This is a genomic window from uncultured Paenibacillus sp. (assembly GCF_963515335.1).
Taxonomy (GTDB): Bacteria; Bacillota; Bacilli; order Paenibacillales; family Paenibacillaceae; genus Paenibacillus_I.
Map to the genome: position 1 here is coordinate 1 of NZ_CAUPYC010000021.1, position 54,282 is coordinate 54,282.

The 54,282-nt window shown below is 58.2% G+C and carries 59 protein-coding genes and 2 pseudogenes; 51 read left to right on the forward strand and 10 right to left on the reverse strand.

Annotation, left to right across the window (positions count from 1 at the left end; genetic code table 11):
• Nucleotides 1-32: 32 nt before the first annotated feature.
• From RWM61_RS08980 to RWM61_RS08990, 3 genes are all read right to left on the reverse strand, one after another.
• A complete protein-coding gene (locus RWM61_RS08980) occupies nt 33-1,025 on the reverse strand; it encodes a PH domain-containing protein (RefSeq protein WP_313999717.1) in 993 nt (330 codons plus the stop codon).
• Nucleotides 1,012-1,494 carry a PH domain-containing protein gene (locus RWM61_RS08985; RefSeq protein WP_313999719.1) on the reverse strand — a complete coding sequence of 161 codons (483 nt, stop codon included), beginning with the start codon at nt 1,492-1,494 and terminating at the stop codon, nt 1,012-1,014. Before RWM61_RS08985 ends, RWM61_RS08980 begins: the two co-directional genes overlap by 14 nt.
• Before the next feature lie 220 nt (nt 1,495-1,714).
• Nucleotides 1,715-2,362 carry a thiamine diphosphokinase gene (locus tag RWM61_RS08990; protein ID WP_313999721.1) on the reverse strand — a complete coding sequence of 216 codons (648 nt, stop codon included), beginning with the start codon at nt 2,360-2,362 and terminating at the stop codon, nt 1,715-1,717.
• 276 nt (nt 2,363-2,638) lie between these two features.
• On the opposite strand from RWM61_RS08990, the gene RWM61_RS08995 reads away from it, so the two are divergent.
• Nucleotides 2,639-3,364, forward strand: a complete 726-nt coding sequence (locus RWM61_RS08995) for a trimeric intracellular cation channel family protein (RefSeq protein ID WP_313999723.1) — start codon at nt 2,639-2,641, stop codon at nt 3,362-3,364.
• A gap of 63 nt (nt 3,365-3,427) precedes the next feature.
• On the opposite strand, the gene RWM61_RS09000 is transcribed toward RWM61_RS08995, so the two are convergent.
• Nucleotides 3,428-4,165, reverse strand: a complete 738-nt coding sequence (locus tag RWM61_RS09000; RefSeq protein WP_313999725.1) for an alpha/beta hydrolase-fold protein — start codon at nt 4,163-4,165, stop codon at nt 3,428-3,430.
• 285 nt (nt 4,166-4,450) lie between these two features.
• Between RWM61_RS09000 and pdhA the strand changes: the two genes are divergently transcribed.
• From pdhA to RWM61_RS09055, 11 genes are all read left to right on the forward strand, one after another.
• Entirely contained in the window at nt 4,451-5,518 is a 1,068-nt protein-coding gene (gene pdhA, locus RWM61_RS09005; RefSeq protein ID WP_313999727.1) for a pyruvate dehydrogenase (acetyl-transferring) E1 component subunit alpha, read from the forward strand.
• A 20-nt stretch (nt 5,519-5,538) separates the two neighbouring features.
• Complete coding sequence (locus RWM61_RS09010; RefSeq protein WP_313999729.1) at nt 5,539-6,516, forward strand: alpha-ketoacid dehydrogenase subunit beta; 978 nt, start codon at nt 5,539-5,541, stop codon at nt 6,514-6,516.
• A gap of 26 nt (nt 6,517-6,542) precedes the next feature.
• Nucleotides 6,543-7,886 carry a dihydrolipoamide acetyltransferase family protein gene (locus tag RWM61_RS09015; RefSeq protein WP_313999731.1) on the forward strand — a complete coding sequence of 448 codons (1,344 nt, stop codon included), beginning with the start codon at nt 6,543-6,545 and terminating at the stop codon, nt 7,884-7,886.
• A gap of 4 nt (nt 7,887-7,890) precedes the next feature.
• The gene (gene lpdA, locus RWM61_RS09020; RefSeq protein ID WP_313999733.1) at nt 7,891-9,306 is read left to right on the forward strand and encodes a dihydrolipoyl dehydrogenase; all 1,416 of its coding nucleotides are present in this window, start codon (nt 7,891-7,893) and stop codon (nt 9,304-9,306) included.
• 133 nt (nt 9,307-9,439) lie between these two features.
• Nucleotides 9,440-9,967, forward strand: coding sequence for an acyl-CoA thioesterase (locus RWM61_RS09025; protein WP_399538249.1), 528 nt, complete (start codon nt 9,440-9,442; stop codon nt 9,965-9,967).
• Nucleotides 9,968-10,054: 87 nt separating this feature from the next.
• A complete protein-coding gene (gene thyA / locus RWM61_RS09030) occupies nt 10,055-10,849 on the forward strand; it encodes a thymidylate synthase (RefSeq protein ID WP_313999735.1) in 795 nt (264 codons plus the stop codon).
• A 22-nt stretch (nt 10,850-10,871) separates the two neighbouring features.
• Nucleotides 10,872-11,360: a dihydrofolate reductase gene (locus RWM61_RS09035; protein WP_313999737.1), complete on the forward strand. Its 489-nt coding sequence runs from the start codon at nt 10,872-10,874 to the stop codon at nt 11,358-11,360.
• 228 nt (nt 11,361-11,588) lie between these two features.
• A complete protein-coding gene (locus RWM61_RS09040) occupies nt 11,589-13,076 on the forward strand; it encodes a glutamate synthase subunit beta (RefSeq protein ID WP_313999740.1) in 1,488 nt (495 codons plus the stop codon).
• Between the two features lie 136 nt (nt 13,077-13,212).
• The gene (locus RWM61_RS09045) at nt 13,213-13,548 is read left to right on the forward strand and encodes a hypothetical protein (RefSeq protein WP_313999742.1); all 336 of its coding nucleotides are present in this window, start codon (nt 13,213-13,215) and stop codon (nt 13,546-13,548) included.
• A gap of 50 nt (nt 13,549-13,598) precedes the next feature.
• Nucleotides 13,599-14,765: a hypothetical protein gene (locus RWM61_RS09050; protein WP_313999744.1), complete on the forward strand. Its 1,167-nt coding sequence runs from the start codon at nt 13,599-13,601 to the stop codon at nt 14,763-14,765.
• A gap of 102 nt (nt 14,766-14,867) precedes the next feature.
• On the forward strand, nt 14,868-17,144 hold the full coding sequence (locus RWM61_RS09055; protein ID WP_313999746.1) for a DNA topoisomerase 3: 2,277 nt from the start codon (nt 14,868-14,870) through the stop codon (nt 17,142-17,144).
• A gap of 55 nt (nt 17,145-17,199) precedes the next feature.
• Here RWM61_RS09055 and RWM61_RS09060 read toward each other — a convergent pair whose 3' ends face one another.
• Complete coding sequence (locus RWM61_RS09060) at nt 17,200-17,949, reverse strand: HAD family hydrolase (protein ID WP_313999748.1); 750 nt, start codon at nt 17,947-17,949, stop codon at nt 17,200-17,202.
• A 137-nt stretch (nt 17,950-18,086) separates the two neighbouring features.
• On the opposite strand from RWM61_RS09060, the gene RWM61_RS09065 reads away from it, so the two are divergent.
• Nucleotides 18,087-18,224, forward strand: a complete 138-nt coding sequence (locus RWM61_RS09065; protein WP_313999751.1) for a hypothetical protein — start codon at nt 18,087-18,089, stop codon at nt 18,222-18,224.
• Between the two features lie 58 nt (nt 18,225-18,282).
• Here the strand turns inward: RWM61_RS09065 and RWM61_RS09070 are convergent, their stop codons facing one another.
• Complete coding sequence (locus RWM61_RS09070) at nt 18,283-18,504, reverse strand: hypothetical protein (protein WP_313999753.1); 222 nt, start codon at nt 18,502-18,504, stop codon at nt 18,283-18,285.
• 151 nt (nt 18,505-18,655) lie between these two features.
• Between RWM61_RS09070 and RWM61_RS09075 the strand changes: the two genes are divergently transcribed.
• From RWM61_RS09075 to RWM61_RS09100, 6 genes are all read left to right on the forward strand, one after another.
• Nucleotides 18,656-19,381: an ATP-binding cassette domain-containing protein gene (locus RWM61_RS09075; protein WP_313999755.1), complete on the forward strand. Its 726-nt coding sequence runs from the start codon at nt 18,656-18,658 to the stop codon at nt 19,379-19,381.
• 89 nt (nt 19,382-19,470) lie between these two features.
• Nucleotides 19,471-20,082, forward strand: coding sequence for a DUF3298 domain-containing protein (locus RWM61_RS09080; RefSeq protein WP_313999757.1), 612 nt, complete (start codon nt 19,471-19,473; stop codon nt 20,080-20,082).
• 99 nt (nt 20,083-20,181) lie between these two features.
• The gene (locus tag RWM61_RS09085; RefSeq protein WP_313999759.1) at nt 20,182-20,772 is read left to right on the forward strand and encodes a response regulator; all 591 of its coding nucleotides are present in this window, start codon (nt 20,182-20,184) and stop codon (nt 20,770-20,772) included.
• Between the two features lie 10 nt (nt 20,773-20,782).
• A complete protein-coding gene (locus RWM61_RS09090) occupies nt 20,783-21,085 on the forward strand; it encodes a hypothetical protein (protein WP_313999761.1) in 303 nt (100 codons plus the stop codon).
• A 328-nt stretch (nt 21,086-21,413) separates the two neighbouring features.
• Entirely contained in the window at nt 21,414-22,103 is a 690-nt protein-coding gene (locus tag RWM61_RS09095) for an MOSC domain-containing protein (RefSeq protein ID WP_313999763.1), read from the forward strand.
• Complete coding sequence (locus tag RWM61_RS09100) at nt 22,100-22,852, forward strand: SDR family oxidoreductase (RefSeq protein ID WP_313999765.1); 753 nt, start codon at nt 22,100-22,102, stop codon at nt 22,850-22,852. The genes RWM61_RS09095 and RWM61_RS09100 overlap by 4 nt, the downstream gene beginning before the upstream one ends.
• Before the next feature lie 54 nt (nt 22,853-22,906).
• Here the strand turns inward: RWM61_RS09100 and RWM61_RS09105 are convergent, their stop codons facing one another.
• Nucleotides 22,907-24,250, reverse strand: coding sequence for an MFS transporter (locus tag RWM61_RS09105; RefSeq protein WP_313999834.1), 1,344 nt, complete (start codon nt 24,248-24,250; stop codon nt 22,907-22,909).
• A 399-nt stretch (nt 24,251-24,649) separates the two neighbouring features.
• On the opposite strand from RWM61_RS09105, the gene RWM61_RS09110 reads away from it, so the two are divergent.
• The 4 genes from RWM61_RS09110 to RWM61_RS09125 are packed head-to-tail and all read left to right on the forward strand — an operon-like array spanning nt 24,650 to nt 28,991.
• Nucleotides 24,650-25,654 carry a 2-oxoacid:acceptor oxidoreductase family protein gene (locus tag RWM61_RS09110; protein WP_313999767.1) on the forward strand — a complete coding sequence of 335 codons (1,005 nt, stop codon included), beginning with the start codon at nt 24,650-24,652 and terminating at the stop codon, nt 25,652-25,654.
• Between the two features lie 41 nt (nt 25,655-25,695).
• Nucleotides 25,696-28,002 carry a thiamine pyrophosphate-dependent enzyme gene (locus RWM61_RS09115; RefSeq protein WP_313999769.1) on the forward strand — a complete coding sequence of 769 codons (2,307 nt, stop codon included), beginning with the start codon at nt 25,696-25,698 and terminating at the stop codon, nt 28,000-28,002.
• 12 nt (nt 28,003-28,014) lie between these two features.
• Nucleotides 28,015-28,542: a hypothetical protein gene (locus RWM61_RS09120; RefSeq protein WP_313999771.1), complete on the forward strand. Its 528-nt coding sequence runs from the start codon at nt 28,015-28,017 to the stop codon at nt 28,540-28,542.
• A 41-nt stretch (nt 28,543-28,583) separates the two neighbouring features.
• Complete coding sequence (locus RWM61_RS09125; protein WP_313999773.1) at nt 28,584-28,991, forward strand: DUF4395 domain-containing protein; 408 nt, start codon at nt 28,584-28,586, stop codon at nt 28,989-28,991.
• Nucleotides 28,992-29,138: 147 nt separating this feature from the next.
• Here the strand turns inward: RWM61_RS09125 and RWM61_RS09130 are convergent, their stop codons facing one another.
• Entirely contained in the window at nt 29,139-30,125 is a 987-nt protein-coding gene (locus RWM61_RS09130) for a YpdA family putative bacillithiol disulfide reductase (protein WP_313999775.1), read from the reverse strand.
• Nucleotides 30,126-30,375: 250 nt separating this feature from the next.
• On the opposite strand from RWM61_RS09130, the gene RWM61_RS09135 reads away from it, so the two are divergent.
• The 5 genes and pseudogenes from RWM61_RS09135 (at nt 30,376) to RWM61_RS09155 (ending at nt 33,280) form a co-directional block, all read left to right on the forward strand.
• Entirely contained in the window at nt 30,376-30,909 is a 534-nt protein-coding gene (locus RWM61_RS09135; protein WP_313999777.1) for an ADP-heptose synthase, read from the forward strand.
• 67 nt (nt 30,910-30,976) lie between these two features.
• The gene (locus RWM61_RS09140; protein ID WP_313999779.1) at nt 30,977-31,150 is read left to right on the forward strand and encodes a hypothetical protein; all 174 of its coding nucleotides are present in this window, start codon (nt 30,977-30,979) and stop codon (nt 31,148-31,150) included.
• A 219-nt stretch (nt 31,151-31,369) separates the two neighbouring features.
• Nucleotides 31,370-31,603, forward strand: a pseudogene (locus RWM61_RS09145) (Ku protein); the annotation flags it as partial.
• 225 nt (nt 31,604-31,828) lie between these two features.
• The gene (locus RWM61_RS09150; protein WP_313999781.1) at nt 31,829-32,527 is read left to right on the forward strand and encodes a DNA ligase; all 699 of its coding nucleotides are present in this window, start codon (nt 31,829-31,831) and stop codon (nt 32,525-32,527) included.
• Between the two features lie 126 nt (nt 32,528-32,653).
• A complete protein-coding gene (locus RWM61_RS09155) occupies nt 32,654-33,280 on the forward strand; it encodes an SOS response-associated peptidase family protein (protein ID WP_313999783.1) in 627 nt (208 codons plus the stop codon).
• 347 nt (nt 33,281-33,627) lie between these two features.
• On the opposite strand, the gene RWM61_RS09160 is transcribed toward RWM61_RS09155, so the two are convergent.
• A complete protein-coding gene (locus RWM61_RS09160; RefSeq protein WP_313999785.1) occupies nt 33,628-33,828 on the reverse strand; it encodes an aspartyl-phosphate phosphatase Spo0E family protein in 201 nt (66 codons plus the stop codon).
• Between the two features lie 282 nt (nt 33,829-34,110).
• On the opposite strand from RWM61_RS09160, the gene RWM61_RS09165 reads away from it, so the two are divergent.
• Both RWM61_RS09165 and RWM61_RS09170 read left to right on the forward strand, forming a co-directional pair.
• The gene (locus RWM61_RS09165; protein WP_313999787.1) at nt 34,111-34,965 is read left to right on the forward strand and encodes a pirin family protein; all 855 of its coding nucleotides are present in this window, start codon (nt 34,111-34,113) and stop codon (nt 34,963-34,965) included.
• 174 nt (nt 34,966-35,139) lie between these two features.
• Nucleotides 35,140-36,111, forward strand: a complete 972-nt coding sequence (locus tag RWM61_RS09170; protein ID WP_313999789.1) for an aldo/keto reductase — start codon at nt 35,140-35,142, stop codon at nt 36,109-36,111.
• A gap of 12 nt (nt 36,112-36,123) precedes the next feature.
• Here the strand turns inward: RWM61_RS09170 and RWM61_RS09175 are convergent, their stop codons facing one another.
• Nucleotides 36,124-36,678 carry a GNAT family N-acetyltransferase gene (locus tag RWM61_RS09175; protein ID WP_313999791.1) on the reverse strand — a complete coding sequence of 185 codons (555 nt, stop codon included), beginning with the start codon at nt 36,676-36,678 and terminating at the stop codon, nt 36,124-36,126.
• A gap of 83 nt (nt 36,679-36,761) precedes the next feature.
• Here RWM61_RS09175 and RWM61_RS09180 point away from each other — a divergent pair, with 83 nt between their 5' ends.
• The 21 genes and pseudogenes from RWM61_RS09180 to RWM61_RS09280 all read left to right on the forward strand — a co-directional run.
• Nucleotides 36,762-37,544 carry an alpha/beta hydrolase family protein gene (locus RWM61_RS09180; protein WP_313999793.1) on the forward strand — a complete coding sequence of 261 codons (783 nt, stop codon included), beginning with the start codon at nt 36,762-36,764 and terminating at the stop codon, nt 37,542-37,544.
• A gap of 8 nt (nt 37,545-37,552) precedes the next feature.
• The gene (locus RWM61_RS09185; protein WP_313999795.1) at nt 37,553-38,107 is read left to right on the forward strand and encodes a DNA-3-methyladenine glycosylase; all 555 of its coding nucleotides are present in this window, start codon (nt 37,553-37,555) and stop codon (nt 38,105-38,107) included.
• A 46-nt stretch (nt 38,108-38,153) separates the two neighbouring features.
• Nucleotides 38,154-38,852 carry a PIG-L family deacetylase gene (locus RWM61_RS09190; RefSeq protein ID WP_313999797.1) on the forward strand — a complete coding sequence of 233 codons (699 nt, stop codon included), beginning with the start codon at nt 38,154-38,156 and terminating at the stop codon, nt 38,850-38,852.
• A complete protein-coding gene (locus RWM61_RS09195; protein WP_313999798.1) occupies nt 38,849-39,013 on the forward strand; it encodes a hypothetical protein in 165 nt (54 codons plus the stop codon). The genes RWM61_RS09190 and RWM61_RS09195 overlap by 4 nt, the downstream gene beginning before the upstream one ends.
• A 254-nt stretch (nt 39,014-39,267) precedes the next feature.
• Nucleotides 39,268-39,747 carry a translation initiation factor IF-3 gene (gene infC / locus RWM61_RS09200; protein ID WP_313999836.1) on the forward strand — a complete coding sequence of 160 codons (480 nt, stop codon included), beginning with the start codon at nt 39,268-39,270 and terminating at the stop codon, nt 39,745-39,747.
• 104 nt (nt 39,748-39,851) lie between these two features.
• The gene (locus RWM61_RS09205; protein WP_313999800.1) at nt 39,852-40,871 is read left to right on the forward strand and encodes a Gfo/Idh/MocA family oxidoreductase; all 1,020 of its coding nucleotides are present in this window, start codon (nt 39,852-39,854) and stop codon (nt 40,869-40,871) included.
• 334 nt (nt 40,872-41,205) lie between these two features.
• Nucleotides 41,206-42,555 (forward strand): adenosylmethionine--8-amino-7-oxononanoate transaminase, encoded by a 1,350-nt coding sequence (bioA, locus tag RWM61_RS09210; protein ID WP_313999802.1) that lies wholly within the window; start codon nt 41,206-41,208, stop codon nt 42,553-42,555.
• Nucleotides 42,552-43,283, forward strand: coding sequence for a dethiobiotin synthase (gene bioD, locus RWM61_RS09215; RefSeq protein ID WP_313999804.1), 732 nt, complete (start codon nt 42,552-42,554; stop codon nt 43,281-43,283). Before bioA ends, bioD begins: the two co-directional genes overlap by 4 nt.
• 16 nt (nt 43,284-43,299) lie before the next feature.
• Complete coding sequence (bioB, locus tag RWM61_RS09220) at nt 43,300-44,283, forward strand: biotin synthase BioB (RefSeq protein ID WP_399538271.1); 984 nt, start codon at nt 43,300-43,302, stop codon at nt 44,281-44,283.
• A 14-nt stretch (nt 44,284-44,297) separates the two neighbouring features.
• Nucleotides 44,298-45,476: an 8-amino-7-oxononanoate synthase gene (gene bioF / locus RWM61_RS09225; RefSeq protein WP_313999809.1), complete on the forward strand. Its 1,179-nt coding sequence runs from the start codon at nt 44,298-44,300 to the stop codon at nt 45,474-45,476.
• Nucleotides 45,473-46,252 (forward strand): alpha/beta hydrolase, encoded by a 780-nt coding sequence (locus tag RWM61_RS09230; RefSeq protein ID WP_313999811.1) that lies wholly within the window; start codon nt 45,473-45,475, stop codon nt 46,250-46,252. The genes bioF and RWM61_RS09230 overlap by 4 nt, the downstream gene beginning before the upstream one ends.
• Complete coding sequence (locus RWM61_RS09235) at nt 46,215-47,087, forward strand: methyltransferase domain-containing protein (RefSeq protein WP_313999813.1); 873 nt, start codon at nt 46,215-46,217, stop codon at nt 47,085-47,087. The genes RWM61_RS09230 and RWM61_RS09235 overlap by 38 nt, the downstream gene beginning before the upstream one ends.
• 60 nt (nt 47,088-47,147) lie before the next feature.
• Nucleotides 47,148-48,080, forward strand: a complete 933-nt coding sequence (locus tag RWM61_RS09240; protein ID WP_313999815.1) for a manganese-dependent inorganic pyrophosphatase — start codon at nt 47,148-47,150, stop codon at nt 48,078-48,080.
• 208 nt (nt 48,081-48,288) lie between these two features.
• Complete coding sequence (locus RWM61_RS09245; protein WP_313999817.1) at nt 48,289-48,771, forward strand: hypothetical protein; 483 nt, start codon at nt 48,289-48,291, stop codon at nt 48,769-48,771.
• A gap of 167 nt (nt 48,772-48,938) precedes the next feature.
• The gene (locus RWM61_RS09250; RefSeq protein WP_313999819.1) at nt 48,939-49,184 is read left to right on the forward strand and encodes a hypothetical protein; all 246 of its coding nucleotides are present in this window, start codon (nt 48,939-48,941) and stop codon (nt 49,182-49,184) included.
• Between the two features lie 32 nt (nt 49,185-49,216).
• On the forward strand, nt 49,217-49,390 hold the full coding sequence (locus RWM61_RS09255; RefSeq protein ID WP_313999821.1) for a hypothetical protein: 174 nt from the start codon (nt 49,217-49,219) through the stop codon (nt 49,388-49,390).
• Nucleotides 49,391-49,554: 164 nt separating this feature from the next.
• Nucleotides 49,555-50,964, forward strand: coding sequence for a UDP-glucose/GDP-mannose dehydrogenase family protein (locus RWM61_RS09260; RefSeq protein WP_313999823.1), 1,410 nt, complete (start codon nt 49,555-49,557; stop codon nt 50,962-50,964).
• A gap of 108 nt (nt 50,965-51,072) precedes the next feature.
• Nucleotides 51,073-51,943, forward strand: a pseudogene (gene galU / locus RWM61_RS09265) (UTP--glucose-1-phosphate uridylyltransferase GalU).
• A gap of 25 nt (nt 51,944-51,968) precedes the next feature.
• Entirely contained in the window at nt 51,969-53,093 is a 1,125-nt protein-coding gene (gene glf / locus RWM61_RS09270) for a UDP-galactopyranose mutase (protein WP_313999825.1), read from the forward strand.
• Nucleotides 53,086-53,838 (forward strand): DUF707 domain-containing protein, encoded by a 753-nt coding sequence (locus RWM61_RS09275; RefSeq protein WP_313999827.1) that lies wholly within the window; start codon nt 53,086-53,088, stop codon nt 53,836-53,838. The genes glf and RWM61_RS09275 overlap by 8 nt, the downstream gene beginning before the upstream one ends.
• A 23-nt stretch (nt 53,839-53,861) precedes the next feature.
• On the forward strand, nt 53,862-54,282 hold a 421-nt coding region (locus RWM61_RS09280; RefSeq protein WP_313999829.1), incomplete at its 3' end, for a hypothetical protein.

Consider the following 54,282-nt stretch of genomic DNA (forward strand, 5'->3'; position numbering starts at 1 on the left):
GTCATACAACTAAGAAACTCCTTTTTTACTGTCTAGATTATATGTAGCATTATAACGAGATGAATGCTGGCCAAGCCGAGCAGGCGGCGCATCGGGTTGATTTTCACGTAGACCGCCTGTACCCGCTTTAAATTGACCGAGGCGTGCCTGCGTTCGAGCAGGCCGCGTTCGATCACGAGCTTGCCGTCCGACAGCGAGACGGTAAATCCGTATTCCTTCACCGTCGTGGCGATAACGCCGAGCACCCAGGCAACCAACAAGACTGCGGCGATGATCCAACCGAGCCGATAATGCGCGAAGCGGGAGAGCGCATTCTCCCATATGGCCGTCTCTTCAAGCCAATTGTCTAACTGCGAATAGGCGGCGCCGATGACCGCGATGGCGATGACCACCCGTCCGGAAGTGGCGCTGTATAATAAAATATCGGAAAGCCGCATGCGAATCGTCGGCCTGTTCGCGGCATCGTTCGTCAAGCCGTTCTCCGAGGCCGGTGCGGAGGCGCCTTCAACCGGAAGCGGCACAGCGGCCTCGCCGCCGCCGGGACTCGCCGCATCCGCCGCCGGCTTGACGGGGGAAGGGTACAGTGCTTTGCGCAGGTAATCGGCCTCGTGCCGGCTGATCGCGTTCAATATGACCTCGGGCTTCGTGCCGCCGGCCGTCTCGATCTGCAGCTTCAGCACCCCGAACGCCTGGTGGAGGAGGCTGGCGGCCGTGACGAACGATTGCACGCGGTCGCGGGGAACGGACAGCTTTTTGCGGATGATCAGGCCATGCTCCACATGGAGCACGCCGCCGTCGATCGTGTAGGTGAATCGAAGCCAGGCGAGCAAACCGATTGATACGGTAACGACGAGAAACAGCAGGATGCCGCCCGCCACCCACAGCGGTTCGGCTTCTCCCCTGAGTACTGTGGAGATGATCAGGGCGATCAACGGATAGAGCAGATCCTTAATGCTTTTGGCGATAAAAAAGAAAACGGATACCGGATGCAGACGGCGTCCCGGCGCGCGGTCAGATCTCTTCATCGGTAATCCTCGCAAGCACGGCGATCCGGTTCCGGACCCGCTCGGCCGTCGCTTCGTTCAATGCGGGAATTTCGTGGCTGCCCGCGGCGGTGGAGAAGGTTACGGTCGCCAAGCCGTAACGGCGGAGCAGCGGCCCCTGCTTCGTATCGACATGCTGCACCTTGACCATCGGGATGAGCACCCGGCGCCGAATGAACATGCCGTAAAGCAGATCGATCTCATGCTCGTGAATGTCATAGCGGAAATGCCTCCAGCGCAGGTTCGGGAAAAGCACGGTTTCGACATAGGCACCCGTTCCCGCTGCCGCAAGAGCGGCCGCAAATATCCATGACGGCCACTCGAACCGGAGCGTGAGAAAAAGCAAGAGTCCCGACACGATAGTGTAGACGGCTGCGGAAATCAGACCGGAGATGCGCCACGCTTTAAGCGCGTCGCGGTCGATCGTCTGCTGCGGCTGCGGATACGTCAAATCGTTCACCTCAGAAATAATAGGGGATTTGTATTGCTTTTACTATACCATATCGAAGGGCCGCCGTGATTGAGACGCCCGAGAGTATATACGATTGATCGACGGGCTATGTTGGCCCGCAAGCCGGAAAAAACCGGCTTAGAGAAGTCCTATCGACGGATAAACGGGCTGTAACGCGGAAATGCCGCTATACAGCCCCGCCCACGCGCCCGGTACCTGGTCAATCCTTGCTCTGGATCACAAGCAGCCAGCCGTCGCGGATGGCGATATCGCCGGTCTCGCCGTCCAGCACGTTGCTGATCCCGAGCGATTGCCCCATCTCCAGCGCGGCATCGGTGAGCGGGTACCGGAACCCGCGCAGCGTAATGCCCGTCACGCGCGGCGTCAGCGGCAGCAGCGATACGTTGGCGTAGCCTCCGCTTCGGATCGTCAGCCGCGAGTCGGTCAGGCGGATTTCGTTGTGCTCATCGGCAATGACGGCGGGGACGCCGCGGCGGAGCGCTTCGACGAGCAGATGAATGTTCGCGATCGAGTGGTCGAACCGGGTCCCCAACGCGCCGATCAGCACGATTTCGTCCGGCTTCTCCTCAAGCGCCCGCCGGAAGGCGAGCTCGGTATCGGTGTAATCCTTATCGACCGGATCGCAAGCTTCGGTGCTGAGACTGCCGGCTTTGATCCATTCGAGCTGCTGCGGAGTTACGGAGTCGAAGTCTCCGATCGACAAATCCGGCCGGAAGCCGTGCTCGACCAGGAACAGGCTGCCGCTGTCAGCGCCGATCAAAATATCCTCGGGGCGAATGTACGACAGCGCCCAGAAGCCCAGGCGGCCGCCGGAGAAGATGAGAGCCCGTCTCGCGGGTGTGTGCATAACGACTACTTCCTTTCGTGTGCGCGTTATGGTTCGATTCGTAATAACCTGATGCAGAGTATAACGCCAACTTATCGTTTCGTCACCAGGATTTTGTTGCGCGATATAAGCGTCGAGGCAAGCCTGTGCCCAGCCGGAAAAAGCGGCCGCGTCCCCCGAAAATGGTTCTTGCGCCCCCTCATGCCCATCGTTACAATGGGAATGACATATTCGGACAGATTTCGCCGTGCCCGACGCAGGGCACGCGGCGGAATTCCTTGGCGGGGGTGCTGCGGTTTGGAACTCGAGATATTCGGTATTTTCAGCCTGATCGGGACGATCGCGTTTGCGGTGAGCGGCGCCGTCGTGGCGATGGAGGAGGAATATGATATTTTGGGCGTGTTCGTGCTTGGCCTGGTGACGGCATTCGGCGGCGGCGTGATCCGCAACCTGCTGATCGGCGTTCCGGTCACGACGCTCTGGAGCCAAGGGCTGCTGCTCAAAACCGCGATCATCGCGATGGCGGTCGCCTTCATCCTGCCCGTCAGCTGGATTCGCCATTGGCGGCGGAGCGAGGCGTTTTTCGACGCGATCGGTCTGTCGGCCTTCGCGATCCAGGGCGCGCTGTATGCGACGCAGAACGGCCACACGCTTGCGGCGGTCATGGTCGCGGCCGTCATGACGGGGATCGGCGGCGGCATCATTCGCGACGTGCTGGCAGGACGCAAGCCGCTGGTGCTTCGCGATGAAATCTATGCCGTCTGGGCCATGGTTGCCGGCGCCGTAATCGGGCTGGGCTGGATCCAGCGGACCGGCGAGCTGCTCGCCCTGTTCGCGATCGTTATTTTGTTCCGCATGCTTTCGGTTCATTATAAATGGAGGCTGCCGCGCCGCTCCTTGAAGTACGCCTTGTCGGAGTCGGTTCACGGCCCGGGCCATCAAGCGGCGGAGGATGGGGCGATCGCGGCGTTCAGCGAGCATGAAGAGAAGGCGCTGACGCAACAAGGAGCAGCAGAACGATGATTCGGGTGCTGACGCGAGAAGCTCCGGCCGAGCCTTGGCGATAAGGCGGCCGGAGCTTTGTTTTCATCCCGGGAAAAACCATTTAAGCGCTTCCGGCACATCTTTCTGCCAATAGCCCCAAATATGCGTGCCGTTCCGCTCGATGTAAACCGGCCTCGCTCCTTTGATTTCAAGAAGCTGCTTGGCCCGCCGATTCAATTCGACGAAGTCGAACGTGCCCCTGTCCGTCTCGAACTCCGTTTCCTGCAGGCCGACGGTCATATACATCCGCAGCCCGCCCAGGTCCGCCTCGGAAGCCGACAGCACCGCCAACGCGGAAGGGTAGAAGGCGCCGGACAGCGAGAGCACGCCGCCGAATTTGCCGGGATAACGCAAGGCGATGAGCAGCGAGACGGTGCCGCCGAGCGAGTCGCCCGCCAGCAGGATATGCTCCGGCTCTCGGCGGACGGGATACAGCCGCTCGACGGCCGGCACCAGCTCCTCCGCGAAAAAACGGACATACGCCTCATACCGCTCGCCGTCCGGCGCATATTCCGCGGTGCGGACTTTTTTGTCCACGTCGACGCCCACGATGATCAGCGGCTCTAGCTCTCCCTCGGCGATCAGCCCGTTCGCCTGAGTGGCGATCCGTCCGAAGTTGAAAAAGTCCTCGCCGTCCTGACAGTATATGACGGGATAACTGAGCACTTCATTATAGCCGGGCGGCAAAAAAATGCGGAGCGGGCGGCTGCCTTCGGGAAGAAAGCGGCTTTCGACGGTTTCTTTTACGATCGTGCGCTTGACGGACGGCGTATCGGACATTTCGGTTCCCCTTTCGGATTCGGCTGAATGGTTTCGGGTTGATGTGGGTAAACAAAATAGGTAGGATTAGGCGGTACAAGCCTTTTTGCCGGAAGTTGTATCAATCTGTACTACATAGGAAAGTGTTCTGTTATACAAACATTCGGTCAAAAATGAAACGGAAAACCGACCATTTTCCGCTGTATATAACATTTTTGGCTTTGACCGGCATGACTAAACAGGTTTATAATAATTCTATAACAGAAGGTCTGTTTTATTCAAATCCATAGATGGGGTGAACGTTCAATGAGCAAGCTGCCATATGAAGTTCAGACGGAGCCGGTTACGCCGCTGTCCGTGCTGTCGCCGGAAGGGGAAGTCGTCAATCCCGACGCGATGCCGAACCTGACGGACGAGCAACTGAAAGAAGTCATGTATCGAATGGTGTTTACGCGGACGTGGGACGAGCGCGCCGTGAACCTTGGCCGCCAGGGCCGTCTCGGTTTTTACGCGCCGGTATCCGGCCAGGAAGCGTCGATGATCGGCAGCGAGTACGCGCTGAACAAGGACGATTTCATCTGCCCGGGTTACCGGGATATGCCGCAGATCGTGTGGCACGGCCTGCCGTTGTACCAGGCCTTTTTATATTCGCGCGGACACCAGCACGGCGGACAAATTCCGGAGGACGTGCATGTCCTGATGCCGCAGATCATTATCGGCGCGCAAATTTTGCATGCGACGGGCGTCGCCATGGCATTCAAGAAAAAAGGCGAGAAGCGTGTCGCCATCACGTATACCGGCGACGGCGGTTCGTCCGAGGGCGATTTCTACGAAGGCATGAACTTCGCCGGCGTCTATAAGCTGCCCGCCATCTATGTGGTGCAAAACAACCGTTACGCGATTACGACGCCTTACGAGAAGCAGACGGCCGCTTTGTCGATCGCGCACAAAGCGGTTGCCGCGGGTATCAAGGGCGTACAGGTGGACGGGATGGACGTGCTTGCCGTCATCAAAGCGGTATCCGAGGCCGCGGAGCGGGGCCGGAGCGGCGAAGGCGCAACCTTGATCGAGATGCTGACCTACCGATTCCGCCCGCACTCGATGGCGGACGACACGACGAAATACCGCACGAAGGACGAGGAAGGCGAATGGAGCCTGAAGGACCCGATCATTCGTTTCGGCAAATACCTCGAGAAGAAGGGGCTTTGGTCCGAGGAAGAAACCGCGCGCGTAAAAGAGGAAGCGAAGGCGACCGTAAACGAGCATATCAAGAAAGCCGAAGCGACCGAGAAGATGACGGTGGCGGGCCTCATCGATTCGATGTTCGAAACGACGCCGAAGCAGCTTGAAGAGCAAAAGGCCGATTTTCAATAATTGGGGAGGAACCAGCGATCATGGCTCAAATGAATATGAAGGAAGCGATCCGCGACGCGATGCGCGTGGAATTGAAACGGGACCCGAACGTCGTCGTGTTCGGCGAGGACGTCGGCAAGGTAGGCGGCGTTTTCCGGACGACGGAAGGGCTGCAGGGCGAATTCGGCGAGGATCGCGTGTTCGACACGCCGCTTGCGGAATCGGCGCTGGCCGGGATGGCGGTCGGCATGGGCATTCAAGGATTCCGCCCGGTTGCGGAAATCCAGTTCGTCGGATTTATTTTTGAGGCGCTTGACCAAATGTTTATCCAGGCGGCGCGTATGCGTTACCGCTCCGGCGGGCGCTACAATGCCCCGATCGTATTCCGCACGCCGTTCGGCGGCGGCGTCAAGGCGGCCGAGCTGCATACGGACGCGCTCGAAGGCCTGGCTTTGCAGACGCCGGGCATCAAGGTCATCGTGCCTTCCAACCCTTACGACGCCAAAGGACTGCTCATATCCGCGATCCGGGACAACGATCCGGTGTTTTTCATGGAGCATCTGAACTTGTACCATGCGTTCCGCGCCGAGGTTCCCGAGGATGCCTACACGGTCGAGATCGGCAAGGCGAACATCGTCCGCGAAGGCTCCGATGTGACGATCATCGCCTACGGCATGATGGTGCATACGGCGCTTAAAGCGGCGGAAGAGCTCGAGAAGCAGGGCGTGAAGGCGGAGGTTATCGACCTGCGCACGCTCATGCCGCTCGACATCGACACGATCGTCGCATCGATCCGGAAGACGAACCGCGCGATCGTCGTGCAGGAAGCGCAGCGCACGTCGGGCGCGGCGGCGGAAATTATTGCGCAAATCAACGAAAAAGCGATTCTTCACCTGGAGGCTCCCGTGCTTCGCGTAGCAGGGCCGGATACCGTCTATCCGTTCGCCCAGATCGAAGACGCTTGGCTCCCGAATCCGGCGCGCGTCATCGCGGCGGTGAAGAAGGTAATGGAATTTTAATAGCGCGATAGAAGGAGGTTATCCGGGTGGCGAAATTTGAATACCGTTTCCCAGAGCTCGGCGAAGGCTTGCATGAAGGCGAAATTATCAAAATGCACATCAAAGCCGGCGACACGGTAACGGACGAAGACATCATCATGGAAGTGCAGAACGACAAGGCGATCGTCGAGGTGCCTTGTCCGGTCAACGGCAAGGTGCTCGAGGTGCTTGTAAAAGACGGCCAGGTTTGCCATGTCGGCGAAGTGGTTGCGGTAATCGACGCGGAAGGCGACGTTCCCGAGCAAGCCGCGCCTGCGGACGGCGGACACGGCAAGGAGGAAGCGCCGACGGCGAAAGGTCCGGAGCAAACGGAACAGCCGCAAACGACGGGCACCGCCCAGCAGCAATCCGTGCAGGCGAACGAGCAGCCGAAGAAGGACGGCGGCAAGCCCGAGCCGGGCGGACAGGTGCTGGCCACGCCGAGCGTGCGCAAATATGCGCGCGAGAAGGGTGTCGAGTTGGGCGGCATTGCCGGAACGGGCAAGAACGGACGCATCACGCGCGAGGATGTCGACGGCTTTGCGGCCGGCGGCGCGAAGGCCGACGGCAAGGGGGTCGGGGCCGCCGCGATTGCGGCCAAAGGCGCAGGCGAGCCGTCGCCGGCGCATGCGTCGACGGTCGTCAGCGACCGCGCGGAAGAGCGCGTGCCGTTCAAGGGCATCCGCAAAGTGATCGCGAACGCGATGGTCAAGTCGGTGTACACCGCTCCGCACGTTACGCTGATGGATGAAGTGGACGTTGCGAAGCTCGTCGAGCTTCGCACGAAAGCGAAGCCCGTCGCCGAGAAGAAAGGCGTCAAGCTGACGTACCTGCCGTTCATCGTGAAGGCGCTGGTTGCGGCGCTGCGCGAGTTCCCGGTCATGAACGCCATGCTGGACGAGGAAGCGCAGGAGATCGTCTTCAAGAAGTACTACAATATCGGCATCGCCACCGATACGGATAACGGCCTGATCGTGCCGGTCATCCAGGATGCGGACCGCAAGAACGTCTGGAAGATCGCGAGCGAGATCAAGGATCTGGCGACCCGCGGACGCGACGGCAAGCTGGGACCGAACGAGCTGCGCGGCAGCACGATGTCGATTACGAACATCGGCTCCGCGGGCGGCATGTTTTTCACGCCGGTCATCAACTTCCCGGAAGTCGCGATTCTCGGTACGGGACGCATTTCCGAGAAAGCGGTCGTGCGCGGCGGCGAGATCGTCGCGGCGCCGGTCATGGCGCTCTCGCTCAGCTTCGACCACCGTCTGATCGACGGCGCGACGGCACAGAATTTCATGAACTATATCAAGCAGCTTCTGGGCGATCCGGAACTGCTCATAATGGAGGTGTAACGCCATGGTAGTAGGTGACGCTTCTCTCGATATCGATACGCTGGTCATCGGCGCCGGTCCCGGCGGCTACGCAGCCGCCATCAGGGCAGCCCAGCTAGGCCAGTCCGTGCTGTGCGTCGACAAGCAATATCTAGGCGGCGTTTGTCTGAATGTGGGCTGTATCCCGTCCAAAGCGCTCATCTCCGCCGCCCACCAGTTCGAGCAGGTTTCGCACGCTTCGGCATTCGGCGTCGAAGCCGGCGAGGCGAAGGTGAACTGGGGCAAGGTTCAGGAATTCAAGAACGGCGTCGTCTCGAAGATGACAAGCGGCGTCGGCACGCTGCTCAAAGGCAACAAGGTGCAGTTCTTCAGCGGCGAAGTGATGTTCATCAACGAGAACGAAGCGCGCGTGTTCAACGATCAGGAGGCGCCGCGTTACCGGTTCAAGAACTGCATCATCGCGACCGGCTCGCGCCCGATCGAGCTGAAGGCGTTCCCCTTCGGCGGACGCATCATTTCGTCGACCGAAGCGCTGTCCCTGCACGAAGTGCCGAAGAGCATGGTCGTGATCGGCGGAGGGTACATCGGCATGGAGCTCGGCCAGATGTATTCGAAGTTCGGCACCAAGGTAACGGTCATCGAAGGCATGGATTCGATCCTGCCCGGCTTCGACACCGACATGTCCCGCATTGTCGTGAAGAAGCTCAAGGACAAAGGCGTGGAGATCTTTACCGGCGCAAAAGCGAAATCCGCGGAGCAAACCGACACGGAAGTGAAGGTGACGTTCGAGGTCGGCGGCGAGGACAAGACGGTTACGGCGGATTACCTGCTCGTTACGGTTGGCCGGCGTCCGAACACCGACGGCGAGCTGGGCCTCGATCTGATCAATCTGAAAATGACCGACCGCGGCCTCATCGAAGTCGACGACCAATGCCGCACGAACATCCCGCACATCTATGCGATCGGCGATATCATCGCCGGACCGGCGCTGGCCCATAAAGCGACATACGAGGCGAAGGTGGCGGCCGAAGCGATTGCGGGCATGCCGAGCAAGGTCGATTACAAATGCATTCCGCTCGTCGTGTTCACCGATCCGGAATGCTCGAGCGTCGGCTACAGCGAAAGCGAAGCGAAGGAGAAGGGCCACAAAGTGAAGGTCGGCCGCTTCCCGTTCGGGATCAACGGCCGGGCCGTATCGCTCGGCGTGACGGACGGCTTTGTGAAGCTGATTTCCGACTCCGATACGGGCCTCCTGCTCGGCGCGCAGATCGCCGGAGCGGAAGCGTCCAACATGATCGCGGAGCTGGGCCTCGCGATCGAGATGGGCGCGACAGTTGAGGATGTGGCGCTCACCATTCACGCTCACCCGACACTCGGCGAAATCGTGATGGAAGCGGCGGATGTGGCGCTCGGCCATCCGATTCATACGATCGTCAAATAAATTGTGGCTTCGCATGTTGAAGGTACGGAGGTCAGCCGCTTGATTGCGGCCGGCCTCTTTTTCGCTTTGGACATCTGTTGCCGGGGTTTAGGATCAACGATACTATATAGGTATTGACGGGAGGCATGCCGATATGGAGATGGAGCCGACAGGTAAGCCGGCGGCTGCTGGAGGGGAACGCAAAGCGTGCGGGGCATCGCGTTCGATCATGACGCAGCTTGTTTTTCCGCAGGATACGAATCACCACGGCACGATGTTCGGCGGCAAAGTGATGGAGTACATTGACAAGCTTGCGGCGATCGCGGCCATGCGCCATTCGGCCAGGCAGGTCGTTACCGCCTCCAGCGACAGCCTCGATTTTCTCGCCCCGATCAGGCTTGGGGAAGTCATTGTCGTCGAAGCGTTCGTGACGTGGACGAACAGGTCGTCGATGGAGGTTTACGTGAAGGTGAGGGCGGAGGACCCCGTGACCGGAGAGAGCCGGATAACGGTCACCTCGTTCCTGACTTTCGTGGCGCTGGACGAAGGCGGAAGGCCCTGCCCGGTGCCTGAGGCTTATCCCGAGACGGACGAGGAGAAACGGCTGCACGCTTCAGCGAAGGAACGTTTCGGGCTGCGCATGAAGCGCAAGTTCGATCGAAAAAATGAATCGCGGCTATAAACAATCCGGAACGACAAAACGGCTTGCGGATGTTAAAATAAAATAATAGGTTTTATCGTCAGATTACGGCTTAGGGTGGTGCGCTCGTTGCAAAGTTATTTGGATCTGCTGCAGGATGTTTTGGATAACGGCACGGAGAAAACGGACCGGACGGGAACGGGAACGTTTTCGGTGTTCGGCCGGCAGCTCCGCTTCGATCTGTCGAAAGGTTTTCCGCTGGTCACGACCAAGAAAATGCATGTGAAATCGATCGTCCACGAGCTGCTGTGGTTTCTCAAGGGCGATACGAACGTCCGTTATTTGCAGGAAAACGGCGTCCGCATCTGGAACGAATGGGCGGATGAGAACGGAGAGCTCGGGCCGGTGTACGGCTCGCAATGGCGGGCTTGGGAGGCGGCGGACGGCCGCAAAATCGACCAGATCGCCGCTGTCGTCGACAGCATCAAGCGAAATCCCGATTCCCGACGCCATATCGTCAGCGCCTGGAATGTAGGGGAAATCGACCGGATGCAGCTGCCGCCCTGCCATTTCGTTTTCCAGTTCTATGTGGCAAACGGCAGGCTGTCCTGCATGCTGACGATGCGCTCGTCCGACACCTTCCTCGGTTTGCCGTTCAACATCGCGCAGTATGCGATGCTGACGCACATGATCGCTCAGCAATGCGGCCTCGAGGTCGGAGAGTTCATTTATTCGGGCGGCGACGTCCATATTTATAAAGACCATATCGAGCAGGTCAAGCTGCAGCTGACCCGCAAGCCTTATCCGTTGCCGCAGCTTGTGCTGAAGCGCAAGCCGGCTACGATTTTCGATTACGTGTTCGAAGATTTCGAGATTGTCGGCTACGAATGCCATCCGACGATCAAGGCGACGGTATCGGTCTAGCAGACGGAGGTAGAACGCTCGCATGTCCATAACAATGATCGCCGCAATGGCGCGCAACCGCGTGATCGGCGCGGACAACGGTTTGCCGTGGAAGCTGCCGGACGACATGGCCTTTTTCAAAAGGAGCACGGTAGGCAAAACGGTCCTGATCGGCCGCAAAACGCTCGAATCGTTCAACGGTCCGCTCAAAAACCGGACGAACGTCGTATTGACCCGGCAGCGGGATTATCGGCCGGGAGGATGCGAAATTGTCCATTCGGTCGAGCAGGCGCTGGAGCGTTTCGGCGAAGGCGATCTGATGGTCGCGGGAGGCGCCGAGATATACCGGCAGCTGCTGCCGTATGCCGACACGCTATTGTTGACCGAGGTCGAGGCGGAAGTAAGCGGCGACGCGACGTTTCCCGCGTTCGACGAGACGGAGTGGCGGCTCGTTTCCAGCGAGTACCACCCGGCGGACGATCGACATGCCTATGCTTTTCGGTTCAATACGTACGAACGGAAACGTTCGTGACCGGATTGTGCGATTTTTGGCAGGCCAGTCACATTCCTATGTCGTTTAGTGCAAATGATTGTACGGATAATCCATTACGGGCCCGCTCGGCGGAATGATAACATTCTCGAATAGGGCAAGTCAGATGGTTACAACGATTGCCATTGAATCCGGGTAGGATTCCAACTATAGTTTTAATAGGTGGAGTATGCTGTCGGAATAGGTATGGATAGAGGGGGAACAACGATCATGTCAACACCAACCGGTTTTATGGAATATAGACGCGAGCTCCCGGCCGACCGGGACCCGCTGGAACGCATCAAGGACTGGGAAGAGTTCCATGCGCATATGCCCGAGGACCAGCTCCGTACGCAAGGCGCGCGCTGCATGGATTGCGGCACGCCTTATTGCCACACCGGGATCGAAATGGCGGGCGGCGCTTCCGGCTGTCCGGTCAACAACCTGATTCCCGAGTGGAACAACCTGGTATACCGCGGTCTGTGGCGGGAAGCGCTCGACCGTTTGCATAAAACGAACAACTTTCCCGAATTTACGGGCCGCGTATGTCCGGCTCCGTGCGAGGGCTCCTGTACGGTAGGTTTGATCGGCGAATCGGTTACGATCAAGACGATCGAGCAGGCGATCATCGACAAGGGCTTCGACGAGGGGTGGGTAACGCCGCAGCCTCCGAAATCCAGAACGGGCAAGAAAGTGGCGGTGGTCGGCTCCGGTCCGGCAGGACTGGCCGCAGCCGCGCAATTGAACAAAGCCGGCCATCTGGTGACGGTGTATGAGCGCGCCGACCGGATCGGCGGTTTGCTCATGTACGGCATTCCGACGATGAAGCTGGACAAAGCGGTCGTGCAGCGCCGCGTCGATCTGCTTGCCGCGGAAGGCGTCGAGTTCGTGACGAATACGGAAATCGGCAAAGACATCGCCGCGCCCGATCTGCTTAACAGCTTCGACGCAGTCGTTCTCTGCGGCGGCGCTACCAAGGCACGCGACGTCAACATGAACGGCCGCGAGCTGAACGGCATCATGCCTGCAATGGATTATTTGAACGGCACGATCAAGAGCTATCTGGACTCCGGCTTGGCCGACGGCAACTATGTCAGCGCCGCGGGCAAGGACGTCATCGTCATCGGCGGCGGGGATACCGGTACCGACTGCGTCGCCACGGCGCTTCGCCACGGCTGCAAGTCGATTACCCAATTCGGTACGCACGCGAAGGCGCCTCTCGAGCGGGATCCGATCAACAACCCTTGGCCGCAATTCCCGAACGTGTATACGCTCGATTACGCACAAGAGGAAGCGAAGGCGCTGTTCGGCGAAGATCCTCGCGCATTCTCAGTGCTGACGAAGAAATTCGTCGGGGACGAGAACGGCAACGTCAAGGAGCTTCATACGGTCAACATCAAGCGGACCGTAGACGAGTCGGGACGTAAAATTTACACCGAAATTCCGGGCACCGAGCGCGTATGGAAGGCCGATCTCGTCCTGATCGCCGTCGGCTTTGAAGGTCCGGAGAACACGTTGATCGATTCGTTCGGCCTGGAGCAGGACCGCCGCTCGAACGTGAAAGCCGCATACGGCAAGTACCGAACGAACGTGGAGAAGGTGTTTGCGGCCGGCGACATGCGGCGCGGACAAAGCCTGGTCGTATGGGCGATTAACGAGGGCCGTGAGGCGGCTCGCGAGGTCGATAAATATTTGATGGGGTCGAGCGTGCTGCCTTAATGCCGCGCTGAATGGCCGGTTGAACGCTCCATCATTGATTTGATTTCCGGATGACCGTATGATATGACTTGAAATAAGCGCCGAACGGCGCTTATTTCGTCGTTGCGGGACTTTATGCGCGGGAGGAATCACTCGGATGATAAAGTATGGATCGGACAAGATGACGGAGATGCGTTTCGAAGCGTTTGAAGAAAGAATCGACGTGCGGGACCGCCAATGGATCGACATTGAGCTTCGATTCACGCTCTCTCCGGACACGCCTGCGCCCGACGATCTGATCGACTTGACCGCGCTCGTCATCACCAATCTGGAGGGCCGCATCGCCCAGATCGTTCCGCAGGACGAAGGCATCGACTGCGACTATCAATTCACTTTCGTGGAAAAAGAGCAGTTGTCCGCCTATGTAAACAGCGCTGCCATACAACAAAAAATTGCAACAAAGGTATCCCGGTCAGAGGGCAAATTGTGGTAAAATCGAGACAGCGAGTTCCGGTAAATTGAGATGTCATGCGGCTCGAAAGGGTGATGGCTTTGACGGCCGAGCACGCCTCGATCTTAACCCCCAAGGATGTCGGCAACATCCGCAATTATGTCCGGCACAAGTATGCCGGCTTGCCGCAGGAACGGCATGCGGAGATCGTCGCGGACGCGGTGCATCGGATCATATACCGGCAGCTTCCGGAATACGGAGAAGCGTTGAAACGGCAACTGACATCGGATCTGATCCGCACGACCGTCGTCGGCGAGAGCCGTCCTGTGACGGCCGTCGATGTGCTTGAAGCCGGCCTTCGGCTCGGCTGGCGGCAGCCTCAGCTGAACGAACCGCTGCTTCGTTGGATCGAAAGCCGGCTCGGAGCGGCCGTGGAGCGGAAGGCGCTGGAAGCGGTTTTGACCGCTGCGCAGCAAGCCGCAGAGCCGGGCAGGGATTCCGCAAGCATAGCCTGGCTCCGCCTAAGGGAAATGACCGCCGTATCGGCGGGAGCCGGTATGGCCGGCGGCGAGGCTGCGCCGCTTGCCCCGGTTGTTCCGCTATTTTCGAAAGCGAGGCCGAAGACGCCGGCGGTTGTCTATGTGCTGCTGTCCATTGCGCTCGTATGCGGAATGGCGGTTTACGGCTGGCAGAATAATCGGGCGAATACCGCTTCGGACGCCCAACGCCGGCTTGCGCCGGCCATTCCCGTTCCCCGAGTGCCGATCGCGGACAAGCCCGGCTGGGCGATCGGGGAGATGGGGAGCGAAGTTCCCGAAGAGCTTCGCTATACTTACGTGGATGAAACGAAGGTCAAGGCCTTTCTGGCCGCCCGCAAATCGCTTTTGCGCCGGGAGCCGTATTATGGCGCCATCGTCGCGGCCGCGAGAGCGTACGATATCCATCCTTTGCTGTTGTTCGCGATTACCGGCCAGGAGCAATCGTTCGTGCCGGAGGACGGGGAATCGGCGAAAGAGATCGCGAACAATCCGTTCAACGTGTACCACAGCTGGCAGAAATACAACACGAACATCGAGGATTCGGCGGCCATTGCCGCCCGGACGATCATTACCTTAAGCAGGGACCGGCCGGAAGGAAAAGAGCCGATCGCATGGATCAACCGCAAATATGCGGAAGATCCGAACTGGAATAAAGGCGTGACACGGATGTTCGAATCGCTGAAGCAGGCGGAAGCGAAGCCTTCTGCCGTTAACGATTAACGACATTAACGACATTAACGACATTAACGATATTAACGACATGGACTGCATGCACAGATCCATACATACTAACTTATCATCATGATATTGGAGAGACCGACGTTGAAAACGCTCATTATCGCCGAAAAACCGGATATGGGGCGCACGATCGCCGCTGTCGTCGAGCCTGGAGCGCAGAACCGGCGCACGTATTTGGAGGGCCGGCGCTACATTATCACATGGGCGATCGGCCATTTGGTCGGACTGGCGGAGCCGGATCATTATGACGCGCGGTACAAGCGGTGGAACGACGCGGACCTGCCGATCATACCCGAGCAGTTCAAGCTGTGGCCGAATCCGCGAACCAAGGATCAGCTGGCGACGATCGGCGACCTGGCCAAACGCTGCGATTCGCTTGTCAACGCGTGTGACGCCGGGCGGGAGGGCCAGCTTATTTTTCACCTCATCCGCCGGTATTTGAAGCTGACGCAGCCCGCCCAGCGGCTCTGGATTTCCGACCTGACGCCCGAGACGATCCGCAAAGGCTTCGAGACGCTGCGCAGCGATACGGACTACGAGCCGCTCACGAGGGCGGCGCGCGCCCGGAGCGAAGCCGATTGGCTGATCGGCATGAATGCTTCGCGGGCGTTTACGATCCGTCATCGGGCGCTGCTGTCCGTAGGCCGGGTGCAGACGCCCGTGCTGGCGCTTATTTACGACCGCCATAAGGAGATTGAAGCGTTCCGGGCGGAAACGTATTATGTGCTCCATGGCGCTTTTCAGGCCGGAAGCGTATCCTACCGCGGCGTTTGGCAGGGCGAGAGGATCGCCGACAAGGAGCGGGCCGAAGCGATCGCCGCGAAGGTCGAGGGCCGCACGGGCACGATTGTGACCTATGATGTAACGGAGCAGAAGGAATTTCCGCACCGGCTGTACGATTTGACGCTGCTGCAGCGGGAAGCGAACGGCAAACACGGCTTTTCCGCGAAGAAGACGCTTGATCTGGCCCAGGCGCTGTATGAGAAGCACAAGGTCATTTCCTATCCGCGTACAAATTCCAACTATGTAACGGAAGAAAATCTGCCCGTCATGGGCAGGGCGCTGTCGATGCTGCAGAACGGCACCCCGTACGCCGAGCTGGCGGACAACGCCGACCGCGGGCGCGTGCATAAAGGCAACAAAGCCGTCTGCAACCCGTCGAAGGTCGAGGATCACCATGCGATTCTGCCGACGCCGAAGTGGACTTCCGGTCTGCAGCCCGACGAGCAGAAAATATACGATATGATCGTTCGCCGGTTTTTGTCGCATTATTATCCGCCTGCCGTGTACAAGCATCACGAGGTGTTGACCGAGGTCGAGGGCGAGACGTTCAAGACGAAGGTGAAGGAGCAGCTGGACGCCGGCTGGAAGGTTGTGCTGGACGGAGCCGGCGATGGGGAGAAGAAGCCGAAGGGCAAACGGAAGAAGGATGACGGCAAGGACGACGCGGAGGAAGAGACGCTTATCCTGGACGGCGGCTTTACGATCGATTCGAACGACCCGGCGCTTTGCAAAGGCGCAGAAATAACCGAGAAATCGACGCAGCCGCCGAAATCGTATACGGAAGGCACGCTTCTGAAGGCCATGGAGGGCGCGGGCAAGTCGATCGAGGACGACGAGCTTAGGGAAGCGATGAAGGATACGGGGCTCGGGACGCCTGCAACCCGCGCGGCGACGATCGAGCGGCTGAAGCAGGTCGGCTACATTACGCTGGCCGGCAAGAAGCTTGACATTACGACGAAGGGCTGCGCCGCCGTGGAACTGATCCGCGGGGCGGGCGTAGAGCTGCTGACGTCGCCGGAGATGACGGGCCGTTGGGAGCAGCGGCTGCATCAAATATCGAAGAACGAAGCATCCGACGAGAAATTTATGGAGAACGTCAAACGGTTCGCGGCGATGATCGTCGAGAAGGTGCGCATGCAGCTTCCCGCTGCGCCGGACGTATTTCAAGAGGAGCGGCGGGGTAAGGCCGCCGGTAAGAGCGGGCGCCCGGACAGGGCGCGGACGGCTGCGAATCGTTCCGCGAGCCGCGGAGGCGAAGCCGCCGCCGGCGCGGCGGACGGGAAGCCCGCCCCGGCGCGGAGCGACGGCTTGGCGGCTTGTCCGAGGCCGGGATGCGGCGGCCGTATGATCGAAGGCAAACGCGGCTTTGGCTGTTCGCGGTTCCGGGAAGGCTGTACGTTTGTGATCTGGAAAAACTATCCGGACAAAACGATCACGGCGACGATGGCCGTCGCGCTCGCGGAGAAGGGCGCCACGAACAAGCTGACCTTCAAGCGCAGCGACGGCAGCTCGTTCAAAGGCAAGCTGACGCTCGCGGATCCGGGCACGGGCCGCCTGGATACGGTTATGGACGCGTGAAAGAAATAGGCTTGCCCCTTGGACGAAGGGACAAGCCTATTTCGGTGTGTATGAATTACACGACTTCTTCTTCCGTTTGGCGGATATGGTTCTCGATCGCCGGAGGGATTTCGGACAGCCGATGGAGGGAAAGAAAGGCGCCCTTCGGCTGGACGTCGATGCCGACGATGTTGTACAGCCATTCCGTCTCCGCCTTCATATGAATCGCATGGATGCCCGCGGTCAAGGCCGGCACGATGTCGGTTCGGATGGAATTGCCGATCATCCATGTCCGGGCGCGGTCGAAGCCGCCCGCCCGGACGATATTTTCCAGCGCCTCCACGTTCTTGTGGCGCCGGATATAGATTCGGCTGCCGAAATACCGCTCGAGCGAGAAGCGTTCGATTTTGCGCCGCTGGATGAGCGGTTCGCCTCCGGTGTACAGGTGAAGCTCATGTCCGGCGCTTGCCAGCCGGTCGAGCGTTTCCTCCATGAACGGATAAGGCTCCGTCTCCAGCTCATACACGCTAAGCCCCAGCTTCCACAGCGTATCCTCTTCGGCAGCGGATAAGGCATGGCCGTACAACGTAGAGAAATACCGGTACGTCTCGATGAACGACTGGGGAAAATGCTCGCTCTTGAAGCCGAGAGCGTGAACGCCCGCAATATCGATTTCGGTTTGTTTGTCGCGAACGGCTTGCGCCGTCAGGCCATGATCCCGAAACCATTCCGCCATCAGGTTGGCGAACCGGTCGATGACCCGATAAAAATATTTGTTGCAATGGACGAGCGTATCGTCCAGATCGAATAATATCGTTTGCTTCATATGCACTCCTTCTGTTGCCGCAGTCAAGGTTGTGATGCCGCTGCTGTCTTGTTAACCAATCTACCGCATCGGGCACGATCCGTCAAATTGCATAAGGGACGCGGTTTATCCGCATAATGAGGCGGGAGGTGATGAGCATGCCCGTCAACCGCAGCCAAACGGTCAAGCATCAACAGAACAACAAAAGCGTCAAAGAGACGGCAAGGACGGTCCAGCCGGAAAAAGCCGCCGATCGCCCGCCTGAACTGAACGGAATCGAAAAGCAGCTTCCTTAACCGGGCAAAGTGCTCACGGTGTATGTACAAGGGATCGAACCGATCCCTTTCTTTGCGTTTATGCGTATCTCTGCCGCTTGTCCGCCAGATCCGATTTGATGAAGGCGATGCGTTTGCGCACGTAGAAATCGAGGCTCTCGCCCTTCAGCTCTTTCGGAGAGACGACGGCATCCGCTTGGTTGTCGATAATGGTCAACGCCCCGTCCGAATAAAATTTAAACGTCAAATCCCGGAATGGCCGGTGCCTCTCGATAAATCTGTAATGCTCGCAACTCCGCATGTCATCCACCTCCGAAAGGATATCGCAAATCCATAATTATGGAACATATGTTCCCGATTCCATTATACCAAACGTTTGTTCGTGTGGAAAGTCTTTTTTGTTTCCCTTAAACTATTTTTTTAGAGGCACCGATTGGAAGAGGAGCGTACCCATGATCAAAGTCATGCATTTGATGAAGAAGATCCCGAACGGACCGACGGTATTGAACGATGTTACGTTTCAAGCCGACCGCGGCGAGCTGATCGCCGTCATGGGCGCGAGCGGCAGCGGCAAGTCGATGCTGCTCCGCTGTCTGGCGCTGCGGGAAACCTGGAGCGGCGGTTCGTTGTGGGTGGACGGCGTCGACGTTTTCCGCAAGGGATTTGCGGCCAAGCTGAAGCTGTGGCGGGAATTCGCCTACCTGGAAGAAAAACCGGCGCTCAATCCGAACCGAACTGCGCTCAAGAACACATTGGTGGGCACCCGCTATCAGACGCCTTGGTGGCGCATGCTTACGGGGATGGTGCGCAGTGACGATTATATGGGCGCCATGGACATGCTGGAGAAGGTGGGCCTTCTCGATAAAGCCCACGCGAAGGCGGCGAAGCTGAGCGGCGGCGAACGCCAGCGTGTGGCGATCGCGCGAGCGCTCGTTCACGGCGCGAAGGTGATTCTGGCCGACGAGCCGGTAACGGGGCTTGATCCCCACGCAGCCGAAGCGATTTTGACCGACTTGCGAAACCTGTGCCATACGCAGGGCGTGACGATGATCGTCGTGCTGTCGCAGAGCGATTGGGCGGAGCGGTTCGCGGACCGCATACTCGGATTGAACCGGGGCGAGCTCGTGTTCGACATTACGGGACGCAGGCTGACGCAGCGCGAAAAAACGCTGCTGTAAGCCGGCGGCATTTTACGGCATTTCTATGAAAGGTCGGCGGAACGGGCGCATACAATGAACCATCCTTCGATAAAGGCGGGTGTTCATGTATGGCATTTATGCTGCCGGCCATCGTACAAGCGGTAAAAATAGAACGGCCGAAAACCGAAATCTGGTATCCTTCGGTTACCGGCTTCCAGAACGCGCAAGCAGGCGGGGCGGTCCGTCATGCGATAAGGGAAGAGGTGCGAGCGCTTGCGGCGTCGCAAGGCAGCCTTGCCGATCCCCGGTCGGAGATGATCGGATGGTTTGAGACCAAAACGAACGAGAAGGGCGTTTTCAGCCTCTCGCTGTTCAATTACGCCTATACCGGCGGAGCGCACGGCCTGACCTTGCAAAAGTCGCTTACCTTTTCCCTGGCCGCAGGCCGGCGGTATGGGCTTGCGGAGCTGTTCAAGCCGGGCAGTCCGTACATAGCCGTCATTTCCGAGCTGATCCAAGCGCAAATCGCAAGGCGTGACGTTCCGGTCCTGGAGCCGTTCAAGTCGATTCGCGCGGATCAGGACTTTTATGTCGCCGACCGTTCGCTGATCGTGTATTTTCAGCTCTATGAGCTGACGCCGTATGTATACGGCTTTCCTTATTTTCCGATTTCGGTCTATGACCTGCAGCAGATCGTGAATGAGGACGGTCCGCTTGGGCCGATGCTTGTGAACGATTAAGGCTGCGGGCTGCGCGCATCTTTTTTGTCCGGCCGGGAAGGGGAACGGGCGCGGTCCGTCGAAAACAACTACAAACCCCCACGGATGAGGAGAGGCGGCATGAGCGACAAACTCGTCATTCCGGCGATGCTGATCGTCGTTGTTATAGCAGGCATAGCGGCATTGCTGCTATCTCGCGGCAAAGGCTCCGCTTCCGGCCGGCAGCCGGGCGGGACCGCCGAAGCCGAAAAACAGAGCTTGCCGGTGCCGATGGAGCAGCCGGTCGATCGCCCCTCCGGACCGCGGAGAAGCGAAGAGCCTCGGCACATCCTTATCGTTGACGACCAGCCGGCCATCCGGATGCTGCTCGCGGAAGTTTTTCAAGCCTCGGGCTTGGTCGCGCATGAAGCCTCCTGCGGCCGGGCGGCAATCGAAACGTTCCGGAACGAGCCGGTCGATTTCGTTCTGCTCGATCTGAAAATGCCCGATATGGACGGAATTGAAGCGCTTCGCGTCATTCGGACCATGAATGGCGAGGTAGAGGCGGTTATGATATCGGCTTGCGGCGATGCCGAGAGGATTGAGGCGGCGCGCGGGCTCGGGGTGCGCCAATTTTTTACGAAGCCGTTCGATATCGAGAAGCTGAGGGATTACGTTCTCCATCAACTGCATGCGCATGAGCGCTATACGGAAATAAACGATACGGAGTAGGAGCCGGCGGATGAAAAAGTGGATCGGCATAGCGGCGCATGCTGCGCTCGGAGTGGTTTTTCCCTATGTGCTGGGCGGGACGATCGTGCTGTTGTACGGCTTGATGACGCCGTCCGTTGTGGAGGATAAGGTTATAGGCGCATTGATTGCAGGCACCTATTTGGCGTTGCTGGCCGCCGTCAATTGGGCAATCCTGCGGGGAGAGACGCGGCGCGGCATCGGAGCCGGGCTTCTCCGGCACGCCGCGGCATGGCTGGCCGCCGCCGCCGTTATGTTTTATCTCGTTCGCCAATCGATCGTTTGGCCCCTTTAGCCGGATTGGCGGACGAACCGCGGCATGAATACCCTGAAAGGCGGTTTCCGCTTCGCAGGGTGTTTTTTTGTTGGCGTGCCCAGAGGCACGCATCTTTCTCTCATTTCCCGGCCTTTTATTTCCCGCCTCGTTATTTCCCGGGGAAGCGCAAAAAACTTCATGAATATTCCGAATTCGACAAACAATTCTCTTGTCCCGTTGTCGAATCCCGGAGGCGGCTGCGGCGGCCGGTTTGCCGGCGAAACCCGGTCGATCATCTTCGGATTGACTTCGGCAACAGTTTTTCTCATAATAGCAGGAAATACGGAAGGTAAAGAGGAGATGGAAGGTGGAGCAGGGGGAGAAACTGGGCATGCTGCTGGCCGTAAACACGGGCAAGCCGGTACCCGTCATGCACGGCAGGCAGGAGGTGCAGACCGGCATATTCAAAAAGACCGTCGCCGGTCCGGTCAGGATTACGGTCAACGGATTGCCCGGCGACGGGCAGGCGGATCCCGTCAACCACGGCGGACCGGACAAAGCCGTCTGCGTCTATACGCAGTCTCATTGGCGGCATTGGGAGCGGGTTTGGGGAGAGCCGCCTGCGTTCGGCGCGTTCGGTGAAAATTTCACGATCAAGGACGGCGTGGAACAGGATGTCGGCATCGGCGACATCATCCGGGTCGGCGGGGCGGTCGTGCAGGTTTCCCAGCCGCGTTTGCCCTGCTTCAAGCTCGGCCTTAGGCACGGCAAACCGGAGCTGCCCGGGATGGTGCTGGAAACCGGCTATACCGGCTATTATTTCCGTGTTCTGGAGGAAGGCGACGTGCGGGAGGGGGATACACTGATACGTATTATGCGCCAGCCTGTGCGGCTGTCCGTGTATAAAGCGGTGCGGATTATGAAGTTCGAACGGACGAGCCTCGAGGCGGCGGAACGCCTCCGGGCCGCCCCGGGATTGGCCGAATGCTGGAAGGAAGAGCTGGGCATACGTATCGAAAAGCTGCGTTCCGGCGCAGAAGGAGGCGAGCCGCTGTGACGAAGAAGCGGAGAACGGTGTTGATCACCGGGGCAGCGGGAGGTATCGGAAGCCGGCTGTCCGAGGCTTATGCCGAAGCCGGCTATCGCGTCGCGATGACCGATGTGGCGGCGTCCCGGGGCGGGGAGATCGCCGAAGCGATCCGGAGCCGCCTGGAAGCGGCGGATATCCGGTTCGTGGCGGCCGACCTGGCCAAGCCCGAGGAAATATCCTCGTTGTTCGGGAAGCTGGACGAAGCCGGCTTTGCGGCGGACGTCCTGATCAATAACGCCGGCTTCGGCATAAACAAAAGTCCGTACGAGCTGGCGGTGGAGGAATGGGACAGCGTTCTGCACGTCAACCTGCGCGGAACGTTTCTGTGCGCCCGCGAAGCCGGCTTGAGAATGCGTGAGCGCGGCGGCGGGCGCATCATCAATATCGCCTCGACGCGCGCGTTTATGTCCGAGCCGCACTCGGAGGCCTACGCGGCGACCAAAGGCGGCATCGTCGCTTTGACGCACGCGTTGGCCGCTTCGTTCTCCCCTGACGGCATTACCGTCAATTGCATCAGCCCGGGCTGGATCGAGACCGGAGACTACGGGGCGCTGAGAGGCGTCGACCATGCGCAGCACTGGTCGGGCCGGGTAGGCCGGCCGGACGACATCGCGCGGGCCTGCCTTTTCCTGTCCGATCCGGGGAGCGGTTTCATCAACGGGACGAACATGACCGTCGACGGCGGCATGACGAAAAAAATGATTTACGAGGAATAAGAAAACCGGACATGCCGCTCCTGGAGGCGTGCCCGGTTTTTCGCGTCATGGCCGTTATTTCGCCGCGCGCTGCGCGGCCGCGTTCTCCGCCTCGTCCGGGTTGCGGACGAACAAGGCGGTGACCATGGCCAGGACCATTGCGATCAGGCCGTACAGAAAAAGATCGCGGATTCCTTGCATGAAATCAGGCGCGTTGATCAGCAGGCCGCCCATGATCGTGACGCCGATCGCCGTGCCGATGTTGCGGGCGAACATTTGGAACGACGCCGAAACGCCCTTCTCATGCGGCGCGACAAGCTGCTGAGAGCCGATGATGCCGACCGTGAACAGCAGCCCGAAGCCGGCCCCCTGCACGAACAGGGCGATGAACACGTACCAGAAGCCTTTGCCCGGTCCGAGCAGGGCGAGCATTGCGCCCGAGCCCAGTATAATGCCGTTGCCGATCAGCATCAGGCGGGCATAGCCGTGGCGCAGCACCCATTTGCCGGCAGGCGTCGCGGTAATCATCCAGCCTGCCGACATGCTCAGCAGCGAGACCCCGCTCTCGAACAGGCTGTAGCCTTTCTCCTGCAGAAACAGAGGCACGTAGCTGGAGGTGCCGAACAACGCCGCGCAAGCGATGAAGCCGTTGATAATCATCCAGCGCACCGGTTTGTTTCGGAACAGGGTGAGCGGAACGATCGGCGAAGCGTGCCGTTTCTCGTATAAATAGAATAATACGATCAGCAGCGCGCCGGCGGCCGCATAAGCGTAAGGATACGTTTCGATCGTCGTGGCGGCCAGCAGCAGGCTGATGCCCGCGGCGAACAGGACGGAACCGAAAACATCGACCTTCGCCCGTTTGGGCTCGTACGCCTCGTCATAGCCGAGCAGCAGCACGAACGAGATGATGCAGATCGGAATGTTAATGTAGAAAATCCACCGCCAGTTCAGCTCCTCCACGAACAAGGCGCCGAGCAGCGGGGCAAGCACCGCCGAAAGGCCCCACATCGCGGTGAACAGCGCTTGGATTTTGCCGCGCTGCTCGACGGGGTACAGATCGCCGGCAATGATGATCGGGAACGGCATCATGACGCCTGCCCCGATGCCTTGAACCGCGCGGAAGAGGACCAGCTGAAGCATCGTATCCGCCATCCCGGAGAGAAGCGATCCGAGCAGGAACAGGATGATGCCGATGCCGAAAATGCGCTTGCGTCCGAACAGGTCGGAAATCCGTCCCGCCAGCGGCGACAGGACGGTGGCAAAAATCATGTAAGACGTGAACGACCAGGCAAACAGCGACCGGCCGTTCAGCTCGTCGGCGATGACCGGCATCGTCGTGTTCATGATTGTCGAATCCATGGAAGCGACCAGCATGGCGAGCACGATGCTGGCCATGACGGCGGCTTTGCGGCTTATCATCTTTCGTCTCCTCCATGTCTAATGGCAGCGAAGACCGAAGCCGGGAGCCGACCGGGGTTTTCGCGGCAAAATGAAACGATACGGAAAACGTATACTATCGTACCATATGAAAGGCGTTTTGGCACGCCGTGCGACAGCCGTGCGGCGAGATGTAAATAACTCCGGTAAAATCGCCATGCCCGCGGCATATACATAGGCAACACGGTTCATCGCGGCGGGCGGGACGGCGGTTCTGCGGACGGCGCTGCATAAAAATAAAAGAAAATGCATTTTACAGGGAGGAACACTCTATTCGATACCGGCGTAAGCTGGTATACTTATAGATGGAATTTTCTAAGTTTTACAACTTGACACGGAATGCCGAAAGTTCGGACTATTCGACAAAGGAGTGGAGACATGGCGATTTTACCGAAGACGAACGAGCTTGGATTTTTCGAGATCCGCCTGGAGTCGATCGGCGGTTTGGGCGCAAACCTGGCCGGCAAAATGCTGGCTGAGGCGGGCGTAGTTGGAAGCGGATTCAACGGAGTCAGCTTTTCTTCGTACGGATCGGAGAAAAAGGGCTCGCCCGTTAAAGCGCATATCCGGTTTTGCGATCTGGACGTCAACATCCGCGACACCACCCCGGTGGAACGGCCGCACATCGTGGGCATTTTTCATGAGAACCTGTCCAAAACGGTCAACGTCATCAGCGGCATTTACAAGGACAGCATGGTGCTGGTCAATTCGGCGAAAACGCCGGAGGTGCTGAAGGACAAATTGAACATGCTCGGCGGCACGCTTGCGGTCGTCGACGCAACGGGCATCGCCCTCGATGAGAACAACCGCGTCAACATGGCCATGCTGGGCGCCTTGTTCCGCCTTTGCGATTTTCTGGATGCCGAACATATGAAAGGAATCATCCGCAAGTCGCTCGAGAAAAAGTACCCGCAGGCCGTCGAGCCCGCGCTCCGCACGTTCGACCGCGGCTACAACGAGGTCAGGTCGCAAGCCTTCGGTCTGCCGGAGGGCGCGGCTATGCCGCTGCCGACCCGATGGGATATTCCGGCGCTCGGATGGGCGACCCAGCCGATGGGCGGCATGATCACGAATCCCGGCAACAGCATCCTGAAGGATTTGAGCATTTCGCGCCAGGGCATGATGCCGCATTTCGACGATGAGAAGTGCATCCATTGCGCGGCCTGCGATACGGCCTGCCCGGACTTCTGCTTCGTTTGGGAGGAACAGCCGGACAAGAAGGGACGGCCCCAGATGTTTCTGCAGGGGATCGATTACCAGTATTGCAAAGGCTGCTTGAAGTGTGTGGTAGCCTGCCCTACGGAAGCGCTCGTGTCGGAACGCGAGACGGACGGCTACGGGGACGCGAACCGTGTGCCGCATCGGTTTATTTTGGCGAATTGACGGCTTGAACCGGTCCAAACTTATTGCGAGGTGAGCATGTAATGGCAATCGAAATCAATAAGGAGCTGTCCGGCGGCCTGGTAGAGCAGCGGATGGTCTATGAATCCGGCAATGAAATGGCGGCCTATGCGGCGCATCAGATCAACTATCACGTGATGGGGTATTTCCCGATCTCGCCGTCGACGGAGGTCGCGCAATTTCTCGACCTGATGAAGGCGAACGGCCAGCACGACATCAAGCTGATTCCGGCAGACGGCGAGCACGGCTCGGCGGGCATCTGCTACGGCGCTTCCGCCGCCGGCGGGCGGGTGTTCAACGCGACGAGCTCGAACGGCTATCTCTACATGCTGGAGCAGATGCCGGTCCAATCCGGCACGCGCTTCCCGATGGTCATGAACCTCGTGTGCCGCTCGGTATCCGGTCCTCTCGATATTCACGGAGACCACTCCGACCTGTATTTCGCGCTCAACACGGGCTGGCCGATTCTCATGTGCCGCGACCCGCAGGCGGTCTACGATATGAACATCATGGCGATCAAGCTGGCAGAGGACCCGGAGGTCCGCCTGCCGGTGCTGGTGGCGTCCGACGGCTACTTCACCTCGCACCAGAAACGCCGCGTCCAGACGTTCGCGAACCGCGCGGACGTGCACCGGTTCGTCGGCGAGCTGCCGCCCGCCGGCTTCGCGCATGTGCTGGACCGCAACAACCCGATTACGGTCGGCCCGTACATGAACGAGCCGGATTATATCAACAACTGCTACCAGCAGTCGATGGCGATGTACCGGGCGGGAGACGCGTACGACCGGATTCGCAAGGAATACGCGCTGCTGACCGGCCGCGATTATCCGATTCTGGACCTGTACCGGATGGAGGACGCCGAGGTGGCGGTGTTCCTGATGAACTCGGCCTCGGAGATCATCAAGGACGTCGTCGACCAGCTCCGCGGGCAGGGCATCAAGGCCGGCTCGATCGCGCCTAACATGATCCGGCCGTTCCCGCAGAAGGAAATCGCGGAAGCTCTGCGGGGCGTCAAGGCCGTCACGATCGGCGACCGGGCAGACTCTTACGGCGGACATGGCGGCAACATGACGAACGAAATCAAGGCCGCGCTGTTCACGCACGGCAATTCGACGACGAAGGTGGTCAGCCGAATCTACGGATTGGGCGGCAAAGACTTCTACGCGGAGGACGGCCATCATTTCTTCCGTCTTGCAATCGAAGCGGCCGAGAAGGGCCATGTCGACGTGCCGTTCGATTATTACGGCCACACGGCGGGCGATCCGGACAAAGCGCCGAAGCGCGTGCTTGAGCCGCTCCGGTTCGAGGATCTGAAGACCGGTTTGATTACGGCCGAGCGCGACGAGGCGACCGGCAAGCTGAAGGTCAAGGTGCCGCCCGTGCGCCAGCTGACGAAGAAGCCGAAGCGTCTGGCGCCCGGACACGGAGCCTGCCCGGGCTGCGGCATTTTCTCCGGATTGGAATTGTTCTTCAAGGGAATCGAGGGCGATATCGTCGCGCTGTACCAAACGGGATGCGCGATGGTCGTCACGACCGGCTTTCCGTATTCCTCGCACAAGGCGACGTACATCCACAACCTGTTCCAGAACGGGGCGGCCACACTTTCCGGCGTCGTGGAAATGTTCTGGGAGCGCAAGCGCCGCGGCGAGCTTGACGGCCTCGGCTTGAAGGATGATTTCACGTTCGTCATGATTACCGGAGACGGCGGGATGGACATCGGCATGGGCCCGGCCATCGGCAGCGCGCTCCGCAATCATAAAATGATCATTCTCGAATATGATAACGAGGGCTACATGAACACGGGCGCGCAGCTGTCGTACTCGACGCCGCTCGGCCATCGCACCTCGACGTCGAACGTCGGCAAGCACCAGGGCGGCAAGCTGTTCCATCACAAGGACACGGCGCAGATCATGGCCGCGACGAACATTCCTTATGTGTTCACGGGCTCGGAGTCGGTGCCGCAGGATTTGCTGCGCAAGGCGGCGAAGGCGCAATATTACGCACAGAACGAGGGGCTCGTCTACGGGAAAATTCTGATCACCTGTCCGCTGAACTGGCTTTCCGAGGAGAAAATCGGCCAAACACTGATCGACGATGCCGTCAACGCCTGTTTCTTCCCGCTGTATGAGATCGAACAGGGCATTACGAACATCACGTACAACCCGGAGGAGAAGGGGAAGCGGATTCCGCTCGCGGATTGGCTCAAAAACATGGGCAAGACGAAGCATATGACCCGTCCCGAATACGCCGAGGCGCTGAAATCGTTCGAGGACGAGGTCGAGCGCCGCTGGCAGCGGTTGAAGGCGAAGCACGAAAGCCCTTATTTGTAGGGGATGGCCGACATGTCGATAACGACAAGCGGCGTGGCGTTCGCTTCTTTCAGGGCAGCCGCCTCGGGCGGGGAAACCGCGTTCGGTGCGGAGCTCGTGAAGGAGGGCTTCGCGGCCGTGCGCCGGTTTCTGGAGGATTTCCGCATTTATTTGCAAAAGTACGACGAAGAGGAAGCCGACGAGGCGGGGCGGCTGCTCGCACGCGGGAAAGCCGCGCTGCCTAACCCGGGCGCGGTCAGTCCATCCTGGGCGGAGATCTGGCGGGAGTACGAGGGCATCATCGGCTACAAATCGGCAATATTCGGCAGCGTGCCGGCGGAGCGGCGTTCCGGGGAGTGGCAGGTGCTGCTCGACAACCCTTATACGAACGGCAATATCGCCGTCTATCCCGCGCTCACTTTTCTGGAAGCGGCATATATGCATGCTTATTTCCGCACCGGACTGGAGAAAAATGAGATCATCCGCATGCAGCGAATCGAGACGGTGATTTCTCATACGGGAGCGGACGGGACATCGGTGCGGGGCAGGTTTCTTTCTTGATTGCTTCGATGCCGCGATAGCGGTAAGAAAGGAGGGGTTCCATGAAGGAAATCCCGACGGCTTACGTCAAAACGAACCAAATCGGCATCGTGCTGACGGTGCTCGCCGCGATTGTTCTTGATTTGCCGTGGCTGCTGGCAGTCCTGTTCGTTATCCAGTTGATCGGCTTTCTGCTCGGCTTGCGCTATAACCTTTTCATCGCGCTGGCGAAGCCTTTCCTGAAGCCGGAAGGCGGGACGCAGGCCGCCGAGCTTACGCGGTTCAACAACACGCTGGCTCTTACCTTTTTGACGGGCTCCCTCATTTGCTGGGCGCTCGGGTGGCTGACGGCGGGGTACGTATTGGCGGGCATGCTGGCGATTGCGGCTTTTATCGCGGTGTACGGCTATTGCGTGGGGTGCACCATATACTTTCAATTCAAGCAATTCCGGGCAAGGCTTCGGGCGTGAACCGGTTTAAGGCAATCGCTGTTCAGGGAAAAAACGAAAAGGTGCCGACGGCCTACGCCGCGGCGCCTTTTTGAATGAAGATGGCCAGTTCCATGGAACGCAATACCTCTGATACATACCGTGGAGTTTAACGCTGGATTTCGGTCTTTATCGGGTTCCCCGCTCGCCGATCAGATGCGCGGCAATTTTGCGGCCGTGGAAGCGTCCGGTTTCGATGAATATTTCGTTGGCTTCGCGCCTGGAGGCGACGACGCCGGCCAGATAGACGCCAGGCACGTTCGTCTCCATCGTATTCTCGTCGAAAAACGGCCAGCCTTCCGGCTCGATGCGCACGCCCGTTTCCGACAGAAACCGGCGGTCCGGGTGAAAGCCGGTGAGCGCCAGCACGAAGTCGTTCGGCAGCCGCTCCTCGCCGCCCGCGGTAGACACCGTAACCGATTCCTCTTCAATCGATACGACCTGTGAAGCGAACATCATCCTGATCCGGCCTTTCGCGGCCTTGCTCTCGAACAGCGGAAGCACCCACGGCTTGATTCCCGAGGCATAACCCGCTCCCCGATACACCACGGTAACCTCCGCTCCGACCCGATCCAGCTCCAGGGCGGCGTCGATCGCCGAGTTGCTGCCGCCGATGATGACGACCCGGGTGCGGGTGTACGGATGGGCCTCGCGAAAAAAGTGGCTGACCTTGTCGAGTTCTTCGCCCGGAATGCCGAGCATGTTCGGGTGGTCAAAGTAGCCGGTCGCGATGACGACGCGATCCGCCTCGTACCGCAGCGGCTTGCCGTAACGGTTGCGGGCTTCCAGCGAGAACCGGCCGTCGGGCAAGGGCGCAAGCCGCGTAACCTCGGTGTATGTATGCATCCGTACCTCGCGCCTCAGGGCGACGCTGCGGTAATAATTCAACGCTTCGATCCGAGTCGGCTTGTCGCCTGTGGTCGTAAAAGGAATGTCCCCGATCTCCAGCAGCTCCGGCGAGCTGAAAAATTGCAGGTAGACGGGATACTGCGAGATCGAATGGACGACGTTCCGCTTCTCGATAATGAGCGGATCAAACCCGGCCCGCTGCAGCTCGATCGCCGCCGCCAGGCCGCACGGGCCGGCTCCGATGATGATGATTCGTTCGGTATGCATCCTATTATGTACCTCCTTGCGCCTTCCGTCGACGCGAATCAACCTTATTGTACTATCCGCAGCCGCCACGATCAACGAACCGACCTGTGTACGATCGGCGGAATGATGTATAATAAGGTACAAGTTCATGCGCGCTCGCCGTGTGAGACTCCGTTCCTCAGGTCGTCCGGAACTCCGTCCGGAACTCCGTCCGGGCTTGAACGCGCGCGGGAAATGCTGTATTGTGTTTACTGACAAGGAGGAATTGCCCATGCGTCGGCGTTTTGTCATCGAAGCCGTGATGGTGGCGACATACGGGCAGCTGCTCGTGCCGAACCGTCCGGTCGATTATGTGATTCCCTATTCCACTATTATGGAATTATACGATATGAAAGAAGGCGCGGAACCGGTCATGGACGATCCGGAGGACGACCGGCACGTCAAAACGAAAATCGCCGAGCTGATCGAATTTTTCCAGGATCCGCTCAACAAGAAAAAAATCGAACGCGCGCTCCAGGTTCCCTGGCGGGAAAGCTCCCCTTTGATCCTGAACGAAAATGTGTCGTTTATTGTCATGAACGCGCTGGACAACGCGCAGTTCGGGGAGTTTTTCGATCCGATCGAGACGGAACAAATTTTGACGGCCGGCAGGCTGCAAATTCCGCTGCTGACCGACCAGCTCGAGCTGCAGGACCGGATCATCGAAGCGGAAGCGCCGGTTCAGATTTACGATATCGAGGATTTCGAGTTCGCGGTCGAGGAAGGCATCTCGGAACAGGACTGGCAAACGAGCCGGGACCTGTAGTCATCATTTTCGGGCGTATGGCCAATAATACTCCTGTTCGTATGAGAACGATAAGGAGGCAACCGAAATGGCGACAAGCCGCAACCATCAAGGCGCGCACGGCATCGGCCAGGCTGAGGGGCAGCTGCAGCAGCAGATCGAGGCCGCAACGGAGCTGCAGGGAGGCAGCAAGCCGGACCGGGACGTCAAGCGTGCAGCGAACCGCCGCGACAGCGAGCTGGACGAGATTATCGAAACATAACCATTCAAATGCAAACGGAAACGGGAAGCGTCTTGCCGGCGGGCAAGGCGTTTTTTGTATATTTTATATCCTTATGGGGTCCCCGAAAAGTAATCGGATTAAGCTACACAGCATCACGTCACTTTTTGGGATTATTTTGACCGCATTTCTCCATGATTCGCGCTCTTCCACGGGGGTTATAGGAAGGTACGAGTGGGACAACCGAGTGGAGGGGTACGCATGCAGACGATATGGAAAGGGGCCGTCAGCTTCGGGCTCGTCAATGTGCCGGTCAAAATATTCACCGCTACGCAGGAAAACGACATTGCGATGAAAATGCTGCATAAGGAGTTCCATGTCCTGATCCATTACGCCAGAACATGCCCGAAATGCGACGGGGAAGTGAAGTGGAGCGAAATCGTAAAGGGCTATGAATATGAGCCGGGCCATTTCGTGACGTTCGAGAAGGAGGAGAAAAAAACGAACGTCGTCGACCTTATGGAAGCGCTGCGGGCAAGCCTACAGCAGCGTGACTCGGCCGGCGCGGAAACGGCCGGGGGCGCGAAGAAGCGAAAGACGGCGGCAGGAGCCAAGCCGGCTGCGGGCGGGAAAAAGGACAATGCGGACAAGGAGACCGGCGCCGCGAAGCGGACAAAGCGGGCCAAATCGTCCGGATCGAAACGGACGGGGAGCTGACGGATGAAGCTGCGTCCTTTTGTTCCCATGTCTCCGATCCTGACCGCCCAATTGCCGAAGGGAGAGCAATGGCTTTATCAGCTGAAATGGGACGGCTACCGCATTGTCGCCCATGTGAACGACGGCAGCGCCCGGCTTTACTCCAATACGATGCTGTCGAAAAACAAGCCTTTTCCCGAGCTGGACTACGCGCTCTCACGATTGAAAGGCTCTTTCGTGCTGGACGGAGAGGCCGTCATTCTCGATGAAGCTTCCGGCACGCCGAGCTTTCAGCGGCTGCAGCAGCGGGACAAGCTGAGCGATTCCAGGCTGATCACCGCCGCCGCTTTGCAGAAGCCGGTCCAATACATTTTGTTCGATCTGCTTGCCGCGGACGGAGACGACTTGCGGCCGCGGCCGCTTACGGAACGGTTGGCCTTATTGACCGAGCTTGTCGAGTCCTGGGGTGAATCCGAAACGTTCTTCCTCGCGGATTCGTTCGCGGACGGCGACCGGCTCTGGGAGTGGGTGGCGGAGCGCGGCTGGGAGGGCGTCGTCGCCAAGCGCAAGGACAGCCAATATGCGGCGGGAAAAGATCACGCGGACTGGTTCAAGCGCAAAACGGCGCTGCGCATCGAAGCCGAAGCCGTCGGCATTCTCATCAGGGAAGGCCGCATTGCCAGCCTTGCGGTACGCCGCAACGGCATTATCGATGCCAAATGAATCCCGCAGTTGCGGCAACGATCCTTATCCGCCGAAAAGCTGACAAGGGAGCGCCGCGTTTTATGGCAAGAAGGATGCATAGGCTGCTTCTTTTGGCGGATACTGTAAACCAAAGGAGCGTGTGCCATGAACGAAACGTTCGCCTTAACAGCCGGGTTGGAAGAAATCCGCGAGCAATTTGAAATCAATAAAGTGATCGCGGTGCACCAGCCGCGCGGCCGGATCGAACCGACGGACGATGTGCCGATTATTGTCGGCCGCAGGCGGGAGCGCATGCTGGTCGAATCCCGCTGGGGCCTGTTTCCTTTCTGGGCGAAGGATTCGGTCCATGCCGACCTGCGCGGCGTCTTGTCCAAGCCGATTTTTGATAGGATCGTCAAAAAGCAGCGTTGTGTCGTTCCCGGCACCGCCCTTACCCGACGCATGCAGGACGACGGCAAGGTGAAGCGCCAGGCCCGGCTCACCGTCAAGGACCGGGCTTTATTCGGTATGGCCGGCATCTATGAGGAACGGATCGACCCGCGCGGCGCCGTTCACCGGTCCTTCACGATCGTCACGACTTCGCCCGAGGGCGAGGCAGGCGCTTATTTCAGCGGCGTGCCGCTTTTTCTAGAGCCGGATGTCCAGGAGGCGTGGCTCGATCCCTCGCTGCGGGACAAAACGTTGTGGCAGAACCGGTTTGAGCCGCTCGGCGCGGACAGGCTGCGGCTCACGGTTGAAACGACCGAGCCGGCGCCGCTTTTTTTCCATTAAGAAAACCGCCTCATGACAGCCCGGATCCGATGTGTTACCTTCTGTATACAGGATAGAGCGGGAGGAGCTGAGGGGAAGTGGATGACCAAAAATCCCGCTGAGCCGTCGAGCGAACGGCCCTTGTCGTCAGGAGGGAAGGCGGGTGGCTTCGGATTCGCGCAAACGGCAAAGAGGTCCGTGTGGACGCCGGCAAAGCCGCGGACGGCATCACGCCCGGAGATACGGTCAAGTGGGATGGAAGCAAATGGACGTTATTGCGCTGACGGACAAAAAGCCTCCGAATCGCTGAAGGATTCGGGGGCTTTTGCCGTTTCGTCAACATATGGGGACGTATAATTTTTTTCGCTTCAGGCCGTTTTCGTACCGCGTACCATCGATTTCACGATTAATACGTCCAGCTCTTGGCTGACCCGAATCACATCGGGATGAAGCAGGTTCATCCGGTTGCGCTCGGCGATTCGAAGCAATTCTTTTTTCATTCGGCATATTTGTTCCTGAATTTCCATTCTCATCACCCGATTTCGGATTTTTTCGGACAAGCCCATCATACCGGATAATTGTGAGGAAAAAATAAAGGAAATATGAGGTTTTATAACAGGCGCCAACAGTCATCATTACAGCAAACGAAAGCCCGTGAAACGAATCCGACACGGAAATCGGACCTTTAGCGGACAAATTTGAGGCTCTCGCCACCCCGGTTTTTCGGATGCTGTCGGTCGCTGTCTGTCATGGAATATAGTTGCTTGATTTTTGTAAGTGATGGTCCTATAATCATAGCAACCGACGTCGCCGCGGAAGCGGCGAAGGGCCGGAAGAGGAGGGAAAAATGAATGAGCGATAATGGGCAACGGACACAGCGCGGCATCAAACGCGTCTGGAACGCGCGCAAAAACGACATTAGTTCCACGCATCGGAACAGCTTGATTCTGGAGCCCGGTCCGGGGCATTTCGAAGAGCACGATCCGTTTCTGCTGCTGGCGGAGGACTGGTTCGGCAGAGGTTCTTTCGACGTGCATCCGCATCGCGGCATTGAGACCGTCACGTATGTGATGGAAGGGAGACTGGAGCATTACGACAACAAATCCGGCGGCAAGGACGAGCTGCTGGCCGGCGACGCCCAATGGATGACCGCAGGCCGGGGCGTTATTCATAAAGAGGATCCCGCCGAAGGCGAGACCGTCCATTCCTTGCAGCTGTGGGTCAATCTGCCGAGCGGGGAGAAGATGACGGAGCCCCGGTACCAGAACCTGCGCGCGGCGAACATGCCGGTGCGCGAGGAGCCGGGGGCGAAGATCCGTATATTCTCCGGCGAGTCGGGCGGCGTGAAGACGCCTACCGTCAACGTCGTACCCGTAACGATGGTTGAATTTCGGTTGGAGCCGGGCGTCACGGTGAAGCAGGACCTGCCGGGCGGCTACAACGGTTTTTTCTTCGTATTGGAGGGTGAAGGCCGTTTCGGCCGTGAAGGCGTTAAAGGTACGGAGCGGCAAGCGCTGATGTTGGGGCCCGGAGAGGAAGGACTCCCCAGCGAGGTGACGATCACCGCGGATACGCCGCTTCGCGCGCTGCTCTACGCGGGACAGCCGCTGCGTGAGCCGATTGCGGCCCGTGGGCCGTTCGTCATGAACACCGAGGAGCAGATCAGGCAGGCGTATCAGGATTACCGGGACGGCAAATTCGTATAAAGCTGACGTTTGGAGTAGGCCGGTCGAGAACCGGCCTTTTTGGCCGCCGTTGTCCATTTGCCGCTACTTACCTTAAGTTTACTTACTGACACCCGTTTCCGTTCTTATCGAAAGCCGCAATCTGACTTATAATGGAGCGGAAAGAATAAGTTCTAATCATTTGGAGGGATAGTAATGAATTATCGTATGCTCGGCAAGACCGGCTTGAGAGTGTCGGAGGTCGGTTACGGCGCTTGGGGAATCGGCAAAACCTCATGGATCGGAGCCTCCGACGAGGAGTCGCTCCGCGCGCTTAACCGTTCGATCGAGCTTGGCCTGAATTTCATCGACACCGCGCTCGGTTATGGGGACGGCCATAGCGAGAAGCTCGTCGGACAAGTCGTCCGCGATCACGGCGGCCCCATCTATGTTGCGACCAAAATTCCGCCGAAAAACTATCAATGGCCGGCCCGCGCCGGCGTTCCGGCAGAGGAGACGTTTCCCGCGGAGCATGTGATCGCCAGCACGGAGCAAAGCCTGCGCAACCTCGGACTCGATACGATCGACGTGCAGCAATTTCATGTGTGGTCCGACGAATGGGTGGACAAGGGCGACTGGCTGGAAGGCGTACGCAAGCTAAAGGAGCAGGGGAAAATTCGTTTCTTCGGCGTTTCGATCAACGATTATGAGCCGAATAATGCGATCAAGCTGATCGAAACGGGGCTCGTCGACACGGTTCAGGTCATCTACAACATGTTCGAGCAAAGCCCCGAGGATGAGCTGCTGCCGGCCTGCCTGAAGCATAATGTCGGCGTCATTGTGCGCGTCGCGCTGGACGAGGGCGGGCTGACCGGACGGATTACGCCGGAAACGACGTTCGAGGAGGGCGACTTCCGCAACAACTATTTCCGCGGCGACCGCAAGCTGGAAGTGTATGAACGGGTGAGGAAAATCGCCGCGGACCTGGAAATCGGCATCGAGGATATGCCGGAAGCCGCCCTGCGTTATGTGCTGAGCCATCCGGCGGTTTCCACCGTCATTCCGGGCATGCGCTCGGTGCGCAATGTGGAGCGCAATATGCGGGTGGGCGACGGCAAAGGATTGCCCGGGGACAAGCTGGCGAAGGTGAAGCCGCACCGTTGGCTCCGCAACTTCTACCGCGATTGAATGAATGGCGGCCTACCGTTTGCGGTAGGCTTTTGCATGGAATGCGTTAATGTGCCGGAAGAGAAGCTCCCCGTCGAGCGGCAGCGAGTCGTCGCCGTCCCGGAAGCGCAGCACCATCGCGCGGTACGGCTCCGGCACCCAGAAGTATCGGTGGACATAATCGGTCGCGACGAAGCCGCACGATTCCCAGAAGGCGATGCGTGCGAGATTGTCCGGCGTCGCATCCGACTCGACCTCGATGATGATGCCGGCGAGGCCTGAAGAATGCTCCGCCCACTGCCTGATCAGCGCGAGAAATTCCCGTCCGGCGCCTTGCCCGCGCAAATCGGCGCGCACGGCCAAATAATCGATGATCAGCGCTTCGCCTTGCTCCGTTACACCGGTCAGCGCCATGGCCACCGCGCCCCGACCGTCTTCGCCCAGATGGAGCCTGCCGATGCCGCGCTCGAGCATGCGCCGGATGAGCGCGTCCGGTTTGCGTCCTTCCCGGGGAAAAGCGCGGTCGTAGATCGGTTCGGCGCGCTGCCAGAACTGCTCGTCCCACTCTGAAATCGTAATTAGCTTCATGACGCCGGCCCCCTGACGGTTGGTTAATGTTCGTGCACTTTAGCTTGTTCTATACTTATACTTAACCGGGAGGCGACTTTCAAGTGGCTTTGCTCCAATGTCATTTTTATTCCGAGGTGCTCGGCCTGAACACGACGATGACGGTCATTTTGCCGCAGGCGACCCGAACGCAGATCGGCCTGGAAAACCGCGCGGGCGGAGGCAAGCATCCGACGCTCTATCTTCTGCACGGGCTCAGCGACGACGATTCCATCTGGCTTCGCCGGACGTCGATCGAGCGTTATGCCGCTCCTTACGGGCTGGCCGTCGTCATGCCGCAGGTGCACCGCAGTTTTTATACCGACATGAAATTCGGGGAGCGTTACTGGACGTTCCTGTCGGACGAGCTGCCGGCGCTGGCTCGTTCGTTTTTTCCGCTATCGGACAGGCGGGAGGATAATTTCGTGGCGGGGCTGTCGATGGGCGGCTACGGCGCTTTCAAATGGGCGCTGCGCCGGCCCGAGCATTTCGCGGCGGCGGCGAGCCTGTCGGGCGCGCTCGATATGGCGAGCCATGTCCGCAAGCCGAAAATCGAATGGGAGACCGATCTGTTCGGGTTCATTTACGGCAAAGAGGACATAGCCGGAACGGAGAACGACCTGTTGTGGCTGCTCGAGCAGGGGGAGGCGTCGGATAAGCCGAAGCCGAAGCTTTATCAGTGCTGCGGAACGGAAGATTTTCTGCATGAGGATAATGTGGCGTTTACGGAAACCTGCCGCAAGACAAGCTATGATCTGACGGCCGTTTACGATAAAGGCGATCATGAGTGGGGGTATTGGGACGACCATATTCAACGGGTGCTGGTATGGCTTCCGCTTCGCAGGTAGCGGCTCCCATGGACAGACATTTTTTCGCGCGCGATCCCGTGATCGTAGCGGAGGAACTGATCGGCTGCAAGCTTGTCCGGCGAACCGGCCACGGTACGATACGCGTGCGCATTACGGAAACGGAAGCTTACCGCGGGGCGGACGACCCCGCCAGCCACGCGTATCGCGGCCCCACGCCGCGCAACAAGCCGATGTTCGGAGCAGTAGGGTGCTTATATGTTTATTTTATTTACGGGATGCATCATTGCATGAATATCGTTGCCCATCCGCCGGGCGAACCGGGCGCCGTCCTGATCCGGGCGGCGGCGGCGGAGCAGGGGATCGGGCTTCTTCGCTTGAACCGTCCCGGAGCCCCCGACAGCCGCTTGACGGATGGCCCGGGCAAGCTGGCGAAGGCGCTCGGCATCGATCTGTCCCATAACGGGCTCGACCTGTTCGCCGCCGGCAGCGAGACGTTAACCGTCGAGCCGCCGGACCGCCGTTATGCTTGTGCGGCGAGCGGCCGAGTCGGCATAAAGGCCGGGGCCGATCTTCCGTGGCGTTTCACGGGAGCGTATGAGTGAAAGTTGAGTTAATAACAACATCTGTGCAAATGACAGGAGGGCCGGAATGGAAGCGCGATTCGGTTTTGCCTACGCCCACCCCGACGATGAATCGTTCCTGAGCGCGGCGCTTATCCGCGGCTTGGCCGACAAAGGACGGGAGCCCGTGCTGCTGCTGGCCAGCCGGGGCGACGCGGGCCAGAATAACGGAGAGTACCGCCACCTGAACCGCCGCGAGCTCGGGGAGCTGCGCGAGCGCGAAATGGCGGAAGCCGCGCGCATCCTCGGGCTCGCCGGCGTTGAATATCTCGGATACCCGGACGGCAAGCTGAAGGAGGCCGACGCGGAAGCTTTCGTCAGCGGCGTCGCCGACTTCATCAACCGGCACCGGCTTGATACGGTCGTCACCTTCCCGGAAGACGGCGGCAACTTTCATCCTGATCATATGGCAGTCTCGGCTGCCGTGACGAAAGCGGTAACCGGCGGCAGGTGTGCATCCGTCCAACAACTGTTGGTCGTCTGTTCCGAAACGCTCACGGCAAACGGCGTCCGCCCGGTCTTGAGCATGGACGTCAAGCCGTTATGGGAAGTGAAAGCCGCCGCGCTGCGGGCCCACCGGTCCCAAATCGAGGCGATCCGGCGATATTTCGGAGACTTGCGCGAATGTCCCGAGAACAGGCGGTTTGAGTCGTTTGCGCTGCGGTGGATGAACGGAAAGGATTGGCCGGAAGCGGGCGAGACCGAACAATTCGATAATTTGTTGTGAAAATGTCCACCGGAATCGCAGCCGAACATAAAGAAGGATCCTTTCCGCAAATCGCCGGCGTGTTCGGCGTCAGCCGGAGCGCTTCCGTGAACCTGCTGTGCGGATATACGGGGCTGGCCGGCGCATTGTCCTTTTGGGTGCTTATCGGCAGGCTCGCTTAAGCGCCAGAAAACCGCCCTTCGGCGGTTTTTGTGTTAAGCGCAGACGATAAGCAAAATTAACTGACGGAGGTCCGAAATGGCGGCAAAATATTTCATGGAATGCAGCCGGCCGCTGGCAAACCGATTGATTGGCGAGACGTAGCGGATGGCGTGCGGCGGATGCCGATCGTTCCGCTTGACGGGTATGGGTTATTTGGATATAACGGCCGCATAACGAGGGTGGAGCGGCAGGAAGGGTGACGTTGGTGGCGGGAATGATTCGTAATGAGCAGATTAAAGCGCGGGAAGTGCTGCTCACGGGCCTGAACGGCGAGGATCTGGGTGTGGTTGCTGCCAGGGAGGCGCTTGACATGGCGAGGAAGCTGAAGGTGGACTTGGTGTGCACCTCGTTGATGAGCAGCCCGCCGCCCTGCCGGCTGATCGGCGCCGATGCCGCGGTCCGGGAAGCGCAGCAGGCGCGCAAAAAGGAACAGGCGCCCAAGGTCAAGGAGCTTCGGCTTACGCCGCGCATCGAAGACCACGATTACGATACGAAGCGGCAGCAGGCGGAGCGGCATTTGAAGGGCGGCGACGAGGTTCTGTTCGTCGTGCGTATCCAGGGGAAGGAAGGGGCCGCCGCGAAAACGCTGCTTGAGGCGCTGATTCGCGACCTGAAGCCGTTCGGGCGGGCCAAGACGGGCATTCAGCTGAGCGGCAAGCAGGCGGTCGTCCAGCTCGAACCCGGCGGTTCCTGAACCGCCGGAATTTACGGCAAAATCGCATCTAGGCAAAGCGTTTGCGGCAGATTAGAATAGAGAGGTATGATGTCAGTTATATGGCGATCAAAGGAGAATGAAACATGTCCAAGATTAGAGTGGCCGTGATCGGCTGCGGATCGATTTCCAAACACCGGCACATTCCGGAATACGCCATGAATCCGAACGTGGAGCTCGTCGCCTTCTGCGACGTGGTGCCCGCGCGGTCGCAGCAGTATGCCGACGAGTACGGCGCCAAGGCGTACACCGATTACAAGGAGATGCTGGAGAAAGAGCAGCCGGATGCGGTCAGCGTGTGCCTGCCGAATGCGCTCCATGCGCCCGTGACGATTGCGGCGGCCGAAGCCGGCGCCCATGTGCTTGTGGAGAAACCGATGGCGTCCACCGAGGAAGAAGCGCTGGCCATGATCGAAGCGGCCAAGAACAACGGCGTTTTCCTGATGGTGGGGCATAATCAGCGTTTGATGCCGCCGCACGTAAAGGCGAAGCAGCTGCTCGATTCCGGCTCGCTCGGCAAAGTCATTTCGTTCCGCACGTCGTTCGGGCATCCGGGACCGGAAGCCTGGAGCGTAGACGGACGCAACAGCTGGTTTTTTAACAAGGAAGAAGCGATCATGGGCGCAATGGGCGACCTGGGCGTACATAAAGCGGATTTGATCCGTTACCTGCTGAGCGACGAAGTGGCGGAAATCGCCGCTTTCATCGGGACGATCGACAAGCAGGGGACCGAAGTGGACGATAACGCGACATGCGTGCTCCGCATGAAGAGCGGCGCGATCGGCACGCTGGTCGCCAGCTGGACGTATTATAAAGGCGAGGACAACAGCACGGTGCTGTGGTGCGAGAACGGCGTCATGAAGATCGGCACGGACCCTGAAGACCAGGTCATCGTTGAGCTGCGCAACGGAAACGTGGAGAAGTATAAGGTCGGAGCCATCGCGACGAATGAGAATCAAACGACGAGCGGCGTTATCGACGCATTCGTGGATTCGATTATTTCGGGCCAGCCGCCGGTCATTTCCGGTGAAGAAGGGCTGAAATCGCTGAAGGTCATCCTGGCGGCGTTCGAATCGCAGGAGACCGGCAAAATCGTTAATATCTAAGCGCATACAACGAAAAAGCGCGGGCGCCTCATCGGATGGGGTGCCCTTTTGCTGTGGACAATTAGGGCCTGGTCGCCTTCTCCCATTGCTCAAGCCGGGAAAAAGCTTCTTCATTCGTATGGCCGCACATCTCTTCATCGGGTCGTAAGCTGCTGCAGACGGCAGGCCGTTCGGGGCTGCCGAATAGGCGGCATCGGTATACCATTTCAGGCACATCCCCATAGTAAAACTTTACAGACTGAAGCGGGTTTGCTAGAATACGAATGTAAAAACGGTTAACCTTTCATTTCATATGAGGTTAACAAAAAATACATACGGTTGGTGATTCGATAACGTGAGTACTTCTTACGAAAGACTTGCAGCCATCGACAAGGCTCATCTGTGGCACCCGTTCACGCAAATGAAAGATTACGTTCGCTCGGAGCCGCTCATCATCGAGCGGGGCGACGGCGTCATGCTTTACGACGTTCAAGGCCGCGGCTACTACGACGGTTTCTCGTCGGTCTGGCTCAATGTGCACGGACATAACGTTCCGGAGTTGAACCGGGCGGTAACCGGCCAGCTTGGCAAGGTCGCTCATTCCACTTTGCTCGGGATGTCCAATGTGCCTGCAGTCGAGCTTGCGGGTAAGCTTGCCGCCATTGCGCCTGAAGGATTGACGAAAGTATTTTATTCCGACTCGGGGGCAACGGGCGTCGAGATTGCGCTTAAGATGGCTTTTCAATATTGGCGGAATCTCGGCATACGCGGCAAGACGTCTTTCATAACAATGGAGCAAGCGTATCACGGCGATACGATCGGCGCCGTCAGCGTCGGTTCGATTCCGCTGTATCATGACGTGTTTCGCCCGCTGCTGTTTCCTTCGCTTACGATTCCTTATCCATACGCTTACCGGCATGAGGGCGGTGCGGAAGCCGCGGCGGAGGCCACGCTCTCCGCACTGCGTGCATGTCTCGAGCGGAAGGCGGACGAGATCGCGGCGCTTATCGTGGAGCCGATTGTGCAAGGGGCCGGAGGGATCGTCGTCATGCCGCCCGGTTGTCTTCGGGATATTGCCGCGCTATGCCGCCGTTACGGCGTCCTGCTGATCGCCGATGAAGTGGCGACGGGCTTCGGGCGCACCGGCGCCATGTTCGCTTGCGGGCTGGAAGATGTGGCCCCTGATCTTATGGTCGTCGGCAAAGGGCTTACCGGCGGTTACCTGCCGGTGGCCGCTACGCTTGCCACAGATGACGTGTATCGCGCCTTCTATGCCGATTATGAAGCGCAGAAGACATTTTTTCACGGGCATTCCTACACGGGCAATCCTCTTGGTTGCGCCGTTTCGCTCGCAAGCCTGGAGCTGCTCGAGCAAAATCGCGTTGTCGAAGGGGTCGAATCCAAAGCGGCATTTGTCCGGCGCAAGCTGGAGGTGCTGGAGGATCGGCCGCATGTAGGCGAGATCCGCCAGAAGGGACTCATGATCGGCATCGAGCTTGTTCGCGACAAGCGAACGAAGGAGCCGTACGGTTGGGAGGAGCGGATCGGCGTGCGTGTAAGCCAACGGGCAAGAGAACTGGGAATGCTGACGCGGCCGTTAGGCAACGTCATCGTCTTTATCCCGCCGCTGGCCAGCACGATCGATGAACTCGACGCGATGACCCGAATTCTGACGGCCGCGATCGGGGACGTGACGGAACGATGAGGCGTATACGCGGGATATTCGTGACGGGCACCGATACGGGGGTAGGCAAAACGACGGTGACGGCCGCTCTAACCGCGGCGCTCCGGGCGGAAGGGATAAACGCCGGCGTATGGAAGCCGGTCCAATCCGGCGTATCGCCGGAAAGCGGATTGTCCGACGCCGCCCGGCTGCTGCTCGGCGCGGGCCTGGCCGATCGGCCGGAGACGGTTGCACCGTTCTCGTTCCGTGCGCCGCTTTCACCTTTCCTTGCGGCCAGCCAGGAAGGCGTCACGCTGACGATGGAGGCTTTGGCGGCGGCGGGCGAGCCGCTGAACAGCCGATACGATGCGCTGCTCGTGGAAGGCGCGGGCGGCGTTGCCGTGCCGCTGACCGAGGAAGCGCTAGTGTCCGACTTTATCGCGTTTCTCGGCATACCCGCGCTAATCGTGGCGCGTTCGGGGCTCGGTACCATCAATCATACGCTGCTGACGATTGAAATGCTGCGCAAACGGTCGATTCCGATTATCGGTGTCGTGTTGAACGACAGCCCGGTGAACCATAGCTCCGGCGATCCGAGCGTCGCCGCCAACGCCGCGCTGATCGAGCGGTACGGGGATGTGAAGGTGCTGGGCCATTTTCCGCGTGTGCCTGTTGAAAATAACGAAACGTTGCGCCTGACCGCGAGGGACGCGATCGATTTGCTGCCGGTCCGGCTGGCGCTGGAATCACAGGAAATGGGAGGCAACTGAAATGACGACAATAAATATGCATACCGATTGGCAGAAGTTGGCGCGGCTGGCGCTTGACGGGACCATGCTGTCGGTGGAGGAAGGGCTCGCCGTGCTCGGCGCGCCGGACGACGAAGTGCTGCCGCTGCTGCAGGCCGCTTTTACGGTCCGAAAACACTATTACGGCAAAAAAGTAAAGCTGAACATGATCATCAACGCCAAAAGCGGCCTGTGCCCCGAGGATTGCGGCTACTGCTCACAGTCGATCGTGTCGACGGCGCCCGTCCCGAAATATACGCTGCTCGACAAAGAAACGCTGCTGGCCGGCGCTCGTGAGGCGATGGCGCGAAGTGCGGGAACCTACTGTATTGTCGCCGCCGGCAAAGGCCCGACCGACAAGGAGCTTGACCAGGTCGTCGAAGCGGTCAAGGAAATCCGGGACACGATGCCGCTTAAAATATGTGCCTGTCTGGGCATCCTGAAGGACGAACAAGCGCAGCGGCTGGCAGATGCCGGGGTGCACCGCTACAACCATAATCTGAATACAAGCAAAGCGAATTACCCGTCGATTACGACGACGCATACTTACGATCAACGGGTCGAGACGGTGCAAACGGCCAAAATGCACGGGATGTCGCCGTGCTCGGGCGTTATCATCGGCATGGGCGAGAGTGACCGCGAAATCGTCGAGATGGCTTATGCCCTTCGCGAGCTGGATGCCGATTCGATTCCGGTCAACTTCCTGAACGCCATTCCCGGTACTCCGCTGGCGGAGGCGGGGAGAACGCCGGCTTTGAAAGCCCTGAAGGTACTGGCTTTGTTTCGTTTCCTGTGCCCGGGGAAGGAAATCCGCGTCGCGGGCGGCCGCGAAGTCAATCTTCGCTCCCTTCAGCCCTTGGCCCTTTATGCCGCGAATTCACTGTTCGTCGGCGATTATTTGACGACCGAAGGGCAAGCGGTGTCGGCGGACCACCAAATGATTGAAGATTTGGGGTTTGAGATCGAGCTGTGCGCCCTGTAAAGCGGATTACGGCCTTGGATTGGATCGAAAAGGAGCTGCACGCGCTGGCGGGTGTATCGCTGGAACGCGAATTGGTCGAATACGCCCCCGCGAACGGACTCCCCGGGCATACGATGCGCGAAGGACGGCTGCTGCTCGATCTATCGTCGAACGACTACCTCGGCTTAACCGGACATCCCGTCATTGCCGCGGCGATGAGCCGTGCCGCACACGACGAGGGGAATGGAGCGGGCGCTTCCCGTTTGGTGACCGGCAACCGGCCGGCTTACGGGAGGCTGGAGCGGATGCTGGCGGAATGGCAGGGAAAAGAAGCGGCATTGGTATTCGCCAACGGCTATGCGGCCAATATCGGCGTAATCGGCTCGCTGGCCGGCAGAGGCGACGCCGTCTTCAGCGACCGGTTGAATCATGCCAGTATCGTGGACGGCATTGCATTAAGCCGTGCGGAGCACGCGCGATACCGTCACAACGATCCGGAGCATCTGAGATGGCTTCTTGAGAAAAACCGCCACGCCCGGCGCAAGCTGATCGTGACGGACGCGGTGTTTTCCATGGACGGGGACAAGGCGATGCTGGGGGAGCTCGTCCTTCTGAAAAGAGAGTTCGGCGCCATGCTGATGGTGGATGAAGCGCACAGCGGCGGGGTATACGGGCGTCATGGCGAAGGACTGAGCCGAACGCTCGGACTGCAGGAAGACGTTGACGTTCATATGGGTACGTTCAGCAAAGCGTTCGGTGTGTATGGCGGTTATGTGTGCGGCAATCGTTCACTCATCCGTTGGTTGATCAACAAAGCCAGGCCGCTTGTATATTCGACCGCGCTTCCGCCGGCGGTCATCGGCGGGGTGATTGCAGCGCTGGAGCTCGTACGGAAAGAAGCTTGGAGACGTGAACGCCTCACTGAAACAACGGGCACCTTTCGCGCCTCGCTTCGCGCCGCCGGCTTCGATGTCGGCTACAGCGATTCGCCGATCGTACCGGTCATCGTCGGCGACAGCGCAGCCGCTTTGCGTTTCGGCGCCGCCTTGGCCGAGGAAGGGATCGCCGCGGTGGCGATCCGCCCTCCGACGGTGCCCGGCGGTACGGCCCGTATCCGCTTCACGTTGTCCGCTTCACATGACGAGTCGGTCATGAAAGCTGCGGCAGAGATGATTCGGAAGGCCGGCATGAAAGCGGGGGTGCTGGCGCCGTGACGTATTCAATTAAGGAACCGTCAACCGTTAACGGGAAATCCGTTCCCGCCATGCTGTGGCTTGGCGGTTGGAGTATGCCGGATCAGGTTTTCGAACCGTTAAGGAGCTTGCTGCCCGAGTTTCGCCATTACTCCGTCGAATACGGAAGTGCGGATTCGCAGGCTATTATGCTCGACATGATCCAGGCTGCCGCCTTAGCTGCGCGTTCCGAGCCGCTGATTGTTGCCGGCTGGTCGCTCGGCGGCTTGGCCGCGCTTCGGCTTGCGGCCGAAGGGCTGGCGGACGGACTGGTATTGCTGGCTTCCACGGCAAAGTTCGTGCGGTCGAAGGCGGAAAGAAACCTCGGCTGGCCGGATGCCTTTCTTCGGCATATGATTCATGCGCTTGCGAGGGACCGCGAGGCGGTAGAAGCCGATTTCCGCACCAAATTATTTACGGAAGAAGAGCGCGAGCGGGGACTGGAGAGCCTTATTCCCAACACGGGACAATGGACGCGCGAAGCGCTGCTTGCCGGACTGGGACTGCTGCGGGATGCAAACCTGCTTTCCGATTTGCCGGACATTGCCTGTCCTGCGCTCGTCGTGCACGGTACGGACGATTCCGTTTGTCCCTACGAAGCAGCCTTGGAGTTGAGCGACGCGTTGCCGCAGGCGGAATTGCTGACGTTGCACGGCTGCGGTCATGCGCCTTTTCTCGGCCGGGAGAGCGTTGTTGCCGAAGAGATAAGGAGGTGGCGGCTTGCGTCATTCGAGCGAGTCGATTCGCCGAAAGTTTAATCGCAGCGCGGAAGGCGGCTATAACCAATATGCCGAGGTCCAGCGGGACATGGCCGACTGGCTTGCGCAATCGCTGGATACAGTAAAACTTCCGTGCGATGAAGCCGCTTCAGAATGGCTGGAGATCGGATGCGGGACGGGCTTCCTTAGCGAAAAACTGCTCAGTCGGCCATGCGCTTCCTTGACGGCATTGGATCTGTCGCCAGACATGCTGCGCCAAGCCGAAGCGCGCGTACAAGCTTTTTACCGGTATCCGAACAGGGAACGTTCGCGCCCCCGCATCCGTTTCCTGCTTGCCGACGTAGAGACATGGGCGCCGTCCGCGGAGCCTTTATCGTACGATATCATCGCTTCCGGAGCCTGCTTTCAATGGCTGCGGCGGCCGCGGGAGACGCTTCGTTCCCTGGGCGGATTGCTGCGCTCCGGCGGTTGGCTGGCATTCACGACATTCGGCCCTGAGACGTTCCGGGAGCTGCATGAATCATTTGAAGAGGCGCATCGCTTAAGCGGCCTGCAGCCCGAACACCACGGCTTAACCCTAAAGCCGGCGGATGCTTGGCAGACCTGCCTATCGGAAGCCGGGTTTATCGATATGGAATGCGAACGAGTTGTGCGCAGAAAAACCTACCCGTCGGTTGTCGATTTCCTTCATGCCGTGAAAGCTGTCGGAGCCGGGGCATCGGAGGCCAACGCTTCCAATGGCCTCGGCCGCCGACGCTTGTTTGCCGATATGATCAGGACGTACGATTCCCGATTCCGTCAAGGAGATGGAGTCGCAGTGACGTACGACCTGCTGCTGTTCCGCGCAAGGTCCGCTTTTACCGGGCCGTCTTGATTGTCCCCACGTATTTGCGGTATACTTTTCTCGCCAAATAACGAAATAAGGAGAAATAGAATGGACAAAGTATTGATTTTCGGCCATAAAAATCCGGACACGGACTCCATCTGCTCCGCCATCGCTTACGCCGAGCTGAAGAAAAGCCTGGGTGTAAACGCGGAAGCCGTCCGTTTGGGCGCCGTCAGCGAAGAAACGCAATTCGCGCTCAGCACGTTCAAGACCGAAGCTCCCCGGCTTGTCGAGAACGTGGCCGCGGAAGCGAAAAACGTCATTCTGGTCGACCATAACGAACGCCAGCAGAGCGCGAACGATATCGACCAGGTTACCGTGAAAGAGGTTATCGACCATCACCGGATCGCCAACTTCGAGACGAGCGGACCGCTGTACTACCGCGCCGAGCCTGTAGGCTGCACCGCCACGATCCTGAAAAAGCTGTACAAGGAGAACGGTGTCGAGATCCGCAAGGATGTTGCCGGTCTTATGTTATCCGCGATCATTTCCGATTCGCTTCTGTTCAAATCGCCAACCTGCACGGAAGAAGATGTTGCCGCCGCTCGCGAATTGGCGGACATCGCAGGCGTCAATGCGGACACTTACGGCCTGGATATGCTGAAAGCCGGCGCCAATCTGAGCGCCAAAACGATCGCCGATCTCATTTCGCTGGATTCGAAAGAGTTCTCCATGGGCAATGCCAAAGTAGAGATCGCCCAGGTGAACGCCGTCGACACGAACGACGTTCTGTCCCGTCAAGCCGAGCTCGAGGATGCGCTGACGAACATCATCAACCGGAAAAACCTCGATCTGTTCGTATTCGTGGTCACTGATATTTTGAACAACGATTCGATCGCCGTCGCCCTCGGACGCGAAGCAAGCGCCGTGGAGCAGGCATACAACGTGACGCTGGCAGACAACAAAGCTGTGCTGAAGGGTGTTGTCTCCCGCAAATCGCAGATCGTTCCGGTGCTCACCGATATTTTCAACAAACGGTGAACCTCCCTCGCCTGTAGAGGTCGGGGCTTTTGAATACGTGAAATGACCCTTGCATGAAGACAGCCGACCCCGGTCGGCTGTCTTTATTATATTCGACATAACTTCTTATTTATTGATGTCAGCATTTGACAAACATCTCGGCGGCCTTCCTTTACAATATCCAATGTAGCGTCAATCGCATATAAAGAAAAAGGAGCCGATCCAGACGATGATGGAGCACCAGGACCCCTATGTTTACGCCACTTTTACCGCGGCGGTTTCTTATCTCGTTAGTGCCCGTACCAGGAGAGAGGCCATACAGTTGGCCGCATTTCGTCTGAACGAAAGCACGCTCCGGCTGAATCAGGCCCAGCTCGTCAACGATAAGGGAGAGAAGCTGACTTTTACCGTCGACAAGGTGCTCTCCCTGGACTGGACGGATGCCGACTTTTCCGATTTCAGCGATCGGTTTCGTGTAACCGGCAACGTACGCTTGATGTTTCGGATCGATACCCGGAACGCAAGCAAGGGCAGGGCCCTTTTTGGATCCTATAAGCTCCGCAAGGCGCTTTTTGACGATCGCACGGCTTGGACACTTCCTACGACCCGCGACCCGGCTTTCGTTCTCGTGACGAGCCAATCGCTTGAATGGAACAACATCCCGATCGTCTACGGCTACCGGCTGAAAGGCGTGGAAGCGAAGATCTCCTAACACCACAGAGCAAAAAGCCGCCTTGATGGCGGCTTTTTGCCGTCTTGGCACCGGATGCGCGGGATAGGCTTATTTCGCTTGCCGGATAGGTATGCGGCTTCGGCTCTTCGGGAACCCTGTAACAGATGCGGGTTAACTCAAATCAATCGGAGACAAGGGGATGCATCATGCGGGATCGGCATCGTCATGATTGGGAAGAAGACGCGCGGGACCGGTATGAATCGGACATCGACTCGGACGCTCGGGAGGACGACGGCCAGGAACGGCTGCTCGACGAGTCGTTCGACAATTGGTATGAATCGATCGGCAGGGCGGTGGCGCGGCAGGAGCGGCTTGTTTCGGTGCCGAAGCAGAACGTGTTCGACGCCGCCGTCGAAGTGGAAGAGAACGTGAGCAAGAAGTTCCGGGATTGAACGAGGATTGACCACAACAGGGAGGCCGAACCATGAGCAACGATCTCGATGCGATACGCGCCGATCAGCAAAATTTTTTGGACAAGACGGAAGACGAGGTCAAGGCGGTGCCGGCTTCGACGAATGGCGACGAGGCGGTTGAAGCGATAACGGCCCATATCAACAAATACGATGTTCCCGAAGAAAAGGAAGAAGCAGGCCGCTGACGGCCTGCTTTTTTAGTGCGTCTCGCGTTCAAGCATAAACCTGGCACGGCTGAGTTAAGAGATGAAGGAATATAGACTTTTACTCCAATCAATGAACGGATCGGTAACATAGAATACTTCATGTCCACAATAGAATGTCATGAAGGAAAGGCTGGTGGAGACACGTGCTGGATAGTACGCCTCTACAGGATCTGCATATTCGCGTCATCGGAACGGGCTATGTCGGATTAGTGGTTGGCGCGTGTTTTGCGGAATTGGGCTATCGGGTCGTATGCGTCGATAAGGATGAAAGGAAAGTCGAAAGCCTGCGTCAAGGGAAAGTGCTGTTTTATGAATCCAAACTTGAAAGCCTCGTGACGGAAAATTTACGAAGCGGCCGTCTCTCCTTCACTGCGAAACTCTCCCCCGCAGCATCGGGAATTACCGTTTTCTTTATTGCCGTCGGCACCCCTTCAAATCCGGACGGGAGCGCCGATTTAAACTACGTGGTGGAGGCATCCGGTAACATCGGCGATATGATAAACGGTTATTCCATCGTGATAACCAAATCCACCGTGCCGATCGGAACGACGTATCGGGTCAAAAAGATCGTGCAGGAACGGCTGAAGCAAAGAGGACTTGGGCATATCCCCTTTGACGTAGGCAACAATCCCGAATTTTTAAGAGAAGGATCCGCGGTGAAGGATTTCATGCAGCCGAACCGTATCGTGATCGGCACCGATTCGCACACCTGCTCGAAGTGGATAAAGGCGTTGTACCGGCCTTTAACGGACAAAGGGTATCCGCTGGTGGAGATGGATGTGATCTCATCCGAAATGACGAAATACGCATCGAATACCATGTTGGCCTCACGTATCAGTTTTATGAATGAAATGTCCCGTATTTGCGATGCAGTTGGGGCGGATATCGAATCGGTGCGCAAGGGGATGGTTTACGACAACAGGATCGGATCACAATTTTTGTATCCCGGCGTCGGATATGGCGGTTCCTGCTTTCCGAAGGATGTTAAAGCGTTAATCCACACCGCTTCCGAGCTTCAACTTGATTCGCCGCTCCTGCACGCCATCGAGAAGGTGAATCAGGAGCAAAAGAAAACGCTGGTCCGCATGGTGAACCGACTATTCGGCAATTCGCTCAAGGGCGTGCGGCTGGCGGTTTGGGGGCTGGCCTTTAAACCGGATACCGACGATATTCGCGAATCGCCCGCTCTGGACACGATCCGTCAGCTGCGGAATCAGGGTGCAATCTTACAGGTTCACGACCCGATGGCCATGGACAATGCAAAGCGGGAGCTGGGTGAGGAAGGCATACGGTATAAGCCTGAACCCTATGAAGCTCTGCATGACGCGGACGCCCTGCTGCTGCTTACAGAATGGCCAAACTACCGGGCGGCGGACCTGTCCCGCATCAATAGCATATTAAGGCAGCCCATCGTGCTGGACGGACGGAATGTATATGATCCCATTATGATGAAAGAGGCAGGCATTCAGTATTTTTGCATCGGCAGAAACGCGTCATCACCTCAATTTAAACTCGAGAATGTGCCGAAACCCGGCCTCAAAGAACATGGGTAGGCGCCAATTTCGTCCATACATGATGTTCGTCCGTGTCCGGCGCGTATCACAAGCCATACAATTTTAAGAGACATGTGCTGGAAAACAGGAATGGAAGGTGGCCATAAATTGAAGGTGCGTAAAGCAATCATACCCGCAGCCGGGCTAGGTACCCGATTTCTGCCAGCCACAAAAGCGATGCCCAAAGAAATGCTGCCCATCATCGATAAGCCGACTATCCAGTTCATTGTGGAAGAAGCGGTCCAGTCGGGAATAGAAGAAATCATCATCGTTACGGGCAAAGGCAAACGGGCCATTGAAGATCATTTTGACATAGCCTACGAGTTGGAGCAGCACCTTCTGCAAAAAGGGAAGGACGAACTGTACCGCAAAGTTCGGGAGCCCGCGCGGATGATCGACATCCATTATATCCGCCAGAAAGAACCGAAAGGACTTGGGCACGCCGTTTGGTGCGCAAGAAAGTTTATCAATAACGAACCGTTTGCCGTCCTGCTGGGCGATACGTTTCGTTCAAGCGGAAACCCCCTGTCTGAAACAAATGATGGATCAGTATGACCGGTACAAAACGTCGGTTCTCGGCGTGCACCGGGTATGGCCCGAATCGATTTCCAGCTATGGCATCGTGGATGGCAACCAGCTGCACGACGGTTTCTACAGCATTAACCGTCTGGTGGAGAAACCGAACCATGAGGACGCCCCCTCCAATCTTGCGATGATCGGACGATATATTCTGACTCCCAGTATTTTTGACTTTTTGGAGCACCAGGAAGAGGGGGTTGGGAAGGAAATTCAGTTGACCGACGCTATTTCCAAACTGAATGAGTTCGAAGCGGTTTATGCCATCGAGATCGCCGGAATTTGGCACGACGTCGGGGATCATTGGGGATATGTGAAGTCCATGCTGACCCTGGCTTCGCAGAGGGAAGATTTGAAGCATCTCGTGATTGAATATTTGCGCAGTGTTATGACGGACGACTGACATTCCGGCGGGAGGGGTAAGCCGAATGTACGATTTTCTCATCGTCGGTGCCGGCTTCTCCGGCTGTGTTCTGGCCGAGCGGATCGCAAGCCGGTTAAACAAAAGGGTCCTCTTGATCGATTCGCGGAACCACATAGGCGGAAATGCTTTTGATTATTACAATGAACACGGCATTCTGGTACATGCGTACGGACCTCATATTTTTCATACCAACAGTAAAAAAGTGTTTGACTACCTCTCCCGGTTCACGGAATGGCGTCACTATGAGCACCGCGTGCTGGCAAATGTCGACGGGTGCAACGTGCCCATACCGATTAATCTCGATACTTTAAATAAGCTGTACGGCATGCGCATGTCATCCCGTGAGGCGGAAGCTTTCCTCGAATCGGTGCGTGTCCCCGTCGAAACCGTCAGCAACTCCGAAGAAGCCGTTATCAGCAAAGTCGGCCGTGAGCTGTACGAAACATTTTTCAAACATTACACCAAAAAGCAGTGGGACCTATGGCCTTCCGAGTTGGATCCGGGCGTCTGCGGCCGCATTCCCGTAAGAACAAACCGCGATGGCCGTTACTTTATGGACCGGTATCAGGCGATGCCGAAAAACGGCTACACGGAAATGTTCAAAAAGATGGTCCTTCACCCGAACATTCACCTTATGCTTCAGGCGGACTTTCAGTCCGTCAAGCAATTGGTCCCACACCAGTTTCTCATTTATACGGGGCGGATCGATGCGTATTTCGGCTATAAATTCGGAAAGCTGCCTTACCGGTCACTCCGATTTGTTTTCGATACGATCGACCGGGAATATGTTCAGGAAACGGGAACCGTCAATTATCCCAACACCTTCGATTTTACCCGCATTACCGAATTCAAGCATTTGACGGGTCAAGTCCACAGGAAAACGACAATCGTCTATGAGTATCCTTCTTCCGACGGTTCTCCCTACTATCCGATACCCAGCAAGGACAGTGCGCAATTGTACGCCAAGTACAAGGCCGAAGCCGAGAAGCTTTCCGGCGTATGGTTTACCGGGCGGCTGGGCAGTTACCGTTATTACAACATGGATCAGGTTGTGGGGCAGGCGCTGACCTTGTTCGAGACGACGATACCGCATGCAACCGTAAAGGAGGGAATCGGCGCCTATGACTGACGACGGCTTGAGGAACCGGTACTTGGTTGTGGCGCGGGTGGGAGACCGCTCTCTTCATCATCAATGGATTCATCCGGCGGAGGACCGTAATTTCGACTTATTTTTGAGCTACTATGGAAATTCACCCGGGCGTTACGCCGAGGAATGCGAATTCTATACGGCATGCAAAGGAACGAAGTGGCAGAAAATCCACGAGCTGATTGCAAACATTGAAGAACGTGTGTTTCGATATGACGCGGTCTGGTTTCCTGCGGATGATATCAGCACGGATGCGTACAACATCAATCTTATGTTCCATATTTTTGACCAGCTGAAATTGTGGCTGGCGCAGCCTGCCTTGACGAAGGACTCTTTCAAATCATGGAATATCACGATTCAGAGCCCGGACCATATCGTTCGGTACACACATTTTGTAGAAATCATGGCACCCCTGTTTTCTCCCGCGGCCCTGCAGATCTGTTGTCCGAGCTTCGATGCCAATTATTCGGGCTGGGGAATCGATTTTGTATGGCCCAAACTATTAAATTATCCCGACAATAAGATCGCGATGATCGATGCGACACCGGTTCGGCATACCCGCCCCGTCGGCAAAGGCAACCTGGTCCAAAATCAAAGCGCCGAAAGTGCCGACCCGTCCAGAAAAGAACAGTTCAAGAGCGTTCTCGAGCAGCATCAAATCTCTTTCCAGTCCCAATACCCGAACGGCATTAAAGCCATTTCCGGCATCAAGTTCTGTCTATCATAATCCTCGGAGAAGGAGGGAGAGCAATGAGTTTGCCGGCGCATACCGGTCGCAGAAAATATTTAATCATAGCCCGGGTAGGGGATAACTCTCTCCACGCCTCATGGCTGGAGCCGAAAGAGTTCCGCAACTTCGATTTGTGCCTGTGCTATTATGGAGACCATCCCGGCCGTTATGGCGGCGGTTGCGATTACGATTTGAAAGACGAAGGCTCGAAATGGAGCGCAATCAAGCAAATCGTCAAGCGGTTGGGCGACGATCTGTTTCAATATGAAGCGATATGGTGTCCGGACGAAAGCCTTCAAACAGACGCGTTTAACATTAACCGCATGTTCCATATTTTCACCGATCAAGCGTTGTGGCTGGCGCAGCCCGCCCTCTCGGCCGATTCCGACTGTTCCCGGCGTGAGACCGTTCAGCATCCCGAATACATTCTCCGGTATACCC

Bases quoted from the DNA above. Each gene is read 5' to 3' on its own strand.
- RWM61_RS09090 (WP_313999761.1), top strand. From the start codon at position 20,783: ATGAAAAAGTGGATCGGCATAGCGGCGCATGCTGCGCTCGGAGTGGTT.
- RWM61_RS09245 (WP_313999817.1), top strand. From the start codon at position 48,289: ATGATGGAGCACCAGGACCCCTATGTTTACGCCACTTTTACCGCGGCG.
- RWM61_RS09140 (WP_313999779.1), top strand. From the start codon at position 30,977: ATGGCGACAAGCCGCAACCATCAAGGCGCGCACGGCATCGGCCAGGCT.
- RWM61_RS09040 (WP_313999740.1), top strand. From the start codon at position 11,589: ATGTCAACACCAACCGGTTTTATGGAATATAGACGCGAGCTCCCGGCC.
- RWM61_RS08990 (WP_313999721.1), bottom strand. From the start codon at position 2,362: ATGCACACACCCGCGAGACGGGCTCTCATCTTCTCCGGCGGCCGCCTG.
- RWM61_RS09125 (WP_313999773.1), top strand. From the start codon at position 28,584: ATGAAGGAAATCCCGACGGCTTACGTCAAAACGAACCAAATCGGCATC.
- RWM61_RS09035 (WP_313999737.1), top strand. From the start codon at position 10,872: ATGTCCATAACAATGATCGCCGCAATGGCGCGCAACCGCGTGATCGGC.
- RWM61_RS09255 (WP_313999821.1), top strand. From the start codon at position 49,217: ATGAGCAACGATCTCGATGCGATACGCGCCGATCAGCAAAATTTTTTG.
- RWM61_RS09170 (WP_313999789.1), top strand. From the start codon at position 35,140: ATGAATTATCGTATGCTCGGCAAGACCGGCTTGAGAGTGTCGGAGGTC.
- RWM61_RS09115 (WP_313999769.1), top strand. From the start codon at position 25,696: ATGGCAATCGAAATCAATAAGGAGCTGTCCGGCGGCCTGGTAGAGCAG.
- RWM61_RS09130 (WP_313999775.1), bottom strand. From the start codon at position 30,125: ATGCATACCGAACGAATCATCATCATCGGAGCCGGCCCGTGCGGCCTG.
- lpdA (WP_313999733.1), top strand. From the start codon at position 7,891: ATGGTAGTAGGTGACGCTTCTCTCGATATCGATACGCTGGTCATCGGC.
- RWM61_RS09045 (WP_313999742.1), top strand. From the start codon at position 13,213: ATGATAAAGTATGGATCGGACAAGATGACGGAGATGCGTTTCGAAGCG.
- RWM61_RS09010 (WP_313999729.1), top strand. From the start codon at position 5,539: ATGGCTCAAATGAATATGAAGGAAGCGATCCGCGACGCGATGCGCGTG.
- RWM61_RS09250 (WP_313999819.1), top strand. From the start codon at position 48,939: ATGCGGGATCGGCATCGTCATGATTGGGAAGAAGACGCGCGGGACCGG.
- RWM61_RS09135 (WP_313999777.1), top strand. From the start codon at position 30,376: ATGCGTCGGCGTTTTGTCATCGAAGCCGTGATGGTGGCGACATACGGG.
- RWM61_RS09205 (WP_313999800.1), top strand. From the start codon at position 39,852: ATGTCCAAGATTAGAGTGGCCGTGATCGGCTGCGGATCGATTTCCAAA.
- RWM61_RS09060 (WP_313999748.1), bottom strand. From the start codon at position 17,949: ATGAAGCAAACGATATTATTCGATCTGGACGATACGCTCGTCCATTGC.
- glf (WP_313999825.1), top strand. From the start codon at position 51,969: ATGTACGATTTTCTCATCGTCGGTGCCGGCTTCTCCGGCTGTGTTCTG.
- RWM61_RS09190 (WP_313999797.1), top strand. From the start codon at position 38,154: ATGGAAGCGCGATTCGGTTTTGCCTACGCCCACCCCGACGATGAATCG.
- infC (WP_313999836.1), top strand. From the start codon at position 39,268: ATGATTCGTAATGAGCAGATTAAAGCGCGGGAAGTGCTGCTCACGGGC.
- RWM61_RS09025 (WP_399538249.1), top strand. From the start codon at position 9,440: ATGGAGATGGAGCCGACAGGTAAGCCGGCGGCTGCTGGAGGGGAACGC.
- RWM61_RS09160 (WP_313999785.1), bottom strand. From the start codon at position 33,828: ATGATGGGCTTGTCCGAAAAAATCCGAAATCGGGTGATGAGAATGGAA.
- RWM61_RS09185 (WP_313999795.1), top strand. From the start codon at position 37,553: ATGGACAGACATTTTTTCGCGCGCGATCCCGTGATCGTAGCGGAGGAA.
- RWM61_RS08980 (WP_313999717.1), bottom strand. From the start codon at position 1,025: ATGAAGAGATCTGACCGCGCGCCGGGACGCCGTCTGCATCCGGTATCC.
- RWM61_RS09070 (WP_313999753.1), bottom strand. From the start codon at position 18,504: ATGCGGAGTTGCGAGCATTACAGATTTATCGAGAGGCACCGGCCATTC.
- RWM61_RS09240 (WP_313999815.1), top strand. From the start codon at position 47,148: ATGGACAAAGTATTGATTTTCGGCCATAAAAATCCGGACACGGACTCC.
- bioB (WP_399538271.1), top strand. From the start codon at position 43,300: ATGCATACCGATTGGCAGAAGTTGGCGCGGCTGGCGCTTGACGGGACC.
- bioD (WP_313999804.1), top strand. From the start codon at position 42,552: ATGAGGCGTATACGCGGGATATTCGTGACGGGCACCGATACGGGGGTA.
- RWM61_RS09150 (WP_313999781.1), top strand. From the start codon at position 31,829: ATGAAGCTGCGTCCTTTTGTTCCCATGTCTCCGATCCTGACCGCCCAA.
- RWM61_RS09110 (WP_313999767.1), top strand. From the start codon at position 24,650: ATGGCGATTTTACCGAAGACGAACGAGCTTGGATTTTTCGAGATCCGC.
- RWM61_RS09275 (WP_313999827.1), top strand. From the start codon at position 53,086: ATGACTGACGACGGCTTGAGGAACCGGTACTTGGTTGTGGCGCGGGTG.
- RWM61_RS09120 (WP_313999771.1), top strand. From the start codon at position 28,015: ATGTCGATAACGACAAGCGGCGTGGCGTTCGCTTCTTTCAGGGCAGCC.
- RWM61_RS09065 (WP_313999751.1), top strand. From the start codon at position 18,087: ATGCCCGTCAACCGCAGCCAAACGGTCAAGCATCAACAGAACAACAAA.
- RWM61_RS09075 (WP_313999755.1), top strand. From the start codon at position 18,656: ATGATCAAAGTCATGCATTTGATGAAGAAGATCCCGAACGGACCGACG.
- RWM61_RS09085 (WP_313999759.1), top strand. From the start codon at position 20,182: ATGAGCGACAAACTCGTCATTCCGGCGATGCTGATCGTCGTTGTTATA.
- RWM61_RS09155 (WP_313999783.1), top strand. From the start codon at position 32,654: ATGAACGAAACGTTCGCCTTAACAGCCGGGTTGGAAGAAATCCGCGAG.
- RWM61_RS09080 (WP_313999757.1), top strand. From the start codon at position 19,471: ATGGCATTTATGCTGCCGGCCATCGTACAAGCGGTAAAAATAGAACGG.
- pdhA (WP_313999727.1), top strand. From the start codon at position 4,451: ATGAGCAAGCTGCCATATGAAGTTCAGACGGAGCCGGTTACGCCGCTG.
- RWM61_RS09165 (WP_313999787.1), top strand. From the start codon at position 34,111: ATGAGCGATAATGGGCAACGGACACAGCGCGGCATCAAACGCGTCTGG.
- RWM61_RS09000 (WP_313999725.1), bottom strand. From the start codon at position 4,165: ATGTCCGATACGCCGTCCGTCAAGCGCACGATCGTAAAAGAAACCGTC.
- RWM61_RS09175 (WP_313999791.1), bottom strand. From the start codon at position 36,678: ATGAAGCTAATTACGATTTCAGAGTGGGACGAGCAGTTCTGGCAGCGC.